Below are 56,709 nucleotides of genomic sequence, written 5' to 3' on the forward strand. Positions count from 1 at the left end.
TCAAGCGCTATCTACGTCGTCCTGATGCGAGCCTTCACCCCTGAAGAAGTGCGTTCACTGGATCAACCGCTCGTGGTCGAGGAAGCCCTCTAAGACCTGTCTAAAACACGTCATCTCGACCGGAGCCACGCGGCGTCATCGCGTGGCGTAGTGGAGCGACCCCCGCATTCCGCTTTGTCCGGCCTCTTCCCGGCTTCGAAAGCTGGAACGAAGCAAATCTCCGCGCTCGAAGAACAGCTCCAAGCCTGCGGCGTCATGCGCCGCTTGACGAATCCCATGCATCGCCGTAGCCTCAGGTTTAGGCGAACATATGGCGAAAAAAATCGGCTCGTACCTCTTCCCCATCCTCGACTCCGATCCCCCTCCCCGAGTCGGAATCGCCCGTCTAGCCGCCAGCGCGCGACACGCCGATGACGGCCACCTTATCCAGTTCAAGTCCCTAGAAGTCCGGAGCATCCTCAACAAATCGGTATCGAAGCGCCAACTCTCCCTCGCTTACTCCATCAACCCATACCGCGGATGCGAGTTCGCCTGCCGCTACTGTTACGCCCGCTACACCCATGAGTTCCTCGCTCCCGGACGATCGAGTGTTGAGGCCGGAACCACCATGACAAGCCACGACGCCTTCGAGCACGAGATCTATCTCAAACGAAACGCCGCATGGCTGCTCGAACAGGAGCTTCGCCACATCGACCCCACTCAGGAGATCGCCCTCGGCACCGCAACCGATCCCTACCAGCCAATCGAACGCCGAGTGCGGATCACGCGCAGCCTGCTTGAAGTCTTCTCGAGAAAGTCCGGCTACCGCCTCGGCATCGTCACGAAGTCGCGTCTCATCACCCGCGACATCGACCTCCTTCAGCAGATCGCCGCCCGCAATACCCTCGTCCTGCACGTCACCATCACCACGCCCGACGCCGCACTCGCACGCCTTCTGGAACCACGCGCCCCACGACCAGACCTGCGCTTCGAAGCGGTCCGCAAGCTCCGGCAGGCAGGACTCACGGCCGGAATACTTTGCTGCCCACTTCTCCCCGGAATCACCGACTCAGAAGCTGCACTGAATGCCATGGCCTCCCGCGCGTCCGCAGTAGATGCGAGCTTCTTTGCCGCCAACCCCTTGTTCCTGAAGTCCTGCTCGCGGCCAACGTTCTTCAAGTTCGTTCAAGAACACTTCCCGAATCTTGAAGCGGACTACGCAGCTCGATTCGCTACGGCCGACTTTGCAGCCACACCCTATCGGAAGTTACTAAGCCAGAGAGTGGACAAAGTCTGCCGAAAGCATGGGCTCGCACCGCGCTCTTCCGACGCTCTTCTCACCCGCGACATCGGCGCAGCGAAAAGGCCAGCCGTCAACGTCGGCGCGCCCCGCCAGCAGATGCTCTTCGGATGAATATAGGGATAGGAAAAGAGCGAGGATCTCCCAGCCCCGCCACCACAAAAATCTGGAGACGGTTCGGAAGATCCTCAAGCTCTTACTGCTGAAAGGAAATGACTAGGCTACAACTTCGATGCCCATCGAGCGAGCAGTACCGCGGATGCTCTTCGCGGCAGCCTCGACCGTGGTCGAGTTCAGGTCCGGCATCTTCTGCGTCGCGATCGCGATAATCTGCTTCTCGGTGACCTTGCCCAGCTTGGTCTTGTTCGGGGTGCCGGATCCCTTGGGGATGCCAGCAGCCTTCAACAGCAAAACAGCCGCAGGCGGCGTCTTCGTGATGAAGCTGAAGCTGCGGTCCGCGTACACGGTGATGACGACGGGGATGGTCATGCCGGTCATCTCAGGAGTCGAGGTGCGAGCGTTGAACTGCTTGCAGAACTCCATGATGTTGACCTGAGCCTGTCCGAGAGCGGGGCCGACCGGGGGTGCCGGGGTAGCCTTTCCGCCAGTGATCTGAAGCTTTACGTATCCGGTGATCTTCTTCGGTGCCATTGCGGTACTTCCTTCTTATGCGTCCAGCACCTGGCTCAAAGCCGGCTGCTGAATAGTATTGAAATCCAAAATCTTTACTGACGACGGCGACGAGAACTACTCGTCGATCATCTTGTCGACCTTCGAGAACTCGATCTCGACCGGCGTAGAGCGCCCGAAGATGCTGACCATCACCTTGAGGGTCTGCTTGTCTTCGTTCACGTCGTCGACTGCGCCGTTGAAGTTGGCGAATGGGCCCTCGTTGATGCGGACCTGCTCGCCCTTCTCGAACTTGATCTTCGTCGTCGGCTTGTCCTTCGACACATCCGAGCGGAAGAGGATGGAGCTGACTTCCTGCTCCGAGAGTGCTACCGGACTGTCACCGGTTCCAAGAAATCCCGTAACCCGAGGCGTGTTCTTGATGACGTGCCAAAGGTCGTTGTCCAGCTCCATCTCAACCAGAACGTAGCCGGGAAGAAACACGCGCTCGATCGTGTACTTCTTGCCGTTGCGCAGCTCGGTCACGGGCTCGGTCGGAATCATGATCCGGCCGATGCGGTTCTGCAGGCCGAACGCGGTGATGCGGCTCTCAAGCGACTCGCGCACCTTGCGCTCAAAGCCAGAGTAAGCGTGGATGATGTACCACTTGAAATTCTCATTGACCGGTGGCTCAAGGTGTTCTTCGGGCTGTGCTGCTTCCGGGATTATCTCTTCTGCCGCCATCGTTGTGCCTTCTTCATGCATCATCGTCGTGCCATCTACCGGTTGGTGCTGAACTCTTAGGAGTGCGTCGAGAGCTTGTGCAGCAGAGCTTCAATAGCGCGGCCAATGATGTTGTCCACCAGCCAGAAGTACGCCGCGAAGATGAAGACCGTGACCAGAACTACGGTCGTCGTCGTCTGCACATCGGTTCGCGATGGCCAGATGACCTTGCGCATCTCACTGCGAACGTCCTTGAGAAACTCCACGAGACGCGCAGGTGTCGCCTTCAGATTATCGATCCCGGTATTTGTGCGGCTCTCGTCCGTCACTGTTATCGCCTTCGCCATGACTTCTCTGCTTTCGTGATGCTGAAACTCAATGCCTGGGAGTATTCCCGCCCATATGCCAGTCGATCGGATAGAGGCGAATGGCGGGGGAGCTCGGATTCGAACCGAGAAGTTCGGTTTTGGAGACCGACAGTTTAACCGTTGAGCTTACTCCCCCGTATCGCGAAAACCCCTTTCTGAGAGGGCCTTCGCGGCGGTGGTGCTTACTTCGTCTCTTTGTGGTCCGTGTGCTTGCGGCAGGTATTGCAGAACTTCGAGAACTCCAGGCGGCCGGTGGTCGTCTTCTTGTTCTTCGTCGTAGAGTAGTTCCGGTTCTTGCAAGTCGGACATTGCAGGGTAATGATCTCGCGCATTGGGTGAATCCTCTCTTGTATGGCCAACCACTTCGGTTGGCAAGCAGCCGTCAATCGACCAAAATGCAGATCGCTCGACACGCCGCGACGCAGGCTTGGGGTGCCTGCAACCCGTATTCCTGATTGTAGCGGAGGAGGAGCGGTCAGGCCACGCTCGACCTTTCTATTATCCACGAAAGCAGGCCTGAGCGCCAGTTCAGCGGCGCTTATTTCGACCAGAGCCGCGCCATCTCCAGCCGAAATCCTGGAACCACCGCCTCCGCTTCAACCCACTCCGGCCGCGCCAACCGCTCGACAGACTGTCCGGGCCGATAGACAAGAACTTCTCCGGCAAACGGATCGATCATCCAGGCCAACTGGGCGCCGTTCGCAATCCACATCTCCATCTTTTCTTCGAGCTTCACACGGGAGTCAGATTCGGAAAGAATCTCCACCAGAAACTCCGGACACGCTGGTGCAAAACTCCGTTGCTCAGCGTCGGTCAGAGCATTCCATTGAGCGCCAGACAGCCACGACGCATCTGGACTTCTCACAGAGTTGTCGATCAGCGTGAATCCCGCGCTCGAACTAAACACCATGCCGCCGTGCGTTTCCGCCCAGTCAAATAACCTCGCACCGACGAAGATCTCACGATACCCACCCTTGGTATTCAGTGGCGTCATAATCTCCAGCTCTCCCTCTGCGTTTTGCTCTATGCGATAGGGGCGGTTGCGGCGCGAGAAAGCCATCAACTCTATGTCACCAAGCTTCCTTGCAGGCCGCAACGTGACCGGCATAGTCAGCCCAGTCAGCGACAGAATTTCGAGCTCCAAGGATTCGGCGAGCGCAGCCATGCGCTCATTCTATTCCTTGACAGGACTCTCGACACAAAAGAAAACGGCGAGCCGAAGCTCGCCGTTTTCGTTATAACTGGTTCAGTCTTTACTAAACCCTATCCCCTACACCCTGCTCTTACTTGATGATCTCGGAGATCGTACCCGCGCCAACCGTGCGTCCGCCCTCACGAATCGCGAAGCGGAGACCCTTCTCCATCGCGACCGGCGTGTGCAGCGTGATCTCGAGCTGGATGTTATCGCCCGGCATCACCATCTCGGTGCCTTCCGGCAGCTTCGCGGAACCAGTAACGTCGGTGGTGCGGAAGTAGAACTGGGGACGGTAGCCGTTGAAGAACGGAGTGTGGCGTCCGCCTTCTTCCTTGCTCAGAACGTAGATCTCGCCCTTGAACTCGGTGTGCGGCGTGATCGATCCCGGCTTCGCCAGAACCATGCCGCGCTCCACATCTTCCTTCGCGATACCGCGGAGCAAGAGGCCAGCGTTGTCGCCCGCAAGACCTTCATCGAGCTGCTTCTTGAACATCTCGACGCCGGTGCAGACCGTCTGCTGGGTGTCGCGGAAGCCAACGATCGAGCAGGCCTCGCCCACCTTGATCTTGCCGCGCTCAATACGGCCCGTGACCACCGTTCCACGGCCAGAGATCGAGAAGATGTCTTCGATCGGCATCAGGAACGGAAGATCCACAGCGCGCTCGGGCTGAGGAATGTACTTGTCGACAGCCTCCATCAGCTCGTCGATCTTCGCTTCCCACTGCGCTTCGCCGTTCAGAGCTCCAAGAGCCGAACCACGGATGATCGGGGTGTCGTCGCCGGGGTACTCATACTTCGAAAGAAGCTCACGAACCTCCATCTCGACCAGTTCGATCAGCTCTTCATCCTCAACCGCATCGCACTTGTTCAGGAACACAACGATGTACGGTACGCCAACCTGGCGAGCAAGGAGAACGTGCTCCTTGGTCTGGGGCATCGGGCCGTCGGTCGCTGCAACCACGAGGATCGCGCCGTCCATCTGCGCCGCGCCGGTGATCATGTTCTTGATGTAGTCGGCGTGGCCTGGGCAGTCAACGTGCGCGTAGTGGCGGTTCGGGGTCTCGTACTCGACGTGCGAGGTCGAGATCGTGATACCGCGCTCGCGCTCTTCCGGAGCGTTGTCGATCGTGTCGAACGAACGGAAGATGTTGTGCGGGTTGTGCTTGGACAACACCTTCGTGATCGCCGCCGTCAGCGTCGTCTTGCCGTGGTCGATGTGACCCACCGTTCCAATGTTTACGTGAGGCTTTGACCGGTCAAACTTTTCCTTACCCATGACAACTATTCTCCTAGTAGTTTGCCGGCTGACCGGCAGTTCCGTTCACGAACGATCGAGCACGTTGAACTCCGGCGTGCTCACTCAAAATCAAACTCGGGATCAATAATATGCGTAGAGCTTGAAATACTTGTCCCGAACCTCGGGAGCGACCTTCTCAAGACTTGCGAGATAGAACTCGCGAATCTGGCCCTGGTCGCCATTGCCCAGCTTGGCATACTCTGCGGCAATCGAAGCTCCGAGCCGCCCAGCCTTCAGCACGGCCTCGAACGATCGAACACGAAGCCCGACTCGCTCGATCGACTTCAGGAAATCCGCGACGCGCGCAGCAGAGAAGGCGTTCTCGATCGCTCCACGAACCGTGCCAAAAGTCTGCGGGTCGGCTACTTCAAGGACAGCCTGCTGATACACAGCGCTCAACGTAAATCTCCTGCAACGAACTCTTGCTTGGGCTTCAAATCTTTGGAGCGGGAGACGGGAATCGGACCCGCGACCAACAGCTTGGAAGGCTGTGACTCTACCACTGAGTTACTCCCGCCCTACGTGACAACGGCCTTAAGAAACTTATGGAGCTGACGGAGAGGCTTGAACTCTCGACCTCTCCCTTACCAAGGGAGTGCTCTACCACTGAGCTACGCCAGCCTGTGAAACTCAACCATACAATCCTATCGCGAACGCAGCCTGCCGAGCACGACACGGAACGCAAAAAACGCAAGCAGGATAAAACACAGATTACGAAACTTGCCCGGCTCCATCGTCCAGAACGCACTCGCAGCGATCAAACCGATCAGCAGCAGTGCAATTACCATCCGGCCGCTGCCCGCAGGGCTTAGATCCACAACTCACCAGCCACGTTCAAAACTACAGATTCGACCGCATCTTCCGATCAAAATTTCACAAAATTTATGGTGCACAGGGGAGGGTTCGAACCTCCGTAGGGCATAACCCGGCAGATTTACAGTCTGCTGCCATTAACCACTCGGCCACCTGTGCACTAGCCTGAAAACCGTTGAGAAAACGCAGCACTCTCACGCCTTTCAACTCCCAATCTCGCGCCTGCGGACAAACCGCATTCACGGCGGGACCAACTACGTTGAAGGAGTGGTGGAGTTCTACGCGCCAGAACGACTCGCAGGTACAACCAATACCGTCAAAACTTTTCATTCCAACTGGCTGTAGTGAAACTGGAGCTGACGAAGGGATTTGAACCCCCGACCCTCTGATTACAAATCAGATGCTCTACCAGCTGAGCTACGCCAGCCCATTTACAAGCCCTGCTTTGCTCCCTGTGCAACCCGGTATAGAACGTGCCACCGTGTCAACGCAGAGTGCGCCGCAAGTCTCAACTTTAGCATAGCCGGGGTTTGCGGGCAACGTGAACTGCGACGATCAGTACCTCACTTCAAGCCCTCCTTTCGCCGTTTTCGTGATTGGAGATACATCCTCGTCCTCAGTGATGGTCGATGGATGAGGTATTGAAAAAGTGTTCTCCTGAGATGCGTCACCCCAATGGCTGCCGATGTGATGACGAACAGAGCAATTCCATCTGTAGCACTCATGCTTAGGACCTCCCCGCCCGGTCCCCGTACTCCCAGTCATAGGGCAAGCCCGTATCCCCAAGAATGAGATTCACTATCTCCGCGAAGCCCGCCTCCGACCGAACATCATTCGAAAGGATCAGCACGCACCGCTGTTTCGCTTCAAGACAAACCATCGTATTCGCCGTTTGCCCATCGTGTCCGCCCTTGAAGAACCCACGCCCCTGCGACCCATCGAACACGATCACTCCAAGCCCTGCATAAAGATCCTTCCGCTGCTTCGCTACCGGCAGCTCCGCGCCAAACAAAGGAAACTGATTCGCCGTCGTGATGTGCAGGCTCGGCTTCGTGATCTCGGCGCGAGATGCTGGGCTAAGACCATCGCCCCGCACCAGAGCAGCCGTAAACTTCGCCATGTCCGAGATCGTCGTGTTCATCGATCCCGCCACGCGAGGCTTGCTGCGCTTACTATGCGGCTGCGGTTCACCCTGATCGTTCCAGCCGTTCGCGACGTTCGGGTCCTCCCCCTCGCGCCACGTCAGGCTCGTCCTTGTCATTCCCAGGCGATCGAAGTTCGCCTTCGTCAGATCGCCAAGATCAAGTCCCAATCCCTGAGCCTTGCGACCGTGCTCCACCGCAAACTGCAGCAGGATCATCCCCTCCCCTGAGTAGCTGAAGCGCGTTCCGGGATCGAAGTGAATATGCAGCTTCCCGTCCGGCTCGATGAACCAGAAGTTGCTGAAGCCGGTCGAGTGCGTCAGGCACATCCGCGGCGTTATCTTCTCCCATCGCGGATCGCTGGCGAGGTCTTTATACGGCCCATATTTGTCCGGAAAGACCGGATCAGGGCCATAGCTCGGCAAGGGGTTGTCGAGGTCATCCTTGATCGGGGTATCGAGGCTGATCTTTCCCTGATCCACCAACTGCATCACCGTGTAGGCGAAGACCGTCTTGGTCAACGACGCGCCATACATCACGGTGTCAGTCGCGAGCGGATCACCCTTCGCGTTACGCACTCCATACGACTGCACGTAACCGACCGTGCCATGATCGATCACGGCAACAGCGATCCCCTTCGCCTCGGTGCGCTTCATGATCCTGCCCACCTCGGCGTCAATCGCCGCATTGCCGGGTATAGTCTGCGCGGAGAGTGTAGGTGCAACCCAGAACAGAAAAGATGCGCAGAGTAGCGCGAATGTACCTCGAAGCACGTCGTCTCCTAATCGCCACGCTCGATTGACTTCTGATCGGCGACCACCAGCATACCTCCGCAAACCGAGAGCCCGCCCAGCCATCGCCTGCAAGAGCACGATTCTCGTCGTCCTCTTCTCCCAGATTGCCGCAAGAGCGCTATCCTGACAGGCAGATGATTCGTCCTGCCCATGCATAAGCGCACCCGCTACTCTTTACTGCTCATCTTTGTCCTGATCGCGGCGCTGGCCATCGCCCTCTTCCTGAAGAAGGAGGCACCGCCAGAGGTAGCGCGCCTGCTCCCCGAGTCCGACGCGATCGTCTATGTGAACCTGAAGCCGGTTCGATCGGCGACCCACTTCGACCGCGAGTGGAGCAAGCGCCCAGTCCAAATGAGTGCCGAATATCAGCACTTCATCGACGCGACCGGCATCGTCTTCGAGCGCGATCTCGACGCTGCCGCCTTCGCCCTGCACCGCATGGACGACCCCAACGGCCCCAACGGCCCAGTCGCCTACTCCGAGGTCTTCGAAGGCCGCTTCGATGGCACAAGACTCGCCGCGTACCTCGCCTCCATAGCCATAGCGAAAGAGAACTACGCAGGACACGACATCTACACCGTTCCCGTAGCGCTGGTCGAAGTCCCATCAAATGATGGGAAGCCGGCACAAGCCGTCCGCCTGCTCCGTGTAACGCAGTTGGGATATGACACCCTCGCCGCCTCGAACATGCCGACGGCCGAGCAGATTCACTCCATCCTCGACCGCTACCGCGCCTCGGCTTCGCCGTTCTCCGGCTCATCCCTGCTCAGCGCCCGCTATCACGATGTCCCGTTGCTTTCGACCGTATGGGCCATCGGACACATCGGTCTTCCCTTCTCCGAGAACGGCAAGGTAACCGCCTTCGGCATGCAGCTTCCACTTCCTGAAGACACCACCTTCGTAGCGAGCCTGCGTTTTACTACCGCCCTGCGCCTCCGAATCGACGAACTCTTGCCAACTCCAGCCGAAGCGGAGCAATCTGCCAGTGCACTCTCTGCCCTGCTCCAGCTATTCCGTTCAATCCAGAACGTCCAGTCCCAACTGGATCCCGGCCAGCAGCAGTCGTCGCCAGAGAACGCTGCCGTCAAGCAGTTCCTCGAATCCGTCAAGATTGTCTCTCAGAAGGACCGCGCTACCCTGACGGCGACGGTCCCTATCGATATCCTGAAACAGTTGACTGCGGCTACTGCGGACGCAACACCCGATTCACACTAAACCGCATCCCATAGCTGAATACTGAATCCCAGCTTCTGGGATTTCTGAATCTCAGCCCGATCCCCAAGCGTCACTGCACTACCGAATCCTCTTTGAGGTCTCAGACATGTCCCTCCGCTCCAAGTGCTTCGCTCTCGCTGCCGCCGCTGTCCTTATCTCACCGTTCGCGACCGCCCAATCCGGCACCGTGCTTACCGGGCAGGACGCCTTCACCGACTACTCGAAGGAACACCCCGGCGTCCGCCGTCATCTCACCGTCGCTGACCTTCCCGAGCCGAAGCCAGACGAGTCCGTCGATAACGGCCCTCCGGTGATCGCGCGGCCCGAGGGTGCGTGGCCCGTCGCGCCCGCAGGCTTCAAGGTGGAGATGTACGCCCAGGGCTTCACCGAGCCTCGCCTCATCCGCACCGCGCCCAATGGCGATCTCTTCCTCGCCGACAGCAAAGCCGGTCAGGTCAAGGTCCTTCGCGGAGTCGGAGCTGACGGCAAGGTTGTCACTTCGGAGACCTTCGCCACCGGCCTCGATCATCCCTTCGGCATCGCCTTCTATCCCTCCGGCCCGAACCCCAAGTGGGTCTACATCGCCAACACCACCTCCGTCGTCCGCTTCGCGTACAAAGTCGGCGACCTGAAGGCCACCGGCGCACCAGAGACCATCGTTCCCACCCTTCCCGGCTACGCCCAGCTTCGCGGCGGCGGCCACTGGACCCGCGATGTCGTGTTCACCAAGGACGGCAGCAAGATGCTTATCTCCGTTGGCTCCGCCTCAAACGTCGACGACCCCGACACCCACCCCGGCGAGTTCCATCGCGCCGACGTCCTCGAGTTCACCCCGGCAGGCAAGTTCGTCAAGGTCTACGCCTACGGCCTCCGCAACTGCGTCGGTGAGGCCATCAACCCCATCACCGGCCAGCTCTGGTGCTCCACCAACGAACGCGACCGCCTCGGCAACAACCTCGTCCCCGACTACATCACCTCGGTCAAGGAAGACGGATTCTACGGCTGGCCCTGGTACTACATGGGCGGCCACCAGGATCCACGCCTTATCGGCACCCACCCCGAACTGAAGTCAAAGGTCCTCACCCCGGACGTCCTGGTCAACCCTCACTTCGCCTCTTTGGAACTCACCTTCTACGCTCCCCCCGTCCGCTCCGACTCCTTCCCCGCCGAGTACAACGGCGATGGATTCGCCGCCGAGCACGGATCGTGGAACAGGGCGAAGCGTTCCGGCTATGAGGTCATCCGTATCCCGATGAAAGACGGCCATGCCACCGGCGAATACGAAGACTTCCTAACCGGCTTCGTCACCGACGACGGCAAGGTCTGGGGACGCCCTGTAGGCGTCACCGTGGGACACGACGGCTCGCTCTTCGTCACCGACGATGGCAGCCGCACCGTATGGCACGTCACCTACACCGGCAACAAGGCAAACGCCTCGGTTCCGGCAGCAGACCAAGGCACCCAGTCTCGATAATTCATGCTCGCGCTTTAGACTGGATAGGAGGAAGCGCGAAGGTATGAGATTCATGTTGAACGGGCACCGCAGGTCTTTTCTAACTACCGCTGTTGCTGTGCTCATGACGGCCTCAATAGGCCACTCATGGGCACAGCAGACGGCCAAGGTCGATCAAAAAGCTCTTCTGACCCAGGTTCGTCACGCTTATTACCTGCCTTCAGACCGCGGCGTACAGGGTTTCTCCTGCAACGTGTCCTTCGACTGGGCGGCGGTGCTCGAACGCGCCTCGGGCCGTAAGATTCCCGCAAAAGAACCTACCCTCGTATCACTCAAGAGCGCCACGACCAACGTCGTGAACGACTACGCCAAAGGCGCTGTCGTGAAGGGCACCTATCCCGGTGCCCAGCCGCTGGCCGGATCGCCCGTAGCCAGCCGCCAGAAGATCCTGAACAACCTCGTCAAAGCCAGCCTCGATGGCTGGGACCCCTTCCTCAGCAACCGCATCTTTCCCCTCGAAGCCACCTCCTACCGCTTCGAGTCCGTACCCACCGGCTACCGGCTCACGCTCGATGGCGGAACCTTCTTCTCCATCCTCGACCTCGACCCGAAGCTGAAGATCACCCACGGCGAAAGCCACCTCAACGGCACTACCACCGAGTTCACTCCCGAGTTCGACACCAGCACCCACGGCTGGCTGCTCACCTCGCTCAAGACCGTCACCACCCATGCAGCAACCGGACTGGCAGCCGAGACCAAGGCAGCAAGCTCCTCTTCTCCGTCCGAGGATGAGGACAAAGCAAGCTTCATCTACTCCTACCAGTTCGTCGACGATCTTCTGGTCCCAAAGCGCGTCATCGTGCAGTACGGTGACGGCCAGGAAACCCCCTACGAACTGACCGACTGCACCCTGATCAAAACCTCACCCGTAAAGCCTTAATCGCCTAAACCTGATCCGTCCGTCATCCTGAGCGAAGCCACGCGCGGTCTCATCGCGCGTGGCGAAGTCGAAGGACCCCGAGCGATTCCATCTCGCCGCTGCATTCGGTCGCTTCACGCTTTCTTGTTAAACCGCTTCAAAACTTCTCCCCTTGGCGCGTTCTGCGTAAACTTTGGCGCATTTTGCATCTCGCTCAAGTCCAGTACGATCTACTCTTTGACACATGTACAACGCAAAAGCCTACTCCGCTGCCAGTGCGTCATCGCCGCTTGCATCCACCACGATCGCGCGGCGCGATCCAACCCCGACCGATGTGCAGATTGAGATTCTCTTCTGCGGCATCTGTCACTCTGACCTTCACCAGGCCCGCAACGAGTGGAGCGGCTTCATGCCCACCGTCTACCCCTGCGTTCCCGGCCACGAGATCGTCGGCCGCGTCACCAGCGTCGGCTCCGCTGTCACAAAGTTCAAGGCGGGCGACCTCGCCGCCGTCGGCTGCTTGGTCGACTCCGACGGAACCTGCCCGGAGTGCCTCGCTGGCTTCGAGCAGTTCTGCCCCAACGCCACCCTCACCTATAACTTCCCCGACAAGCATACCGGCGGCGTCACCTACGGCGGCTACTCTGACAGCGTCGTCGTCGACGAGCGCTTCGTCCTCAAAGTCCCCTCGAACCTCGACCTCGCAGGCGCGGCACCGCTGCTCTGCGCCGGAATCACCACCTACTCCCCCATGCACCACTGGGGAGTGACCAAGGGCAAGAAGGTCGGCGTCGTCGGCCTCGGCGGCCTCGGCCACATGGGCGTGAAGTTCGCCCACCACCTCGGCGCGGAGGTCGTTCTCTTCACCACCTCGCCCAACAAGAAGGACGACGCCATCCGCCTCGGCGCGAACGAAGTCGTCGTCTCGAAGAACGCCGATGAGATGGCAAAACATACAGGCAGCTTCGACTTCATCCTCGACTGCGTCTCCGCCGACCACGACATCAACGCCTACCTCAACCTCCTTCGCCGCGACGGCAACATCTGCCTCGTCGGCGCTCCCGAAAAGCCCCTCGCCGTCTCTGCCTTCAACCTGCTCTTTGGCCGTAAGAGCCTCTCCGGCTCGCCTATCGGCGGCCTCGCCGAGACCCAGGAGATGCTCGACTTCTGCGGCCAGCACAACATCACCTCAGACGTCGAGATCATCCCCATCCAGAAGGTGAACGACGCCTACGACCGCCTGCTGAAGCAGGACGTAAAGTATCGCTTCGTCATCGACATGGCATCGCTCAAGACCGAGGCATAACCCCATGGGCAGACACTTCCGGATTCCCGGCCGACTGCACGCAAGACTGCAGGAAGCGGGAATCCGTGTGCCTGCTCTGCTTCAAAGCGCGGGCCTGCCGCCAGGCCTCTTCGACCAGCCCCGCATCCTCGTCACGACCGAGGAGCTCTTCGCTCTCTGGTGTGAAATAGGCCGCGCCGGCCGCGCCTCCATCGGCCTCGCTTTGGGTACAGAAGCAAAGGCCGAGAACTTCGACCCCATCACCCTTGCCGCTCTCGCTGCCCCGTCTTTTGGCGAGGCCATGCGCCAGGTAGCCCGCTACAAGACGCTCTCCTGCCCCGAGGAGATCCATCACGAGACCCACGCCGGAGAGTGGAGCATCCACTTCCGCTGGCTCCTGGCTGAGAGCCCCGAACCCAAGGTCCTCACCGACCTCTGCTTCGCCTGGATACTGTCGATCGCCCGCCACGGCACCGGCCAATCCATCTCCCCGCTACGCATCGTGTTGAAGCGACCGGCCCCTAAACACAGAGTGTTCGAGCGCCACTTCGACTGCCCCGTCACCTACAGCGGCTCAAAAAATTCCATCATCTTCCGCGAGTCCGACACCGCGCTACCCTTCATCACGCGTAACGCCGAACTCCTCGGCATGCTCGCACCGCAGTTCGACCAGGAGCTGAAGCAGACAGGCGCGCAGCACACCTTCGCCGAAGGCGTCCGCGCAGCTATTCAACGAAAGCTCATCGGTGGCCGCCCAAAGATGCGGGAGATCGCCCGTGAGCTGCACCTCAGCTCACGCACGCTGCAGCGACGCCTGCAGGACGACGGCTTCACCTTCCAGCAAGTCATGGAGCAGTCGCGCCACCAGCTGGCCCGCCACTATCTGAAGAACTCCATGCTCGGCCTCAACGAGGCTGCCTACATGCTCGGCTACGTCGACTCAAACTCCTTCGTCCGCGCCTTCCGTACCTGGGAAGGTCTCCCGCCAGCACACTGGCGCGAACTGGAACGATCGAAAACCCAGCCCGAGACGACAGAAGAACTCGAAGCCTGCCTGACATAGCGGGGGATCAGCTTCCGGACCGAACGCTGATCCCCCGCAACTCCGTCGCAACCCTCGCCTTATCCATCCCGTGTCTGCGCGATGTCCTCTTCGAAGCGGGATGAACTCTGCTCGTTCAGAGACAGAAATGAGCCTCCCCGGATGGCGTTTCATTCGCTTCCTCAGCGACGCTGTTTTCCGACATACGTTTTATAAACTTCACTCCACTGAGGAAAGATGTCGCTAAAAATAAAGGTATTTAGCGTCTTTTCGAAATTCATTGACAATCGTATATCTATAAATTTATAGTGATGAAGGTTACTTCTAATCAAATTCGAGGTTCTTATGCGCCAAGCTCTTACGATTGCAGCCGCCCTCTTGCTCCCGACCATGCTTCACGCCCAGGCAATGGTGCCTGCAACCACTCAGGCGTCGCCCGTGATTGAAGCTCGCCTGACCCTGCCGGCAGAGCCCGGTCAGCCCTCGGCTGTCGCCTACGGCTTCGACGGTGTCCCAGTAGCCTCTCCGCTCCGCGTCACAACCGGCATCACCCCGCCCGAGCTGATTTCGCAGGCCGATATCCACGCGGACAACGACGTCCGCTGGCACGCGTCGGGTGAAGACAAGGTCGTCGTCGTCTCGATGATCGTCAACAAGGCCGGCAAGCCCACCAATCTGAAGATCACCAAGTCCGCCGGCCCGGAGCTCGACAACAACGTCCTCGCTTCGGTAGCCAAGTACCGCTACAAGCCCGGCCAGTTGAACCACCAGCCCACCGAGGTGGAAGTGAACCTCGAGGTCATCATCCACGCCCCCAGCTTCTAAAGATTCGAAGGCGAAGCTTGATCCGGCTCGCCCTGCTGCAAACCTTTTGCCTCTACCCCGCTGGGCAGACTCGATGAGTCCGCCCAGTTTTGTTTGTGTAGAAGGTTTTGTATCTACCGCCAATAGGAACATTGCCCGCTTACCGTGTGGCGACCTTGCGAGGACGCCCACCAAGAGCTCCGTTAGCGCGGGCGGCGGCGACTTTGCCGGTGCTGCGAGACTTGCCACCCTGCGCACCAAGGCGGGAGGCCATCCACTTGCGCGAGCCGAGGAAGCCTTCAAGCAGCGCGGGGACGTAGAGATCGGCATCAAGCTTGGGGAAGTGAATGCCGAAGCCCGAGGGTGTGATTTCGATAGTAGAGAGCTGAATGGGAGTGGCATCTTCCAGGCCTTGCGCGTCTTTCGGCGAGAACATGAGCTCTACCTTGGAACTCAGGGTCAGCACGACACGGTCAGCTTTGCGATCGTAACGGGCAGCGACGGCGTGTGGCGTATTGCTGCGGAGTTCGCCCATTTGAGCCGTGGCGGCGGCGTATTCGTCAGTAGAGATCATGCATCTCCCTCCATGCTGCGAATAGCACTATTGCCAGATTCCCTGAATGTCGTACTTATAGAACTCATCGTCACGTGTCAGAACAGGAATATTGTTCGCAATTGCTTGAGCAATGACCATTCGGTCGAAGGGATCGCTGTGATGGTGTGGGAGCGACGCGGCAGAGAGAATCAGAGAGCGGTCGATTGGAAGAAAGGTCACGCCGAGCTCGTCAATACGCTGCATCGTTCCCGCAACGGATGTACCAGCCAAGAGTAGCTTGCCTCGACCAACCTTATTGAGGATTTCCCAGAGCACGGCATGGCTGATGACGAGTTCATTGTCCTTATCAGCGAGCAGTTCTCTCACCCGATCTGTCAGCATGGGCGGAGCGTAGATCGCCCAGAGCAGCGTGTGCGAGTCGAGAAGGAGCTTCAAGTCTCGCCCGACGACATAAGAGGGCGGTCGCCGAGGTCAGCATCCATCGCCTGCCACTCTTCAAAGGTGGGCACGCGAAGTTCGCCGACTCCAGCGCCGAGGATGCGCTTGCCCGTTGCAGGCTGCTCCTTTGCGGAAGCAGATTCCACGAGGACGAGGCGCACCGAAGGTTGGCCGGGGCGCGTGAGCTCCACCTCTTCGCCGGTGTCGATGGCGGTGAGGATGTCGGCGAAGTGCTCTTGCGCGTATTGGGCGCTGACCTTCATGGGTTTAGGGTAGTGGAGCGGGGTTGTGGGGTCAATCCAGTATTGCGCTGGACATGGACGTTTACCAGATCGTCGGCACGGCATACTCCCGAATCTCTGGATCGAGCGTCATCAGCGGAATGCTTTCAGCCAAAGCCTGGGCCACAAGCAGGCGGTCGCCTGGATCGTGATGAATCTGCGGTAGACTCGCTGCGGCAAGAATGTGATCGAGCGTCACAGGCAGGAAGCTGTCGGAAAGTCTCTGGATGCGGGCGAAGACACCGGTCAAGGATGTCCCGGCGATAGGCAGCTTGCCACGCCCGACCTTGTTAAGAAGCTCCTGAAGCGTAACGTGGCTGACGACAAACTCATTGGATAGGTCGGACAGAAGCGTCGTTGCGAGCGGGGAGAGCCTATCCGGCGAATAGATCGCCCAAACGACAGCGTGCGAGTCAAGCAGGTATCTCAGAACTCACCCTGAATCAGCGGATGATCGTTCAGTTCGCGCTCTAGCTCCCGGTCGATGGCCTTCCACTCATCCCATTCGGGCACGACCATCTCTCCGATGCCTTCACCCAGGATGCGCGGTGCTGTGCGCTTGAAGGGAATGGAAGTGCGCCGCTGATGGAGGACAAGCATCGGCTGGCCATACACCTCGATCTCAACCTCCTCACCGTTTGAGGCGGCGAGAGCGAGATCGGCGAAGTGCTCCTGCGCGTACTGGGCGCTGACCTTCATGGGTTTAGGGTAGTAGAGCGGGGTTGTGGGGTCAATCCGGAAAAGACCAGTGAACCTTCACACTATGTTCAGCTGACGCTAGTGACGATCTGTCGGAAGATAAGCAACGGAGTCATGCCATACGCTGCAGCGGGTCTTCCAAGCCTTCGAGCCAAATCCTTTAATTTAGCCATCAGATCTATGAGGTTGTTTGCTTCTGGATCGTCTTCCGATCCGCTTGCTGTATCTTGCGAATCTGGAAAAGCATCCAGAACACCAAGCATATTCCATTCTCCCTCGACGTGTGTTCCGTATTTCAGGAATATGCTCGCAGCGGATGTCTCAAGGCTTGAATCGTTCAGGACAGCCCAAATCTTATGATCGCCAGTGTTCAGGACAGCCTGAACTGGGTGTGGCATGATGCTCAACAGCTTCAATATCCCTGTCTTCTTTTGAATCTGCTGTCTGCTTGCACTATCCTTTTCGCCGATCTGAGCTAAGACTTCTTGAAGTATCTTCGGCTCCGACCAGAGCCTCTGAAGCGTCGCCATGTCAAAAACCTGCAGCCCACCCGAAGCGAGAACGATCTGTCCAAGTCTGGCAGCATTCAAATTCCTCTTCAATAAATCTGCATTTTGTAAATAGGTAAGGAGAGAGATTGCATTTACCCAGAGCGGGTCGTAGGCGCGTTCGGCGCTATGTGTATTGCTGTCTGAAAACTTATCATCTGCAGACCCTTCAATCTTTAGTGCGGCAAGATTGAGGGTTGGCTTTAGAGTCTTGTTGGATTCGGCAGTTTCGGAATAGCCATCCATGTGCTTGATCGACTGAAGATGGCCGGACGGTTCAAACTGAGCAAGCAGGGAACCAACACGACGCACATCTTGGTACAAGAAGTCATAGACTGAAGGGCCTACCTGAAGCCCTTGCTCCACGTTCGATATCGCTTCTTGTTTTTTTGACATTTACTCTGATCTCCTCTTGACGGTTTCTGATAGTAGCAAATGACCGCAGAAGATCCTCACTAACAGAGTCCATAAGGCCGTCAATCGCGACGTGGAGGTCATTGGATTTTTGCACGGCTTTAGTGTTAGCAGAAGTTTTGTCTTTCGCCATAGCGTCCTCCCGTGAGGGCTTTCAGTGTACATCGACCGCTGAAAACGAAGAGTGAATTCTGAGGTTACGGGCTGACTCTTTCGAGTCAGCCCGTTGGTGTTTGTTCTTGCGCGAAGCGCGTCTGCTGCATGCGACGCCTACTCGGCGGCGAGTTCTTCCTGTTCGCCTTCCATGCGCATCTGCTCGAGCTCGCGCTCTTCTGCTTCGATCGCTGCCGTAACTTCCTGCTGGACCTGAGCTGCCGCTTCTTCGAGCTCCGGTGAGAGCTGAACGTTGCGGTAGTACTCCATGCCCGTACCGGCCGGGATGAGACGGCCGACGATGACGTTTTCCTTGAGGCCGCGGAGCGTGTCGACAGATCCATTGATGGATGCCTCTGTGAGAACGCGCGTGGTCTCCTGGAAGCTGGCGGCCGAGATGAAGCTGTCGGTCGAGAGCGACGCCTTGGTGATGCCGAGCAGCAACGAACGTCCGATTGCAGGACGGCCACCGGTCATCAGGACGCGCTGGTTCTCCGCATTGAAGCGGAAGCGGTCCGTCTGCTGATCGACGAGGAAGCTGGTATCGCCAACCTCTTCGATCTTCACCCAGCGAAGCATCTGGCGAACGATGGTCTCGATGTGCTTGTCCGAGATGGTTACACCCTGGAGGCGGTAGACCTCCTGGATCTCGTTGACAAGGTACATCTGAACAGCGCGCTCGCCGAGCACTTCAAGCACGTCGTGCGGGCTGCGCGGGCCGTCGATCAGAGGATCACCGGCACGAAGGCGCTCGCCTTCCTGCACGTTGACGTAAGTACCGCGGGGAACGCTGTACTCCTCTTCCTGACCGTTGTCGGCAGTGACATAGACCTTACGCTGTCCCTTCGAGACCTCGCCGAACCGGACGACGCCATCGATCTTCGAGATGATCGCTGGGTCGCGCGGCTTGCGGGCCTCGAACAGTTCGACGACGCGCGGCAGACCTCCGGTGATGTCCTTGGTACGCGTCGTTTCGCGCGGGATCTTGGCAAGGATATCGCCGGGGAACAGCTCGTCGCCATCGGCCACCATAAGGTGAGCGCGGCTTGGCATGAGGTAACGCTTGTTGCCGGCTGCGGACTTGATGATGATCGCGGGCTGACGCTTTTCGTCGGTGGAATCGTTGACGACGAGACGGGAGAGCCCGGTGACTTCATCGACTTCCTCGTTCAGCGTGACGCCTTCCTGCAGGTCCTTGAACTGGACGGTGCCGGAGATCTCGGTGAGCAGCGAGAAGGTGTAAGGATCCCACTCGCCGAGGCGTGAACCCTGCTCGACCTTGGTACCCTCTTCGATCTTGATCTTGGCACCGTAGACGACAGCGTAGCGTTCCTTCTCGCGGCCCTTGTCATCGATGATGGCAATGGATCCGTTGCGGTTCATCGCGACCAGGCCGCCATCCTTCGAACGGACGGTGACGAGGTTGATGAAGCGGACCGTACCCGCGTTCTTGGCTTCGATGTGCGAAGCGTCCGAGACGCGCGATGCCGTTCCTCCGATGTGGAAGGTACGCATGGTGAGCTGGGTTCCGGGCTCGCCGATGGACTGCGCCGCGATGACGCCGACGGCTTCGCCCATCTCCACCATCTTGCCCGAGCCGAGGTTACGGCCATAGCAGAGGATGCAGACGCCGCGCTTGCTTTCGCAAGTGAGAACAGACCGGATCTTCACCTTCTCGATACCAGCAGCCTGGATCGCGGAGGCGAGATCTTCGTCGATCTCCTGGTTCACTTCCACGATGGTCTTGCCCTCGAAGTCCTTGAGCTTCTCGAGCGAAACGCGGCCAATGATGCGGTCGCGCAGCGGCTCGATCGTCTCACCGGCTTCGATGATCGGGGTGACGTAGATGCCTTCGACGGTGCCGCAATCGTTGTGCGAGATGATGACATCCTGCGCAACGTCGACCAGACGGCGGGTGAGGTAACCCGAGTCAGCGGTCTTGAGAGCGGTATCGGCGAGACCCTTACGAGCGCCGTGCGTCGAGATGAAGTACTGGAGAACGGTAAGACCTTCGCGGAAGTTCGCCGTGATGGGGGTCTCGATGATCTCGCCCGAGGGCTTGGCCATCAGACCACGCATACCGGACAGCTGACGAATCTGCTGCTTCGAACCACGAGCACCGGAGTCGGCCATGATGTAGATCGGGTTCATGGCGCCTTCCTTGTCGGCGCGCTTCATGTTGTTGAACATCTCATCGGCGACGCGCTCGGTGACTCCCGACCACATCTGGATGACCTTGTTCGAACGCTCGCCGTTGGTGATCGCGCCGTCGAGGTACTGCTGCTGCATGGTGAGGACGGTCTTTTCGGCGTCGCCAACCAGGGTGTACTTCGAGTCCGGAATGACCATGTCGTCGAGACCGACCGAGAGACCGGACTTGGTGGCATAGGTGAAGCCGAGGTCCTTGATCTTGTCCAGCGTCTTGACCGTCACTTCGAGGCCGAGGTTCAGATAGCAGTAGTTGACCAGCTGGCCAATGCCCTTCTTCTTGAGCAGGCCGTTGACGTAGGGCATGCCTTCGGGGAGCGCATCGTTGAGGATGGCGCGGCCGACAGTGGTCGAGATGAACTGCTTGTTGAACTCGACCGCCTCGGTGTGTGTCAGGTCCTGGTCGTCGTAGGCCGTGGTCATGTCGAGCACCATGCCGGTGTAACGCAGACGGATAGGCGTCAGCGTCTCGACCTGCTTGGCTTCGAGCGCCATGAACACTTCTTCGATGTTCGCGAAGACGCGGCCTTCACCCTTTGCATTCACCTTGGCCTTGGTCAGGTAGTAGAGACCAAGAACGAGGTCCTGCGTCGGGACGGTGATGGGCTGTCCGCTCGCGGGCGAGAGGATGTTGTGCGAAGCCAGCATCAGCACCGAAGCTTCAATCTGCGCTTCAGGCGAGAGCGGAATGTGGACGGCCATCTGGTCGCCGTCGAAGTCCGCGTTGAAGGCGGTGCAGACGAGGGGATGGATCTTGATCGCCTTACCTTCTACTAGCACGGGCTCGAAGGCCTGGATGCCAAGACGGTGCAGGGTTGGGGCGCGGTTCAGCAAGACCGGGTGGTCCTTGATGACCTCTTCGAGGATGTCCCAGACGATGGGGTCCTGCATCTCCACCATCTCTTTGGCCTGCTTGATGGTGGTGCAGTGGCCGGTCTGTTCCAGGCGATGGTAGATGAAGGGCTTGAAGAGTTCGAGCGCCATCTTCTTGGGAAGACCGCACTGGTTCAGCTTCAGCTCCGGACCGACGACGATGACCGAACGGCCCGAGTAGTCGACGCGCTTGCCAAGCAGGTTCTGGCGGAAGCGGCCCTGCTTGCCCTTGAGGGTGTCGGAGAGCGACTTCAGCGGACGGTTGTTCGCACCACGCAGCACGCGGCCACGGCGGCCGTTGTCGAACAGAGCGTCGACGGCCTCCTGCAACATGCGCTTTTCGTTGCGGACGATGACCTCAGGAGCGTGCAGGTCCATCAGCTTCTTCAAGCGGTTGTTGCGGTTGATGACGCGGCGATAGAGGTCGTTGAGGTCCGACGTGGCGAAGCGGCCGCCGTCGAGCGGAACCAGCGGGCGAAGCTCTGGCGGGATCACGGGGATCACGTCGAGAATCATCCACTGCGGCAGGTTGTCGGACTTCTTGAAGGCCTCGACGATTTTCAGGCGCTTGGAGTACTTGAGCTTCTTCTGGAGCGAGGTCTCGGTCTTCATGCGCTCGCGCAGTTCGATCGAGAGCTCGGTGATCTCAACGCGCTTCAGGAGTTCCTTGATCGCTTCCGCGCCCATCATGGCCTTGAAGCCGGAAGGGCGGTACTGGGTGTCGAGTTCGCGGAACTTGGTCTCATCCTTGATGACCTCGCGCTCCTTGACGGGCGCGTCGCCTGGATCGACGACTACATACGATTCGAAGTAGAGAACAGCTTCGAGCTCACGCAGGCTGATGTCGAGCAGGTGGCCGATACGGCTGGGCAGGCCCTTGAAGAACCAGACGTGCGAGCAGGGGCTGGCGAGCTCGATGTGGCCGAGGCGTTCGCGGCGGACCTTCGAGAGGGTGACTTCGACGCCGCACTTGTCGCAGATAACGCCGCGGTGCTTCATGCGCTTGTACTTGCCGCAGAGGCACTCCCAGTCGGTGATCGGTCCGAAGATGCGGGCGCAGAACAGGCCATCGCGCTCGGGCTTGAAGGTACGGTAGTTGATGGTCTCAGGCTTGGTGACTTCGCCATGCGACCAGCTGCGGATCTTTTCGGGGCTGGCGAGCTGGATCTTGATGGCGTCGAAGTCGGTGATCGGACCGGTTAGTTCGAAAGGGCTGGAGCGGAACATAGTTTACGTCTCCGTTGTTGCAGCGGGCGGCTGCGGTTAGATCAATCTGTTCCGCGATGACTCCAGGCGCATCGCGATGCCTTTGGTTCTGGTGCCAGGTGCTTGTTTTCAGTTGTGGGTGTTACTCGTAATTCCAATTACTAGACCAAAGGTGGTGCCAATGCATTCCTGCGTAAGTCATGCTTAAGAATCCAAGAGCTATTAGTGGAACTCCCCGTATCAACGTAGCTTTAGTTATTGGTGCGTCCAAGTAGGGACGAATGATCTGAGAACCAGAGAAGACTAACAAGCCCCCAACTATAAAGATCAACCTACCTAAGACGACGGAGTGCATTTAGCTCCCGAAACTTACTGGATGGCAGCCTTGCGGCTGCCATCCACATTTGTTAGTCAGCCGCGGCGATGCTCGGCAGGGCGACCTTCTTCTGGTCGGCCTGCTTGATGAGCTCTACGTCGAGGCAGAGCGACTGCAGCTCGCGGATGAGAACATTGAACGACTCCGGCACACCCGGCTCGATCGCCGCCTCGCCCTTGACGATGGCCTCGTAGATCTTCGTGCGGCCAAAGACGTCGTCGGACTTCGCGGTGAGCAGCTCCTGCAGGATGTAGGCTGCGCCGTATGCTTCGAGCGCCCAGACCTCCATCTCTCCGAAGCGCTGTCCGCCGAACTGTGCCTTACCGCCCAGCGGCTGCTGGGTGATGAGCGAGTACGGTCCGATCGAGCGAGCGTGGATCTTGTCGTCGACCAGGTGCGACAGCTTGAGCATGTAGATGTAGCCAACGGTGGCGGGCTGTTCGAACGGATCGCCCAACATGCCATCGAAGAGCTGCGTCTTGCCCGAGCTCGGCAGGCCAGCGGACTTGAGCAGCGCCTTGATCTCGGTCTCGCGCGCGCCGTCGAAGACTGCCGTGCCGAACCAGATACCGCGCTTCATGCCGGCGGCCACGCGCATCGTCTGCTCGTCGTCGAGGTCAAGAAGCTGGTTGAGAGCGGCGGTCCCAGCAAAGCGCGCCTTGAACAGCTCGCGGACTTCGTTGGCCGACTCCATCTTTTCGGCGAGCTCGGCGACCTGCTTGCCGAGTTCATGTGCGGCCCAGCCAAGATGCGTCTCGAGGATCTGTCCGACGTTCATACGCGAAGGCACACCAAGCGGATTAAGGACGATCTCCACGGGCGTTCCATCGGGGAGGTATGGCATGTCCTCTTCCGGCAGAATACGGGCGATAACACCCTTGTTACCGTGTCGGCCGGCCATCTTGTCACCGACAGAGAGCTTGCGCTTCATGGCGATGTAGACCTTGACCATCTTGATGACGCCAGGCGAGAGTTCGTCGCCCTTCTGCATCTTGCCGATCTTCTCGTTGGTGATCTTGCGGAGAACGTCGATCTGACGCGAGGTCATCTCTTCGATCTCATCGATCTGCTCGTTGACGCGCGGGTCCTTGTCGGCGTAGCGAATACGCTTGAGGTTACGCGTCGAGATCAGCTCGATCGTGTCGCGATCGAGGATGTCGCCCTTGTTGAGCAGGCGCTTGTTGGTGCGCTCGTCGTGAAGGTCCGCCAGAACTTCCTTGGCACCAAGAATCGCTTCAAGGCGCTTCAGACGCTCGTCGGTGAGAATGCGGATCTCGTCAGCGAGATTGCGCTCGAGCTTCTCGATCATCTCCTGCTCGATCTGCTTGGCGCGCTCGTCCTTCTCCTGTCCCTTGCGGGAGAAGATGCGGACGTCGACGACGGTGCCTTCGATGCCTGGAGGGCACGTCAGCGAGGCGTCGCGAACATCGCCAGCCTTCTCGCCGAAGATGGCGCGAAGCAGCTTCTCTTCAGGGGTGAGCTGGGTCTCGCCCTTCGGCGTGACCTTGCCGACGAGGATGTCGTTATGGCCAATCTTCGCGCCAATGCGGATGATTCCCGACTCGTCCAGGTCGCGCAGAGCGTGCTCCGAGACGTTGGGGATATCGCGCGTGATCTCTTCCGGTCCAAGCTTCGTGTCGCGCGCTTCGATCTCGAACTCCTCGATATGGATCGAGGTGTAGTAGTCCTCGCGGACCAGCTTCTCCGAGATGAGGATCGCGTCCTCGAAGTTGTAACCGCGCCATGGCATGAACGCTACCAGGACGTTACGGCCGAGGCCGAGTTCGCCCTGCTCCGTGCAAGGCCCGTCCGCGATCACCTGACCCTTGATCACACGGTCGCCCTTGCGGACGATCGGCTTCTGGTTGATGCAGGTGTTCTGGTTGGAGCGCTTGAACTTCGTGAGCTGGTAGATGTCCGAACCAACCTCACGCGAAAGCTGCGTCGGGTGGTGCTCGCCTTCGACGCGCACGATGATGCGCTCGGAGTCGACCGAGTCGATGATGCCGTTACGCTTGGCCAGGATGACGGCGCCGGAGTCGCGGGCGGTGACGCCCTCCATTCCGGTTCCGACAAACGGAGCTTCAGCGACGAGCAGAGGCACCGACTGGCGCTGCATGTTCGCACCCATCAGAGCGCGGTTCGCGTCGTCGTGCTCAAGGAACGGCACGAGCGATGCGGCGACCGAGACAAGCTGCTTCGGCGAAACGTCGACGTAGTCCACGTCGGACTTCGAGACGAGGACGAAGTTGCCCTGGCGACGAGCATCGACGATGTCCTGCACGATGCTCAGGTCCGGATTCAGCTCGATGTTCGCCTGCGCGATGGTGTGACGGTCCTCTTCCCATGCAGAGAGATAGAAGCTGAAGGGCTCGAGATCCATGGTGCGCTTGCCTGCGGCCTTGAGCTCAGCGTTCTTTGCCTTCGCTTCGTTCACTTCAAGGTAGTCACCCTGGCGCAGACCGCTCTCACCAGCATTCGACACAGCAACGTAGTCGAGCACGATGCCGTCCTTCACGCGACGGTAAGGCGACTCGATGAAGCCGTACTCGTTGATGCGGGCAAAGCACGAAAGCGACGAGATAAGACCGATGTTCGGCCCTTCAGGCGTCTCGATCGGGCAGATACGTCCGTAGTGGGTCGGGTGTACGTCGCGGACTTCGAAGCCAGCGCGCTCACGCGACAGACCACCAGGCCCAAGCGCGGAGAGGCGACGCTTGTGCGTGATCTCCGAGAGCGGGTTAGTCTGGTCCATGAACTGCGAGAGCTGCGACGATCCGAAGAACTCGCGGATCGCGGCCATTACAGGCTTCGCATTGATGAGGTCGTGCGGCATCGCCGTCGACATCTCCTGGTAGACCGACATCTTTTCCTTGATGGCGCGTTCCATACGGACGAGGCCGATGCGGAACTGGTTCTCCATCAGCTCGCCGACAGCGCGAACGCGACGGTTGCCAAGGTGGTCGATATCGTCGACGTTGCCGATGTTCTTGCGCAGCTTGAGCAGGTAACGGATCGTCCCGTAGAAGTCCTCAGGCGTCAGCGTGCGGTGGTCGAGCCCGCTTGGGTCCTGGTTCTCATACAGCTTGATGTTGAACTTCAGACGGCCAACGCGCGAGAAGTCGTACTTGCGCGGATCGAAGAACATGCCTTCGAAGAGCGCCGTCGCGGTGTCGAGTGTCGGTGGGTCGCCTGGACGCAGCTTGCGGTAGATCTCGATCAACGCCTCTTCCGGCTTACGCACGGAGTCACGGCGAAGCGTGTTCGAGATGATGTTGCCCACGTCGTCGCGCTCCGGGAAGAAGACCTCGAAGCTGGTGACGCCCGACTGGATGATCTTGTGCAGCTTGTCGGCGGTCAGCTCCTGGTTGGCTTCGTACAGCAGCTCGCCCGTGGTGAGATCGACGACGTCCGAAGCGGTCATCGCGCCATCGAACTCGCTGGTCTCCACTTCGACCGACTCGATCGCGTGAGCACGCAGATTCTTCAGCGAACTGGGGCCGATCTTGCGCGTCGCAACAGCGATCTCTTCGCCCTTCGAAGTAACAGCAGCCGCAGGACGAGTTCCGAGCAGGTTGGTCGCCTTGTCGGTGCCAGCAACGACCCAGCCCAGCTTGCCTTCCTTCACGTTGATGGTATCGACCGTGTAGAAGGTCTTGAGGATCTCTTCATCCGTGCGCAGGCCAAGAGCGCGCAGGAAGATCGTTCCCAGGAACTTGCGCTTGCGGTCGATACGGACATAGAGCGTGTTCTTTTGGTCGTACTCGAACTCCACCCAGCTGCCGCGGTACGGAATGATCTTGCCGAGGAAGTAGGTGCGGTTGTTCGCCGTCTCAAAGAAGACGCCAGGCGAACGATGCAGTTGCGAGACGATGACGCGCTCGGTGCCGTTCACGATGAACGTGCCGTTCTGGCTCATCAGCGGGATGTCGCCGAAGAAGACTTCCTGCTCCTTCATGTCGCGCAGGCTCTTGACGCCCGTCTCGGGGTCTTTGTCGTAGATCTTCAGGCGAATCGTGACCTTCAGCGGGGCTGAGTAGGTCATGCCGCGCTCTTCGCACTCGGCCTGGTCGTACTTCAACTGCAGACCCACCGGATCTCCGCACTTGGTGCAGAAGTCAGGCGTGTTCTTGTTGTACGTTCCGCAGAAGTTGCAGAGCACATCGCCAGGGTGGAATGGATCGGTGATGACCATGTGTCCACACTGGGTGCAGGCAGTACGAAGGTGGTTCAGCCCCTTCAGGTAGCCGCACTTGCACTCCCAGTTGCCGATGGAGTAGTCAACGAACTCCAACTCCGAGACGTTGCGGAAGTCGGTGATCGGGAAGACCGAGGTGAAGACGGACTGCAGACCGTTGTCGTCGCGCTCCTGGGGCAGCTTGTCCATGAGCAGGAAACGCTCGTAGCTGCGCCGCTGAACTTCGATGAGGTTTGGAATCTGGATGGATGTTGGGATCTTTGAAAAATCGAGACGGCTGCGGATCGCGCGCATTTCAGACATGCTCTCTCCTGAGACTTGACTTCGAGGCCTCCCGAAAGCCGCGATAAGCATCCATCTGCCTGTCGCATTCGAGAGGTGAAGAGCAGCGGCTGCTGCCCTTCGGGTTCACTTCTGGTGTGCTTCAAAACTGGGTCTGACTGCCCTCGCTGCAGCCTCGCCCGCGCACAAAAATTTTTTCCGGCTAAACGTAGCCCGGGACTCTCTACTTTCTCGTACCGCAGCCCGATGCACCCTGGGCCTGAACTTTTTACTTCCGATTCACTGCTCCGGCTGCTATAAATCCGTAAGAAACGGTCGCCGCAGCCGATAAAGCTCCAGAGAAGCGGTTGAGACGGCAAAAGCGCCCACACGGACACGAACGTCCACGGAGCGCATAGACCGACTTTTGCACTTACTCTTGATTGCTGATAATTCGTTTCACCCTTGCTCGTTCACCGAGCTAGAGGCTTGCCTGTATCACAGTGTGCGTCCGCCGCAGAGGCATACCGTGGCCGGCCTCATAACCTGGCATTCCAGGATAGACCGGGATGAATCAGAGCTGACTTCGAGGATTGAATCAAAGATCAAGCAGAAACAGTGTTGAATCGAGCTATCCAATTGGGGAAGACTCTACCCGGCACATAAAACAGGTGCGCCCGGACAGAGGCGATATCTCCATTGGAGATAATAGCGCCTTCTGGCCGGGACTGCAAGCTGAGGAAATCTGTTACTTGGTTTCGACAGTCGCGATGCCTTCGAACTTCTTCACGATGGCGGCCGCATCTTCCTTCGAGACGTTCTCCTTCAACGGCTTGGGAGCCCCGTCGACGAGGTCCTTGGCTTCCTTCAAGCCGAGACCCGTAACTTCACGGACGGTCTTGATGGTGCTGATCTTGTTCGCGCCGGCATCCTTCAGGATGACGGTGAACTCGGTCTTCTCTTCCACCGGAGCTGCCGCTGCCGCGCCGCCGCCTGCTGCCGGGGCTGCAACCGCTGCCGCTGCCGATACGCCAAGACGCTCTTCGAGCTTCTTCACAAGTGCCGAAGCCTCGAGCAGGCTAAGGCTAACGATCTGATCTTCCAACTGCTGAATGTCCGCCATTTTCTTTCTCCAATTCAATCTGAACTTGTCTTGCTAACTACGTTCCGGGGCGAATCTTCTACCTCGGCTGCCCACATCCTTCCGGGTTTCCGCTGCGCCCAGACAAGCGCACCCGGCAGGATGAGGCAAAACTTGTTTATCCCTCTGCGGACTCGGTCGTCGCGGCCTCACCAGCCTGCGATGCCGTTCCGTTTTCAGGCTGCTCAGCTGCTGCCGACTCAACTACGTGCGCCTCAGCGACGAGAGCCGCATCTTCGGGAGGCGCTTCGGCTGCTGGAGCAGCTTCTGCAACCGGAGCAGCAGTCTCAACAGCAGGAGCAGCCGAACCAGCAAACTTGCCCTTCTCGACGCCCTGGTTGATGACCACCGCGAGATCGCGGCCAGTGGCGTTGATGACGGTAGCAAGACGCTGCGCGGGCGACTGGATCAGGAAGAGGAGCTTCGAGAAGAGCTCTTCCTTGCCCGGCATGTTCGCGAGTTCCTTTACCTCCTCGACCGTGATCACCTTGCCATCGACGATGCCGAGCTTGAAGGTGAACTCCGAGTTGTCCTTGACCCAGGTCGAAAGCGCCTTCGCCAGGGCGACAGGATCGCCCGACGTGTAAGCCACAGACGAGACGCCCTTGAGGCCCTGCAGAGCGGCTTCGATCTTGGTTCCAGCGCTGGCGCGTGCGGCCAGCTTGTTCTTCACGACGTGGTACGAACCGCCCGCAGCACGAACCGTCTTACGGAGGTCGAAGTCCTTATCGGCGGTCAACGCCTTGAAGGTGCCAATGATTGCGGATGTCGACCCGGCGAGTTCTTCCGCCAGCTTGCCGACCTTCTCCGTCTTCTGTGTCCTGGACAATGCCATAAAAATTTCCTAGCCTTAGCTGCCAGCGTCTCGTTCCTGCTGGCTGAAGTTTTGCGCCACTCTCGCGGCTGAAGTCATGAAATGCGTGAGTTAGGCGCGAGCGGCTGCGTCGGCAACGCCGTTGTCAAGCGCAATTCCGGGGCCCATCGTCGAGCTGAGCGTGATGCCCTTGATGTACTTGCCCTTGGCCGCCGAAGGCTTCGCCTTCAGAACGCTGGAGATAATGGTGGTCGCGTTATCGACCAGCTTCTGCGCGTCGAACGAGAGCTTGCCCACCGGAACGTGAACCAGAGCCGTCTTGTCCGTGCGGAACTCGACCTTACCAGCCTTGATCTCCTTGATCGCCGAAGCGACGTCGGTGGTCACGGTGCCGGTCTTCGGGTTCGGCATCAAGCCGCGCGGTCCGAGAACCTTTCCGAGACGTCCAACCGAACGCATCATGTCGGGGGTCGCGATGAGGGCGTCGAATGCGGTCCAACCCTCTTTCTGGATCTTCTCGACCATCTCTTCGCCGCCGACAAAGTCAGCGCCGGCCGCTTCCGCGTCCTTAATCTTGTCGCCCGAGGCGATTACAGCAACAATCTTGGTCTTTCCCAATCCGTGGGGCAGAACGACCGTGCCGCGAACCATCTGGTCTGCGTGGCGCGGATCGACGCCAAGTCGCAGCGTGATGTCGACGGTCTCGTCGAACTTCGCGTACTTGGCCTTTTGGAGGAGGGGGACTGCGTCTGCTAGGGTGTAGGGGCGGGGCTCAACGAGCGCGCGCGCCTTGGCCAAATTCTTGGAGATCTTCTGTGGCATCTTTATCCTTGTCTCCCACCCCTCGGACCTGTTGCCACCGGGCGTGGTGAATGACTGTCTTCCGCGTGGAGCGGAGGCACTCTTATGAGTATGCCTTATTATCCAAATTCGTGCAACCCGGCTTCAGGCCGCGATTTGTAGAACCTCCACGCTCGATTTCGCGCGACTATGAGCTGCGAGCGCGACAGCGATGGCGCTGGGCAGGAGGAAGTTCGCGTAGGGAAGATAGTCCCAGGCCCGAGAGGGTCCGGCGAGCACTTCTCCCAGCACCGACACAGGCACGAGCGCGAACGAAACTCCCAGGCACCACAGAGCAAAGGTTCTTGTCGCCCGAGCGGCAGAGGTCTGCGCCGGCATCGCGAAGAGCATCACGCATCCAGGCAGAAGAAGCGCCTGGTTGTATACCCACGCGAGTCCCGTGGGCAGAAGCGCAACCGTGATGGCAAGCAGAAGCGACAAGACGATACCCAGGTCGGGCGAGTCTGCGTGGACGCGCGTCGTCTGCCAGAGCGTCCGCAGACTCAGGAGAACGACGGCTGCCAGCATCGCTCCGCCTACCCAGCTACCGAAGAGGAGGCAGAGCGAAGGACGACCTCCCGTGTAGTGCCTGTAGTCGGCCGCGGCCACCATCCACTCGGTGAACCATCCGCGATGAAGCAGTTCACCGGCGACGATCTCGCCCACGAGCGTGACGACAAAGGACACCTGAAATCGCCAGTCGCGAAGCCTCAGACTGCGAATGAAGAGCCACGCCAGGAGCAGGATTGCAACCTGCGGCTTGATGGTCGTACACGCGAAACAGGCGCCGCTGAGGGTGGACTGGCCTCGCGCAAGGGCCACGGAGCCGAGTGAGATCAGAACCAGCGCGAGGAGCGTGAGCTGCTGATGCCGCAACGCCACCAGCATCGGCCAACTGGCAAAGGCAAAGACAAGGTAGAGAACGCGCCGGTCCCACGCACCTTCAACGCGCGTAGAGCGCACCCAGAACAAGGTAGCTGCCGTAACGCCCGGCAACGCGCCAAGCACGTAGGCGACGCGCGCAATTTGCCACGAGAGCCATGTCAGAGGAACCACGAAGAAGATGGTGAAGAGCGGGTAGGCGAAGACCTGCTTGTCCCTTTCACTTCCCCCAGGTAGAAGTGGAGCGCCATAAAACAGACGCTGTATCTCAGCGGTCGTGGAAGGTGCATAAGCGTCGCCTCCCGAGAGAGCGGCGCGAGCGGCAACCCAAGGCGCGCACAGGTCCGACCGGCCAGACATCCAACGGCTCATGACGTGCAGATGATACAGCCCGCAGACAAGAAGAAATACGCCCAGCAGAAAGGCCGCGACTGTCCTCGCGGAAAGAGGAAGGCCAGAGGCTTCTATCGCAACACCAGTCTGGGGATTCATCATGCTCACCCTAACTGAAGAGCGCACAGCGGCCAAGTAACAACCCGGGAGCGTGCTGGAACACGGAAGAGACGCAGCAACCATCGGATACTCGCGAGGTCCGTGAAGGCGGTGGACCACCCCTGCTTAGCCGCTCACGGTAAACGGACGAACAATCCCCATTACCCGCACTTCCTTCCCGCACTTCCTTCCAAACTGGGCATCGCAGTGTCAGAATGAACGCTGAGGAAGCAATCCCATGCCGACGTATCCACCATCCACCGCACCCGTCCGTCTTCCGGATGAGAGCCCACAGGGCGCGCGGATCAAGGTGGTCGGTGTCGGCGGCGGCGGAAGCAACGCCATCGACCGCATGATCGACTTCGGCGTGGAAGGCGTCGAGTTCATCGCCCTCAACACCGATGTCCAGGCGCTCGAGGTCTCGAAGGCCCCGGTCCGCGGGCAGCTTGGCTCGCTCCTCACCAACGGCCTGAGCGCTGGCTCCGATCCGAATGTAGGCCGCCGCGCCGCTATCCAGGACGTCAACGAGATCGCCGAGGTGCTCGAAGGCGCGGACATGGTCTTCATCACCGCAGGACTTGGCGGAGGCACCGGCACCGGCGCCGCTCCCGTGATCGCCGCCATCGCCGCCGAAATGGGAGCCCTGACCGTCGCCATCGTCACGCGCCCCTTTAACTTCGAAGGCAAGCGCCGCATGGCCATCGCGGACTGGGGCATCGATCACCTACTCCGCTACGTCGACACCCTGATCGTCATTCCCAATGAGAAGCTGCTCGACATCGCGAAGGACGCTCCCTTCTTCGAGTCCTTCAAGATCGCCGACGACTTCCTCCGCCAGGCAGTGCAGGGTATCTCCGACATCATCACTACCGAAGGCGTCATCAACCGAGACTTCGCCGACGTGAAGACCACCATGGCCGGCATGGGCTATGCCGTCATGGGAACCGCCTCGCGCTCCGGGCCGAACCGTGCAGTAGACGCAGTCATGGACGCAATGGCCTCGCCACTGCTGGAAGAAGGCGCGATCGACGGCGCGCGCGGAATCCTCATCAACATTACCGGCTCAAGCTCGCTGCGCCTCAGCGAAGTGAACGCTGCGTCCAGGGTTATCCAAAGTGTCGCCCATGAGGACGCGAACATCATCTTCGGCGCGGTCCTCGACGAGCGGCTTGGCGATGAGGTGAAGGCCACCGTCATCGCAACCGGCTTCCGCAACGACGGCAGAGATCGCTCCGAACGCCGCGCAAGACTCCTCCGCGCTGCGGGTCCCGAACCCGCCAGACCAACGCCTGCGACCCCGGTACTTATGGAACCGGAAGCTACGGAACCCGAAGCCGAACCCGAGACGTCACCACTGTTGGCCTCGGTCGACGAAGCTCCCTTAGCCGAGAGCCTTCTGCCCCATAAGCCCGAAACGGTCGATGTCACATTCGCCGAGATAGAAGCGCTCGAAGAAGTAAAGCCCGAAGAGATCGAGCCCGAAGAAGAACCGATCGAAACTATCGTCCTGGAAGCGGGACCTGCCGAGGTCGCAGAGACCGCTTTCGAAGAGCCTTCCGTCGAGGTGCTTGAAGTTGAGCAGGCTCTAGCCATACAAGACCAAATGGAGGAAGCGGCCCCGCACCTCGATCTCGCGATGGACGTAGATGAGGAACAGGAAACGCAGGTTGAAGATCCTCCGCAACATGCTCCCGTAGAAGTAGAGGTCGCGCAAGAGACAGAGAATGCCCAGCCCGCCGAATTCGAACCCGGTGAAGAGCTTGCAGCGGAGGAAGAGGCTCGCCCCGGGCTCCACGACGAAGAGCAAGACTGGAGAGAAGCAATTCGCGAGATCGCTCGGCTCGCTGAGCCCGTCTTCGCGGTTGACGAAGAGGACAGTGCTAAGGCTTCGGAGCCCGGGCCTTGGAATCGCCCCGCGCGTTCACCCGCAGGCCCTGCAGCAAGCGGAATCGAGCGATCTCCGAATACGATCTTTCACGACGACAGCGAGCAGGATGCCCTCACCCCGAAGGCGACCAATCGCTCTGCACCCCCTAAAGACCGCGCCCCTTCCGCGCCCGCTCCTGCCGCGGCATCGCCGCTCCTGTCAAACACAAGACGGGCGGCGCTCGCAGCGTATGCCGCTATCTCGCTTCCGGAAGTCGAGATAGAGCCAGCAGAGCCCGAGACCAAGCCGGTCAACGCATTCGCCCAGGTCCTCGAGGCGCGTCGCCGCTTTGTCGAAAATCTGGGCACGAAACTCCCGTCACAGGAGTCCAGCACATCACCAATCGCCATTCCGCCCGAAGCTCCTGAGCTGACTCCGCCCTCTCAGCCTCTAAGTCAGGAGCTGAGCCGCCGCTATCAACCGGAAGAAGCGTGGCCCGAATCTGAACCTTTACGCCAGCGTCAGGCTCGTCCTGTCCGTCCGCTTACGATCGACGCTCAGCCAACACAATCCGCGACGTGGGAACGAGAAGCCGGCTCCCGCGACGAGCTTCTTCGTCGCTCCAATATGCAGTTGTTCCGCGACACGGTAGCCGGCGAACCATCGGAGACCGGCCACCCAGACGCGGAAGATCCGCCGAAGCCACATCAGGATCTCAACCGGAGGCTACAGCGCGAAAGCGCCGAACCGCGCAACGGAGAATTGTTTGAGAGCCGATGGAACTCGAAGATCCCCGTTCCGTCCTTTGGGTCGATTCTTGATCGAAAGAGCTATACCGAAGAGCTCGATGATCTGGACACTCCCTAGTTCTTACGTCCCAGCAAAGGATCGACTCTATGGGTGAGGAGCGACCTTCACCTTGGGCTCGACGATCACCAGATCGACCCGCCGGTTCTGCCCTCGGCCCTCGGGCGTAGCGTTATCGGCCACTGGCCGGTAAGGCCCGTAGCCCGCAACCGAGATCTTATCCGGCGGAAATCCAGCATCATCCACCAGCAACGTAAGTACGCTGGTCGCGCGCGCCGAAGAGAGCTGCCAGTTCGACTGGAAGAGTGGCGTGTGAATCGGCTGATTGTCGGAGTGTCCTTCGACGCGCAGCTCGAGATGATGGTCCATCAACACATGGGCCGTCTTGCGTAGCTGTTCAGCCGCTCCCGGAAGCAGCGTCGCATCGCCCGACTTGAAGAAGCCAAAGTCGCGCAGGCTGATGATCAACCCTTCCGTCGTTTGCTGCACCACGATCTCATGCTTGTCGATCGCATCGCCCAGCACTCCTTCAAGCTGCGTCTTCAACTGCGTCGTATCGACGGGCAAAGGAGCGGGCATCACAGGTGCCGGCGGAAGGGGGTTGTTCTCATCAGTTGGCCCCGTATCCGGCTTGGGATCATCGTGAGCGCTCAGCTTCTCGAAGCCAGAATGGATCCCGGCGGACACGGTTTGTACGCTCTTACTGCGGCCACGGGAGAAGGCAAACAGCACGATGAAGACGGCAAGCAGCAGCGTGACAAAGTCCGCGTAAGAGAGCAGCCAGCGATCATGTGACGGGGCCGCCTCTTCTTCACGCCTCGACGATCGTCTCAATCTGGCTGCTCGCCTCATTTACGCAGCCAGCTCCGGCCTGGTGATCACCTCGACCTTGACCGCCTCTTCAGCGAGATAGCATTCAAGGCGCTCTCGCAATGCGCGCGGGCCCATGCCATCCATAATTGCGAGCACTGCTTCAAGGACCATCTCGCGTGCAATCTGCCGCTCGCGAATGCGAATCCGGAGCTTGCCCGCCAAAGGCAGAAGCAGAATGTTGGCCAGACCGAGCCCATAGAGCGTCGAGACGAAGGCTACTGCGATGCCTCTACCAATCTCCGTCACATTGTCCATGCGCTGCATCACCTGAATCAGGCCCAGCACGGCACCCATGATCCCAAGTGTCGGTGCAAACCCGCCGGAGGCCTCAAGCAACTTCACCGCGCCAAGTTCGCGCTCGTCCAGAAGGTCGAGTTCAAGCTCCATATTCTCCCGCATCGTCTGCGGATGGGCACCATCGACGGCAAAGGTAAGCGCCTTCCGCAAAAACTTATCTTCGATGTCCGCCAGCTGTGAGTCCAGGCGCAGAATCCCATGCCTGCGGGCCTGGGTGCAGTAAGACACCATCTCCTCCAGCGTGTCGGTCGCCTTGGTCGATCGCTCATAGAAGATAGTTGGCAACACCTTAAATGTGTCGATCACTGTCTTCATCGGAAACTGAATGAGGATGACACCCAGCGTACCCGCTAAAACAATTAGCGCCGCGGAGGGCTGAAGGATCTGCCGAACGCTTCCCCCATCAAGAACAAGCCCGCCAACAATTCCCGCGACTGCAAGAAATGTGCCAAGCAGAGTGCTCTTGTCAACGCGACGCTTATTCATAGCTATGTATCTATCAGAAATAGATAGGCGCACGTATCGTGCCAAAGATGTAGATGAAGCTATGAACAAACGGCAGAGTAAATGCTATGCACAGTGCAGGTGATCCTATTGTTTTACAGCTCTTGGAATATCGGGCCAAGATGAGAGGTTTATGAGAGAAATACGCTCTGACATCTTCATCTCTATCTCAGCGACGCTAACCTAGGTCGCTCGAAAGAATTCTTGCGATCTGCCCTGAACGGCTTCCATGGGGCGGTCGATAGAAGTCCTGCACCGAGATGGGCAGCCTGAAAGAGCAAAGCTCAAGAGGCGCAACAATTTCAGAAGCAAAACTATTACACCGCTAACTAAAAAAAGGAGCAACACAATGTCACTCAGCATCTTGAACAACATCCCCGCTCTTCAGGCTGAAAACCAACTCACGATCACGACGACAGCTGCTAACAAGAGCCTGCAGGAACTGTCCTCGGGATCACGCATCAACTCCGGTTCCGACGACGCCGCCGGTCTCGCCATCTCCGATGGTTTGAACGCCAACGTCGCCGCCCTCAACCAGTCTTCTCTCAACGCGACCAACGCAGTTGGCTCCCTGCAGACCGCAGACGGCGCTCTCTCGCAGGTCACCGCTCTCCTCAACCGCTCCGTTACGCTCGCCACCGAGGCTTCCAGCAGCGGTCTCAGCACCTCACAGTCCGCCGCGATCAACACCGAGTTCCAGGCTCTGCTCACGCAGATCGGCAACATCGGCACCACGACCAACTTCAACGGCACGGCTGTCTTCGGCTCGACCGTTTCGGCCTTCACCTCCGACGGCACCACCGGCGGCACGGTCAGCATCGGCGCAAACGTTGCCGCTCTGACCACCACCTCGCTCGGCCTCAGCACCTCCACCCTCACCTCGGCCAGCTCCGCTCAGACCGCTCTGACCGCTCTGACCGCTGCGATCTCCACCATCTCGGCACAGCGCGGCACGCTCGGCGCCACCGTTGAGCAGCTCCAGGCTGCTTCCACCGTCGACACCAACGAGTCGCAGAACCTCGTCACCGCTTCCAGCAACATCACCTCTGCCGACATCAGCAGCGTGGTCGCGGATGACACCAAGTACAGCATCCTCGAGCAGACCGGCATCTCGGCGCTGCAGCAGGCTAACCAGCAAGCGCAGACCGTCCTCAAGCTCCTCCAGTAAAACGAAGTGGCTGCGGTCGCTGAGCTTGTCTCAGCGACCGCGGCCATCGTTGTTTTGACATAACTGGGTCACCCAAGGAGTCTGCATCGCATGAGTACAACATCTTCCACGCTCACATCGGTCCTCTCCGCCCTTGGCGGTACCACTGGTATCGATGTCACCGCCGCCGTAGACGCGATCCTCTATGCCGACCGGGCCCCGGAACGCGGCTGGCAGGCTCAACAGGCGACTCTCGCGAGTCAAACCTCCGCCATCAATCAGCTCAGCAGTGAGGCCTCCTCACTGAGCGACGCCTTGGCCGCGTTGCAAAGCACCACCGGCGCACTCAGCACCGTCAGCGCGAGCAGCTCCGACACCAGCTTGCTCACCGCGACTGCGAGCGATGGCACAACTGCGGGCAGCCATAGTGTCACCATCAATAAGCTAGCCTCGGCCGGATCCTGGTACTCGACGACCACCGAGTCGAGCAGTTCGGCAACGCTGCCTTCGGGCAGCTTCAGCATCACGGTCGGTTCGACCACCACATCTATTCCAACTGACACCGGAGACGGTACCGCCGACACTCTCGATGAACTCGCCGCCACCATCAACGGCAAGGCGCTGGGTGTCACCGCAACCGTCGTCACGGACAGCACCGGAGCCAGGCTTGCATTGACTTCCACGACCACCGGAAGCGCCGGCGACTTTTCCGTCGCAACAGGCGGCAGCCTCGCATTTCAACGTTCCGCCACCGGTACGGACGCTTCCTTGACTGTCGATGGAGTTCCGATCACCAGCGCTAGCAACACCGTCACCGGTGCCATCAACGGCGTTACGCTGAACCTGCTTGGAGCCGCGACCGGAACCCCGGTGACCGTGAGCGTGGCCCCCGATACGACCTCCATCACGTCGGCGATAACAACCTTCGTCAACGCCTACAACACGCTCATCACCGACACGAATACGTCGATCAGCTACGACGCGAGCACACAGACGGCCGGTGTATTGCAAAGCGACAGCGCCGCACAGGGCCTGCAGTCCGCGCTCCTGGCTTCGACAAACTACTCTGCCTCCAGCGGCACCTACAAGTCGCTTTCCTCGCTCGGCATCGAGACAAACTCCGATGGCACGTTGACGCTCAACAGCACCACGCTCGCGAGCGCTCTTCAATCCAATAGCGGAGCGGTAGCGACGTTCTTCCAGGGAAGCGCCTTCAACGGTTTTGCCGCTTCGCTCACCTCGTCGCTGAATACTTACACCGATCCCACACAGGGAGCCTTCACGGTCGACCTTCAAAGCATCAGTGCCGAAAATCAGGACCTGACAAACGAGACCAACACGCTTGAGGTTTACCTCTCCTCACAGCAAACGATTCTCACCGCGCAATATAACGCCGCAGACATCGCCATTCAGCAACTGCCAGAGAAGCTCAAACAGATCAATGCGCTCCTCAACCCGAACTCCAGCAGTTCCTAGAGATCGACATGACAAACAATACTGCTTCACTTGAATACCGCCGTGCCGCGACCCAACAGGCTTCTGTAGTAGGCCTCGTCATCGCGTTGCACGACACGCTAATGGGAGACATCCGGCGGGCAGCGGATGCAATTGACAGGGGCGACATCCAGGGCCGGTGTGACCAACTGGTCCACGCCTTCAAAGTCCTTCAACAGTTGGAAGCGATGCTGGACATGGACAAGGGTGGAAACACAGCCATCCAGGTGAAGCGCTTCTACGGCCACATTCGTGGGCAGCTCCTGCTCGCCCAGTTCAAGTTATCCTCCGCCATCCTTCACAAACAGATTCAGATCGTCCTAGAGGTCCGCGAAGCGTGGCAACAGCTTGACAGCTCGGCGATGGAAAGCCGTAACCCGGCAGCTCCATCGTCGACGGTGGATCAAGCGGCGACAGAGCGCGCCGAACCGGCAGAGGCTCGGCTCTCGTTCTCGTGTTCCTTCTAGATCGACGATCACTTCCCTAACCAAGGGCTCCAAGGCGACCTGAACATTTCAGGTCGCCACTTTTTTGCCCAACACGTCGAAGTTCGAAGAGGCCGGTCCGATCGGATGACACGTAACGATGCGAAGCCCATCGTCCCAGGCGAAGCTCGAGCCACACAATGCGCAGAATCCAGGGTGCCCATGAATGCGGCTGCCGCCGTCCCCTGCGAATGTTCTTTGTTGGCTGGGTAGCAAAGCGCAAGCGCAGTCGAAGGCCCCCGAGTAAGTCGACATCCCCTCAACACCCTGGACCGCGCCAAATCTCCATGAGGCGCAGCATCTCCTATTGCCATATCCCTGTGCGGATATTCTGAGGCGCAGCCGAAGAAGGACGGCATTTGCTCATGCTACGGATAGACCTGCGTGCGACGTACGGGAAGGCAGGCCCCTTCCTGCGCTAGGCGCGACGACCAGCATGACGGCCTGGAGATGATTCGCCGGTACGCCTTGTAGATCATCGATTCATGTACGGCTTCGATCGCGAACGGGAGATCAGCTCCCAGAAGGTTCCCCTTCAGCAACCCACACAGGCAAACGGCAACGGCGTCAATCGTGGTTGCGATGGACGCCGTTGCCGTTACTGCCCCGAGATAAATTTACGACTGTAGATAGTTGAGCAGGCTGTTCTGGATGACCTTCGCAGCTGCTGCGAGGACCGCCGAGTTGCTCGTCTCCGCGTTGGTCAGATTCTCCGCAGCCGTCGCGGCATCGATCCCTACAAGCGAGTTCTCACGCGAGGTGAGAGTGACCGTCTCCTGCGAAAGATACGTCTCCTGCGCCGTGAGCTGGTTGATCGTATTGCCATACACCGCATGCTGCGCGGTCACATACTGTAGCGCCGAAGTGACATCGGTCGTAGCGATGGCAATGGTGCTGGTGTTACCCGCCTGCAGCGCCGATGCAAGATTGCTGAGCGCACCCAGAACACTTCCGCTCGAATTGGTGAACAAGGTCGATCCCGGGATGTTGGCCTGCACCGAGAGCGAGCTGCCCACGGAGATGCTGTTCACGCCCGTGTTTCCGTTGTAGGTGTATCCCGTCGGAGAGGTCGAATCGGCGGTAAACGCCGCTTTGCCGCTTACCGTACCGCCAAACAACGAGATCCCCTGGAAGGTCGTATTGGCAAGACCCACGACGTTGCTCAGAATGCCTTGAATGTTCGTGGCGATCGACTGCCGGTCCGAGTCCGAGGTCGTGCTGTTCGCGCCTTCCGTGCCCAACGTGATGGCCTGGTTCAGCAGCGACACCACCGAAGTCAGCACGCCGTCCGCAGTCTGAGCCTGCGAAAGGACTGAGCTCGCATTGGAGGAATACTGATCGACGTTGGCGGCCTGCGCCTGTAGCTGAACGTAAGCCGCCGAAGCCGCAGGATCGTCCGACGGAAGGTTGACGCGCTGCCCCGTCGAGACCTGCTGGAAAGCGGTCTGCACGGCTTGCTCGCTGTTCTGGATATCGATAAGGACGCTTGCGTTTAAGTTTGGGTTGAACCGCATCTCTATGGCCTCACTGAATCATGTTAATCGTGGTATCGAACAGGCTCTGAATGGTGCTGACCACCTTGGCCGCCGCCGCGTAAGCCTGCTGATACTGGATAAGGTTTGCCGACTCCTGATCGATCGACACACCGGAGATCGAGCCCTGCTGGTTATTCAGCGCCGTCAGGCTCTGCTGAATCGAGGTCGAGTCCGAGGTCGCGGTCGCGGTATAGCTGCCAATCTCGTACACCAGGTTCGCAGATTGCGCCGTCGCGCTCTGGCCATTGGACAGCGCAGTGTTCTGTAGCGCGGTGAGATTGGCAACATTACCGTTGCTTCCCGAAGAGCCATCCGAACTCGCGGCAAGGGCCGAGGGGTCGGTCGTCGTCAGCGCGATCGAAGCCGCTGATCCCGCGACCGTGTTCGATACGGTGAACAGGGCCGCGCCGGCGTTCCCGTTCTCGTCGTAGCCCTGTGCCTGCGCCGCATTGAAGGCCGTCGCAAACTGGTTCGCAAGCGTGTCGAGAGAGTTGAGCAGCGTAGGAATCTGGGTATCGCGGACCTGGATCGATCCGCCGAGATCTCCACCGGAGATCTGCGATGTGATGTTCGTTCCGTTTTGATCGAGCACCTGCGCATTGCCGGCTGAATCGTTCGCCGTCGAAAGAGCGTAACTTGCGTTGCCCTGCACCAGGGGCGTACCGTTGCCGGTCGTAATCGTATCGCCCTGGGTGGAGTGCGTCACCGTGATGTTCGTCAACTGGGCAAGCTGCAGTTCGACCTGGTTCAACTGGTCGCCGATAGGCCCTAGGTTCTGGCCCTCCGCGTTCTGCTGTTGAAGCTCCACGTTCAGCTGCGCAACTTGCGACGCGAGCGCGTTGATCTGAGACACATCGCTCGTCACGGTGGTGTTCAAGCTGCTCGCCGGGCCAGATAGTCCGGCCGAAATGGAGTTGAACTGGCTTACCAGCGCCTGCGCGCCCTGAATCGCCGTCTGGCGGGTTGCCGAGTCGCTCGGATCCGACGACAGCGCCGAGAGATTGTTGAAGAACGTAGAAAGTGTGCTCGACAGGCTGGTCCCGCTGCTGGGAAACAGCGTCTGGATCTGGTCCAGCGCATTCACCTGCGCATCGGCGCTCGACTGCTGGCTGGTCTGCTGCTGAATCCGCAGTGTCAGCAGATCATTGCGCACCGAGGTGACACTCGTCACGTTCACGCCGCCGCCGACCTGCACCGTGCCGTCGGTCAAAGGTGACGCCTCGCTCAGGCTTACCGTCTCGCGGGCGTAACCGGTCGTGCTGGCGTTAGCGATGTTGTTGTTCGTGACCTGCAGCTCAAGCTCCTGGGCTTGGAGCGACTGGGAGGCGATCGAAAGTGCCGAATTAAGAGTTGCCATATCGTTATCTCCTCAGACTTCGCAGGACCAGGTTTGAAGATTCGCCTGGACGCCAGAGGTCGAGTGGGTTGAACCTTGATAGCTGCGGAAAAGACCGGCGAACAGCCGCAATGTCTCGCCCGAGTGGCGTAGCAATGCGGCGTATCTCTTGTTGAGTACAAGGACCGACGCGACGGCCTCTTCGATCTGGAAGGAAAGATCAGAGTCTTCACAGTTCGGGCTGAGCGCCCGGTCGGCGGAAAGCTTCGCACTTCTTCCGCGCTGGATATGAGCGAGGCGCGAGCAGGCTGCCTGCTGCACCCGAATGCTCTCTTGCAACGGGGAAAGCTCTTGCCGGGCGATGCAGTTCATCGCCGTTTCGAGCTCCCCCGCAAGACACTGCAGATTTGCGAGGTATTCTTTACCTTCATCCGGCGACAGCTGCTGCTTCCAAAGATGCATCGTTTCCCTCTGCAGAAATTCCGTGGCCTGCCGGATAGGTTGTCTCTTCGCGATACCTGACTACCAGGCCTCTAAATATCGGAGCTCGCGATCGACTGAGAAATCTTGTCACTATCAAGCTGGTACTGGGCAGATTTCACCGCCTGTCTCAACGATTCCACCTTTGCCTGCCGTGAGGGCGAGGTCTGCAGGGCGGTCTTGCTGAGGGCCTGGACGGTGTTGGTTGCGGCGGTGAAGCTGGTCGTATCTTCCGCCGTTTGTTTATGTTGGGCGCTGGCTGCGGACTTTGCAGAAGCGGCGTCGGCGAGAGTCTTGCCCTGCACTGACTTGGAAAAATCGGTTGTTGCTGCGCCAAAACGATCGACGACCATGACAACACCTCCTTTGAACGACTCCACTATCGGCATTTCCCGAAGTGCTGTTCAATAAGAGGGGGGTTTTTCACACTTTTCCACCGTCGGCCGTTTTTGGTGCCTCGGCGGAGTTCCCAACTTTAGTTGCAGCTATGGACGCATCTTTATGGTCAGAAGCTTTGTGCAGATTGGCCGTAATCATCTTCGCGATCCCGATCCCGCCCGACGCCGTCAGCGAGCCGGCCAGCGCCTGCATGGCGATGCCCTGGAACTGGTCCTTGCCGGAGTCGTCATCCTCATCCTGGCCGTCGCCGCCCGGGACCTTCGCGAAGCTCTGTTCAGCTTGCGAAAGCCAGCTCCCAAGCAGGATCGACTCGAAGTCATGGCCCGCCTTGTCGATCTTCGCGTCCTCCGTCCCCGAGGCCGAGGTCGAACTCGCTGTGGCTGAGGTCGAAGCCGCCGCTGTCTTGGCGCCGCTCAACAGCCGGGCTGCCTGCGCGTCCTGCAGCCCCGATTGCGAGACCAGCAAACTCGTCGATGCGTCAAACATTTAGATCACCTCCAGATCGGCCTGCAGGCCGCCTGATGCTTTGATTGCCTGCAGAATGGCCACGATGTCGCGTGAAGTCGCACCGATCGCGTGAAGCCCGCGGATCAAGTCGTCCACATTGGCCCCGTTGTCCAACCGAATCGATTGCGCGGGAAGGTCTTTCACAGCCACTGTAGAGTTCGCCAACGGCGTCGTCGTTCCCGTCCTGCTGCCCGGCAGGGGCTGCGAGACCTCAAAGGTCGTCTCGACCTGGATACTCAGGCTGCCATGAAGCACCGAGACCGGCGACAGCGTCACGTTGCCGCCCATTACGATCGTTCCGGTTCTCTCGTTGATGACCACCTTCGCCGGCGAATGGAAGTTGATCGAAAGCGCCTGTACCTGCGCGATCAGCAGTGGAACAGAACTCGTCCCGCTTCCCTTCACATCGATCTGGACCGCTCGGTCGTCCAGTTGGGTTGCAATCGGATTGTGAAACTCTTTATTGATCACGTCGGCCATATCTTTTGTCGCCGTGAAGTCGGGATTCCGAAGAACGAACGAGACGGTATGGAACTGGCTCAGGTCCACCTGCGCCTCGCGCTCCACAATGGCCCCGCCGGGAATTCTGCCTGTAGTGGGATGATTCACTGTCTTGACATTGCCCAATGAGCCCTCCGTGTAACCACCGAGCGTCAGCGGTCCCTGCGCCTCCGCATAGACCTGGCCATCGGGGCCCCGCAAGGATGTCATCAATAGGACGCCACCTTCGAGGCTCTTCGCGTCTCCCGCAGAGGAGACGGTGATATCGAGCTTCATGCCGTTTCGCGCGAACGCCGGCAAGGACGCCGTGATGAAGACCGCCGCCACATTCTTGACCACCACCTGCGCCGGAGAGATCTGCACCCCCATGCGCTTCATCGCATTGGCCAGTGTCTGCACCGTGAAGAATGTCTGCTGCGTGTCGCCCGTCAAATGCAGTCCGACAACCAGGCCGTAACCCACCAGCTGGTTGTCGCGAACACCCTCGACATCCGCGATGTCGCGCAGCAGCACCTTGTGGTCCGTGGCGCTCGCTGCGGCCGGGAGGCAAGCCACCTGGGCCAACAAACAGAGACAAACGAAGTAGGATAAAAGCCGTCGCATCAAGTGTTGCCCCACAAACGAGGTTGAAAGAGTTGAGTTCACAGGAATCAAAAGCCGAAGAGCCAAAGAACGGTGCGGGTAAGGATGTTCGGCGGACGAACGCTGTCCGAGATAATCCCCTTACCCTTCATCTCGATCTCGAGGTTGCCAAGGGCAGCCGACGGGATGGTATTCGCGGAGCTGATATCGCCCGGTCTTACAATCCCACGAATAATCAGGTCCTCGTGCTGGTTGTTCATCGCGATCTTGCGCTCTGCCTCGATCACCATGTTTCCGTTCGCCAGCACAGCGATGATCTGACCCGTTAGGTTCGTCGAGAACGTCGTATTAGAAGAGGTCGCGCCCGAGCCCTTCAAGGTAGTGGCGGAGTTAGCGGTCAGCAATGGATTGAGACCCTTGGTGGCGATGTCGCCAACAAGTCCTGAGATTCCGGATGTCGTGTTGAAAGCCCGCGAGCTGTTCACATCGCCGCTCTGTGCGGCAGTCGTCTGCACCGAGACCTGGACGATGATGGTGTCGTTCACGTTGCGCGCCCGATAGTCCGACGAAAGATCCCCGAGCGCATTCGCGGCCGACCATATACTGCCGACGGTCTTCGGATTCGGCGGAGGCATGTACTGCTCATTCAGGTGAGTGAGATAGTCTGCGCGCAGCTCCTGAGAGTTCTTCTTGACCGGCTTGATCCCGGCGTTCGCAGAGAGTGCACTCATCGCGAAGACCTGCATCACAACGAGGCTGCGAATAGGTAAGGAAAATCTGGTCATTGCGATAGCTCTCCTTTCAAGAGAGTCGGTGTCACCACCTCAGCGACATAGGTCTGTTTATGATCGGGCGAAGAGACCCGGACGCGGCTACCCGGCCTGCCTGCCTGCAGGGATACCACCTCGATCCGTATATGAATTCGATCTGCATCGAATACCAACGTGGCAGGCGCTCCGGCACGCAGGATCGCAACATCTTTCACGGGAGCAGGCTTCGGCGAACTGTCGGGTACGCCCGTCTGGCTCGCAGTCTCTGAGCTCTGCCCCGCCACGACCCGCGCCGACTTCACGTCACGCAACTGGGTCACATCGACCGCATCAGGAAACTTCACTTCTGCAAAAAACGGAATGCACTCGCTATGGTCTTTGCACACGAGACGCAGCCGAGCTGCATGATGCCCGATCGAAGTGAGAGACTCCACCTCCAGAACCGCATTCGACGTCGATGACGTAAACGACGCAGGGAGCTTGACCTCAACCCCTTCGACCGGCAGCGAAGCCGAGACCATCGCCCGCGTCACCTGCGAGGCAGCGATCGCGAAGCGTGTGGACGGCGCCTGCGCCGAAGACGAGATGGCGAGACCAAGTGGACCGAGGCCGATTGCGGCATAGATGAAGATCTCGGACCACCTGAATCCTGTTCGATGGATGACCTGTTGCGTCATGGCTGCTTCCTATTGCGAGAGTTGGTTCAACTGTTGAAGCATCTCGTCGGCTGCTTTCACAACCCGCGAGTTGGACTCATAAGACCGCTGCGCAACGATCATCTGCACAAACTGATCGACCACGCTGACGTTGGACTCTTCAAGCACGCCCTGCTGAATGGTGCCGAGACCCTCCGAACCGCCCGGTGTCCCAATCGTCGGATCACCAGACGCGGTCGTCGCCAGATACATGTTGTTGCCAACGCTGTTCAGGCCGCCCGGATTGACAAACGTCGCAAGCTGAATCTGCCCTACGTTCGTCGCCTGCGTCGTTCCCGGTTGCGTCACACTGACCGTGCCATCACTGCCAATCGTCACGTTCGTCGCATTCGGGGGAATCGTGATCGAAGGCTGAAGCGGATTCCCGTCGCTGGTAGAGATCACTCCCTGCGAGCTCAACTGAAATGAACCGGATCTCTGATAGCCCGTCTGCCCGTTCGGCAGAAGAACCTGGAAGAACCCGTTGCCGGAGATCGCCATGTCGAGCGGATTGCCCGTCGTATTGAAGTCTCCCTGCGTCTGGATCGTCTCCGTCGAGGTCGGCCGAACACCAAGTCCAACCTGCAATCCGGAGGCATTCGTCGTCTGCGACGTCGCTGCCGATCCCGGAGCGGTCGTGCTCTGGTAAAGCATGTCGGAGAAGGCAACCCGCCGCTGCTGGAAGCCGGTGGTGCTGGAGTTGGCGAGGTTGTTCGCGATGTTGTCCAGGTTCATCTGCTGAGCCGTCATGCCGCTGGCAGCTGTATAAAGCGCACGAATCATCGGTGTTTCCTTTCAGGTAGAAACTATCGGTTAGCTAACGCGAGGAATGTCCTGCGCTGCGGTCTTATCGATCTCTGAGTCAATCATGGTCAGGGCATGGCGCATGCCTTCCATCGCACGCTGCGCATTGATCAGCTCCACCACGCTCGAGACCGGGTTCACGTTCGAGCCCTCCAGAGAGCCCTGCCGCACCTGCGAAAGCGGCGAATCCACCACATCCTTCTGCGGCACGGTGTAGTAAGTCGCGCCCAGGCTCTGCGGATCTGCCGTCGGCGTAAACTCCACGACCTTCAGCTTGCCGGCAATCGCTCCGTCTGTGGAGACGGTCCCGTCTGCACTCACGGTAACGACTGCTCCCTTGGGAATGTTTATAGGTCCGCTTGCACCCACGACGGGATCCCCTGTAGATGTAACCAGCTGTCCGGCGGTCGATACCTGGAAGCTGCCGTTACGGGTATAGGCCGTGGCACCCGTCGTCGTCTGTACTTGAAAGAAGCCCGGTCCATCGATACCAAGATCAAGCTCATTGCCGGTGTGCTGAAGAGATCCTGCCTGCAGGTCGAGCTTGGAGTTACCCAGCAGGCCATAGCTGTTCGTCACCACATTGAGTTGCGAATTCAATTGCTGCCCCGCACCCGCGAGCACCGAACTAAAGGTCGTATGCCTTTGGCGAAATCCGCTGGTGCTGCTGTTCGCCATGTTGTTGGCGATCGTGTCCAGGGCGTCCGTGCGTGCCATCAGGGCCGTGCATGCTGCGTAAAGTCCGCTATCCATGAAGAATCCTCGCTTGACTCTGTTGCAACGAAGATGCCAAATCGAACGGCACATTTTGCCTAGTTTTGTGGATGAATTTTGCCTTGAATCTTGGCAACTAAGGGGAAGATGAGAAGCCCCGGACCGGGGCGTAACCCGAAGGTGTAACAAGCGCTCTCATGCGATTCAAAGAAGAATTACCCGCGTAACTCCAGGCCCAATGCTTCCCGGCCGCTTCCGAACTTGTTGCAACACCCGGCTCTGCTTAAGGGTACGGCTTCAGCCGCGCCGCAAATGCTCTATTCTGCAATTCGGCTTTAGTCTCTGGGGTACGGTTTGTCGTTCTATCTCGGCCTTGTTCAACAAGCTCTCAGCCAACCTCTGCTCAAGTCCAACTGCGGAGGCAAGGCACCCTCTCTACTCATCGAGACCCTGGCTTCCGGGTGAGCCAAGGCCTAAGGAGTCGGCCGCTGAGTAAGCTGGTCGGCGCGATCCAGGATCTCTCGCCACTTGGTTGTCTCCGCATCTTCATGGCGCTCCTTGGAAGCAGAGAGCACGCAATCGGGGAGGTTCCAGTGGAACGCCAGCATGACCCCGAGCGCATCATCCTCATCGCTGGTGGAGGTATTGATGTTCCATCCCAGAATCTGAGGAATCGTTCCAAGCCGATGGAGCAGCCCGACGAGGTACGCTTCTTCCGGAGAGAATCCTTCGCTCTGTCTCGCCAGCTCACGCGCATGCTCAGCACGCATCCGCCGGAACTGCCACTCCTCGGCATAGGTCTCAGACTCGGAATCAGAATCGTTGGGAGCGCAGACTACCTGGTGGCAACGGGCCGCGCTAAGACTCACGATGCAGTCTTCGATCCTGTCCGGCCGGCCATCCGTGGCACTAAACTCGCGCCCAACTGTTCTTAGAATCTGTAGTGTCGCGCCCACGTCGGCGAGGATCACTTCGGTGACTGCCTTCAGATCAACGACCGGGTCGTTGAGCAGAAGCTCAAGCTGCAACCTTGTCGTCGTCAGTATCGGCAGACCAGGAAGGATGTCTGCAACGGACTGCGCATAGGCATCGACAGAGTATCTTGGCGGGGCTGTCACACCACGGTCTCTGCTCTTCGGCTCGTGATGCATAGTGGAGTCTGTCCCTCTTACTGGTCACTTGCATATCGGCAAAAAACAGTCGACATTTCAGCGCCCCAGCAAGCGCTCTTTTGTGCGCTAAGTCGAGTCCTAAGCCATGAAGGGTTGAAGGACTTGCGTGACCCGCATCCCATAGTTGCCGTCGATGATGACAGCCTCTCCACGAGCTACGACTCTGCCGTCGAGGATCAACTCGATGGGCTCATCCACTTGGCGATCAAGCTCAACCACTGACCCGCTGGTCAACTCCAGCACCTCGCGAAGAGCGAGCTGTCGCTGTCCAAAGCGCAGCGTCACATTGAGCTCGACATCCATTACGAGATCGAGATTGGCCGCCTCTGCTTCGGCAACCTGGGGAAACACGAAGGGCGATGCCGCAGCAGCCTTGAGATCGGCGATGAGCTTCGCGCTCATGCAAAGATGGACCGCGACGCCGGACTCTTCGCCCTCGCCCTCGGGGCGGCAGTTCAGATGCAGCACTTGATGATCGCCGAGAACAGGGTTGTCCACCAACTCCAACTTGATGGAAACAGCCCCTGCCTTAGACAACGATTCTTCAAGCAGAGACACGCGGCCCTCAAGAGCGGACAATAGCCGGTTCTTCTGTGCCGTCGTATCGTCACTCACATCCCGGAACCTGAACCGCCCCAACATCGAGTAATAAACCCCGACGATCACATCCCCGGAACTCGCTCCACTGAAGCTGAAACGATATCCCACGGTCGCGGACGAGTCAGGCTTCTCGGACGACATCTCGTCGGCGGCCTTCACCTGCCACTGCGACGTAGAGCTATCGGATAGCGCTGTATTCAGTGCGCTGCGGAACGCCTCAGCAATCAATCTTGTAGACTCCGGCATCTCAGTGACCTGCATGGTTTAGCTCCTCAGTCTTCTCTGTTTCCTGCAGGCCTGTTTGGATACGCCGGCCCAACTGCATGGCTTTGTTGTTGCCCTGGCGGACGGGCAACGCTTCGTAGTAACTCTTTCCTTCGAGCATCACCTTTGCCGGATCGGATACAGCCGCCGACAACAGCAGCACGCTGCCCACTTCAATCGCTGCCACGTTACGCACCGGAACCCGCAGCCCGGTCAGTTCGCCGGCAAGTGAGAATTTGCAGTTGAGGATGCGCTTCCTGAGATCGGGCAACGGCTCAAAGCTCGAGCCCTTGCCGTTTGCGTAGTCTGCGCGCGTGCTGCGCACCAGGCTGCCGCCGAGCGGAGCAGGGAAAGCCATCGCAAGGGTACCCGTCATATTCGCCACATGAACGTCAAACTTGATATGCAGCACCTTCTCTGTCTGGGGAAAGATCCGGTGCGCGTAGTTCGGCTTAATGCACTTGCCGGGAGTAAGGGTGTACCCGGCAGCCTGCCAGACCCGCTCAATCTCAGCGGCAATTAACGTGCCGACGCCTTCCATGATGTCTTCGTCGATCTCGGTGACTTCGCGCACAACCTCAACCATCTCTCCTGTTCCGCCAAGCAGCAGATCGGTCATGGTAAACATCAGGGGATTGTCGATCTCAAGCAGCACCGTGTTGGAGCTCGATTTCGTTGCACACGGCAGCATGTAACCGCCAGAGACGCAGGCCAGCTTGAACTCGTCCATCGTCAACTGCTCCACCGAGGCAAACCGCACCTCGAGGCCAGTGCCCAGATAAACGTCCAGCGAGTTGGTAAGATAGCGCGCGACCAGCTCGTGCAGCGATGTGAGCGTGCGTGCGCTCTCATTCGAGAGCCGGCCCGCCGAACGAAAGTTGCACGGATGCACGGTCGGTCCGCTCGACATCGTGCTTGCCGGAGTTTCTTGCTTCGTCGCGTTCAACGTATGCTCCTGGCGCTCATCTCGACCAGATCATCGTGCGTCTTGGCCTCAAGCGAAGTTCTCAGCTTCAGCAGGGCTGCGGCGTGGATCTGCGAAACCCGCGAGATGGCGAGATCAACCACCTCGGCGACCTCGCGCATCGTCAACTCCTCTACGTAATAGAGAGACAGAATCAACTGTTCGCGCTCAGAGAGCTCGCTCACAGCCTTGACCAGCCGCGCCTTCTCTTCCGTCTTGCGATAGGCCTCGAACGGGTTGTCCCACAGGCTGGCTGCGGATTCAATAAGGTCGACCGTGGCCCCGCCTTCGACGGAAGAAGCGACCTCCTGCCCCACGATGTAAAGAGAGCTCAGCTCCTTCTGAACGTCGTTCAACGCGGCCAGCGTGATGCCAAGCTCTGCCGCAACCTCTTCGTTGCGCGGGGAACGTCCCAGCGAAGACTCTAATTTTGTCGTCGCCTCGCTAATCTCGCGGCCCTTCCTTCTAATTCCGCGAGAACCCCAATCCAGTGCGCGAAGACTGTCGAGGATTGCGCCTTTGATGCGGAACTTGGCGAACGTACTGAACTGGGCATTCTTGGTCGGATCGAAGCAGCGATACGCATCGAGCAGACCAAGCACCCCGGCGCTCACGAGGTCATCGAGCTCAACTTGCTGCGGCAGACGGTCCAAAATGCGCGATGCGATGTAGTGCACCTGCGGCAGCTCCTGCAGGATCATCTCGTTGCGAAGACTTATTTCGCCTGTCTCATCGGACAGATTCTTGTACACCGTGTGAGCTAACGCCATATGCCTCCCTCAAGTCCAAACGCCAATCCTGCGGCGCAAAAAACAACTTCCAGCTTCACAAACAAAGTCATCGAACAACTCCTACCGACTGCACCATCGTCATCGCCGGAATCTCGCTGGGTGAGATGACGGTGATCTTAGGCAGGAAGGGCTCCAGGAGACGCCGCAGATAGAACCTGCCCGGTGAAGAGCACAGCAGCACCGGTGGAGCCTCATTAATCTGATCGCCAAAGGACGCACGCAAACTATCTAGCACGCGGCGTGCCACAGATATCTGCAGGCCTGTGGAAGAAAGCTGCCCGGTCTGCCCATTCGCCGCTCGCATGCACTCTTCTTCAATCGACGCGTCGAGCGTCACCACTCTCAGCTCTCCCTTGGTATCAAGCAAAGGCCGTATCAGCCCCCGGCCAAGGGCCTGCCGCGCAGCCTCGACCAGCGCCACGCCATTCTTGTTGATCGCCGCAGTATCCACCAGCGCTTCAAGGATGGTCCCCAGGTCCCTGATCGAAACCTGCTCCCTCAGCAACTGCTGCAGCACCTTCTGCACTTCGCCCAGGCTCAGCAACTTCGGAATCAGCTCTTCAACCAGCTTGGGATGCGACTCATTCAGGCGATCGATAAGACGCTTCGTCTCGTGACGCGAGAGCAACTCATAAGCATTGCGCTTGATGAGCTCCGCAAGATGCGCAGCTAACACAGAAGTAGAATCCGCGACGGCATATCCGGCAGCGATCGCCTGTGCCTGCAGCTCCTTGCTGATCCACTTCGCCGGCACATCGAAGGCTGGCTCACGCGTCTCTTCGCCAGGTAGATTCGGCACGCCCGCCTCAGAGCTGATCGCCAACGCAAGTCCGCGGCGAAGCTCCCATCGAGCGATCTCTACGCCACGGATATAGACGACGTACTCGCCCTCACGTAGCGCGAGGTTGTCCGTAATGTGAATCGAAGGAACAAGGAACCCCAGTTGTTGTGCGAGATTCTTGCGCAGCGCCTTCACACGAGCAAGCAGTTGGCCGCCCTGCTTCGCATCGACCAGCGGCACCAGTCCAACGCCCACCTCGAGCATCAGCTCGTCGAGCTTCATCACGGAGTCCATCGACTCAGCCGCAAGCGCCGGAGCTCCACCAGGCTTGCCTGCCGTCAGAAGCGCCGGCTCAACCGCATCCGGATCTTCCGCAACCTTCTCGTCCTTGATCTTGTACGCGGCATACATCAGCCCAGCAGCTACGCTAAAGAAGGCGACCTTGGGCAGCCCTGGAATGAACCCGAGTGCCGCAAGCACGCCTCCACCGATCCAAAGCAGTCGAGGGCTGCTCAGCAGTTGCTTCTGCACGTTGACGCCGAGCGACTCCTTCGAAGCCGCGCGCGTAACCACGATACCGCCCGCTACCGACACAAGCAGCGAAGGCAAAATCGACACCAGGCCATCGCCAACTGTCAGGATCGTGTAGGTCTTCAGCGCCTCCTGAAAAGGAATGCCCTGCTGAAACACTCCGATCAAGAAACCGGCGATGATGTTGATCGCCATGATCAGAATCGTGGCCAGCGAGTCGCGTTGCGAGAACCTCGCGGCGCCGTCCATCGCGCCGCAAAACTCCGCCTCTCGCGATACATTTTCGCGGCGCTTGCGGGCCTGCTGCTCGTTGATGAGACCGGCGTTAAGATCGGCGTCGATCGCCATCTGCTTACCCGGCATCGCGTCCAAAGTGAAGCGAGCCGTAACTTCCGCAGTACGCACCGCACCATGACTGATGACGAGATACTGAATCGCGATCAACGCCAGGAAGATCACGAAGCCGACAACATAGTTGCCGCCAACGACGAACTGCCCGAACGCTTCGATGACCTTGCCAGCCGCCGAGGAACCTTCGTTCCCGTGCAGCAGAATGCGTCGCGTGCTCGCAAGATCGAGCGAGAGACGAAGCATCGTCAGCAGTAGAAGAAGGCTCGGAAACACCGAGAACTCAACCGGCCGCAGGATCTGCACAGCAGTCAGCAGCACCAGCACCGAAGCCGTGATGCTGACCGTCAGCATCAGGTCCAGCAGGATGCTGGGCAACGGCACCAGCATCACGAAGACCATCGACACCGCCGCCATCGGCACAACCCATTCACCCGAGGAAGCAAGCGTCTTCAACAAACCCTTTTTTTCACTCATCCGCGCACCAGCTCTCCGGACGCGTTACGGCTACGTCGCCGCTGCTCCTGCATTCTTACCTCTGCCTGTGCTCTGAAGACGATGACGAGAATATCCGCGACCGCCTGATAAAGTGCAGATGGAATCGAGTCGCCTATCTCAACCGTCTTATACAACGCTTGCGCGAGCGGCTTGTTCTCCAGAAGAAGAACGCCATTCTCCGCCCCGATAGCCTTGATCTCCTGCGCCAGAAGATTCATTCCCTTTGTGACGACGATGGGCGCGGGCATATCCGGCGTGTACCGCAGCGCCACCGCATAGTGGGTCGGATTGGTCACAATCACGGTCGCCGTAGCTGCCGCAGCAAGTGCCTGCTTCTTTCTCATGCGGCGCTGCATCCGGCGAATTCTACCCTTGCTTACAGGGTTTCCCTCGCTCGACTTGTGCTCTTCCTTAATCTCTTCGCGACTCATCTTCAGGTCGCCTTCCATCTTTTGCCAGGTCAACAGATAGTCGACACCGGACCACGCAATCAGGACCAGGCACGCCTTCCAGCCCACCTCGTACATCATGCCGCCGACAGTGGACATCAGCATCTTCAGTCCAAACGACGAAGCGTGAATCATCAGTCCCCAGTGCGAGCTCATGCAGTTCTCCGCGATCCATGCGATCGCTCCAAACGGCAGCAGAGACTTCAAAAGATTATTCAGACCTGTAACCGAAAAAATCTGGCCCAGCTTCGATGCAGGGTTGAATCGCTCGAATTTAAGCTGCAGCGCCTCGGGCGCGATACTGATCCCGCCCTGCGCCACACCGGCCGCGACCGATAGCAGCATCGCTGTCAGCAGTACAGGCACAATCCAGCGAAACACCTCGACCGCGCTCCAGAAGAAGATGGGACCGCCGCTCTGAAAGTCTCCGGTCGCGGCAGAGTCCAGAACGTTCCTATAGAAAGTCGTCCAGTGCGTCACCGCTCCACGGCACATCATCGCCAGCGCAGCTACGGCCCCAATGAGAGCAAGCACGCTTGGCAGCTCCTTCGAACGGGCGACCTGGCCCTGTTCGCGGGCCTTTTCCCGGCGTTTGGGTGTAGCTTGCTCTGTTTTATTCGACTCGGGCATAGGTCAGTGATTGTCCTGTGTCTGCGGCTGCGTTCGTTACTTTGCGAGGTGCAAGACCCGGTCGGCATAGCCGAGCGAGTTGAGAAAAAGGTTGCGAAACATATCCGGCCAATACTTCAGCGAGATGAAAAGTATGGACAGCCCCAGAAGACTCTTTACCGCTGGGCCAAGCAGCATCAACGGCAACTGCGGCGATGCCTTGCCCAGCAGCCCAAGCACGATGTCCGTCAGAAGCGTGGCCGATAAAACAGGCGCGGCGATCTGCACACCCGTCGAAAGAATCGCGGTTCCCGCACCCACCAGAGCCATCACCAGCGGCTCATTCAGCTTCGCTCCGCCCGGCGGAAGATAGGTGAAGCTGTTCCCGATCGCCCGCAGCAGCCACAGGTGTACATCCAGCCGCAGGAAGATCAGCATCGCGATCGAGTTGTGGAACATTGCTACGACCGTCGTATCTACCTGTGTGTTGGGGTCGAGAATATTGATCAGCGAGTACCCCATCTGGATGCTCAGAACCTGTCCGGCCATCTGCACCGCTTCGAAGACAACCTGCGTCGCAATTCCCAACGCGACTCCTACCAGCAGTTCGCGAAAAACCAGCATTGGCCACTCGGTCATGGGCAGCGCGGGCCAGCTGTGCGAGACCATCGGATACATCAGCAGCGTGAGTCCAAGAACCAGCGCCGCCTTGATCCGCGCTGGGATCACCGAGCTTCCCAGGAAAGGCGCGAAGAGGAAGAGCCCCGAGAGCCTCACGCTGATCGCCAACATCGCCTGCATCACGTCCAGGAACGGGATCTGGATCACTGGAGCACCTTCGAGAAGTCCGAGAACAGGCTGAAGGTGTAGGTGCTGAGATGACGCCACATCCACGGCATCAGGATGAACAGTGCAGAGCCTGTCGCCAATAGCCGAGGCACGCTCGAAAGGGTCTGGTCCTGAAGCGACGTGAGCACCTGCACGATGTTGACGAGGAGGCTGACCGCAATCGCGACCAAAAGAATCGGTGCGGTCAGAAGCATGACCTCCTCCAACATCAACCGCCCTAAAGTGACCACCGCATCTGCGCCCATTACTGAAAGCTCCTCATCAATGACCCAATCAACAGGTGCCATCCGTCAACCATCAGGAACAGGAGCAGCTTCAGCGGCGTCGAAATAACGACCGGCGGCAACTGCATCATGCCGACCGAGGTCGTAATCGAAGCCACCACCATGTCCACTACAAGGAATGGCAGAAAGAGCACGGTGCCGATCTGAAAGCCGGACTTCAGCTCCGAAAGAATGTACGAGGGCAGGATCACCCGAAAGGAAAGGTCTTCAACCTTGTGCGGTCGCGGCTCCTTCGCCAGCTCGAGAAACAGGTTCACGTCCTTCTCGCGCACATAGTGGGACATGAACATCCGTAACGGCGTTCCCGCCCGCTGCACCGCATCGAGAGGTGTGATCTTTCCATCCTGCAGAGGGACAACCGCCGTGTCGTAGATCGTCTGTCCGACCGGCTGCATCAGGAAGAAGGTCATAATCATTGAAAGCCCGATCAGGGTCTGGTTCGAAGGAGTCGTCTGCAGTCCCAGCGCCTGGCGCAGGAAGTGAAAGACGATCAGCAGACGGGCAAACGGAGTCACGCACAACAGCAGCGAAGGAATGAGCGTGAGGAACGTCATCAGGACGACGATCGTCCAGGGTGCAGACGTTCCGCCCAGCCCGTTGATCTGAAGTCCTCCGGGCCCGGCCGCGACGCCAGCCCCAGCGCCGGCCCCGTGCGCGACAAACATTCCAAGGCTCATCAAAGCGCTGTTCACTGCGACCTCTCATCTCTGTTGTTGTCATCAAGCTTTGTAAGCAGTTGAACGCCGCCCGCCGAACTGCCGATAAGGTACTGCGAGCCATCGACCATCACAATGGATAGAGTCCGCTTCTCGCCCAGCGATATCGTTTCGGCAACACGAAGCCTTTTTGCTGAAATCTGTTGGCTGCGTTTGCGCTCAACCCAGCGCCAACCAGCCTGCAGCTTTTCCAATACCATCTGCAGCGTGATCGCCCCCGAAGTTGCCGGGCGGTGCGATTCGCTCGCTGGTAAACCCGCCGCCACCTCTGTGATTCGAAGAACACTTGCCCAGCTCTGCTGGGTCTCCGCCGTTGCGGCGGAATTCGAACGCGTCATACCAGGTCCGTAATGCGTGCGGCAAGACGTTCGCCCACGACTTCGAATTCGGTCCATGCCATCAGGACTCCGTTAACATTGAGTGGAAGGTCCGTGCTCTGGTGGCAAGCCGTATGCACGAGAGATCCTGGCCGAAGCTTCAGCAGGAAGCCCACGGTGAAGTTGACAACCGGAACCTCCAGCCCAAGCGTGCAGGGTAGCCAGGGCAAAAGGTCCTCGGCGCTGCCGGGACGAACTGGCGTTGCCGTCTGAGCGGGGCTCGTTGTCTCGTGTTGGATCGGCGGTATAGATGCCACAGTGGCCACGAAGTTCCCTTCTTGTCATCGCCCCAACTACAGGAGCGACGACCGATTTCCTCTGCCTTCAACGAATCTTTCAGCGCTGGCGGATCGCGCGTTCC

At 59.1% G+C, this 56,709-nt stretch carries 55 protein-coding genes and 5 tRNA genes (1 of these 60 cut by a window edge); 12 read left to right on the top strand and 48 right to left on the bottom strand.

The genetic code is table 11. The annotated features are described in order from the left end of the window. Together OHL18_RS00375 and OHL18_RS00380 are read left to right on the top strand one after the other, a co-directional pair. A protein-coding gene (locus OHL18_RS00375; protein WP_263372855.1) for an NCS1 family nucleobase:cation symporter-1 crosses the window boundary here: on the top strand, positions 1-93 show its 3' portion. 1,335 nt of this gene lie to the left of the window's left edge; 93 of the gene's 1,428 nt are visible here — the last part of the coding sequence; its start codon lies beyond the left edge, outside the window; it ends in the stop codon at positions 91-93. Positions 94-310: 217 nt separating this feature from the next. Continuing rightward, positions 311-1,393 (top strand): SPL family radical SAM protein, encoded by a 1,083-nt coding sequence (locus tag OHL18_RS00380; RefSeq protein ID WP_263372856.1) that lies wholly within the window; start codon positions 311-313, stop codon positions 1,391-1,393. Between the two features lie 102 nt (positions 1,394-1,495). Here the strand turns inward: OHL18_RS00380 and rplK are convergent, their stop codons facing one another. The 13 genes from rplK to OHL18_RS00445 form a co-directional block, all read right to left on the bottom strand. After that, entirely contained in the window at positions 1,496-1,930 is a 435-nt protein-coding gene (gene rplK, locus OHL18_RS00385) for a 50S ribosomal protein L11 (RefSeq protein ID WP_263372857.1), read from the bottom strand. Between the two features lie 96 nt (positions 1,931-2,026). Next, positions 2,027-2,632: a transcription termination/antitermination protein NusG gene (nusG, locus tag OHL18_RS00390; RefSeq protein ID WP_263372858.1), complete on the bottom strand. Its 606-nt coding sequence runs from the start codon at positions 2,630-2,632 to the stop codon at positions 2,027-2,029. A gap of 56 nt (positions 2,633-2,688) precedes the next feature. After that, the gene (gene secE, locus OHL18_RS00395; RefSeq protein ID WP_184213997.1) at positions 2,689-2,958 is read right to left on the bottom strand and encodes a preprotein translocase subunit SecE; all 270 of its coding nucleotides are present in this window, start codon (positions 2,956-2,958) and stop codon (positions 2,689-2,691) included. Positions 2,959-3,039: 81 nt separating this feature from the next. Next, positions 3,040-3,115: transfer RNA gene (locus tag OHL18_RS00400), tRNA-Trp, on the bottom strand. Positions 3,116-3,161: 46 nt separating this feature from the next. Next, entirely contained in the window at positions 3,162-3,311 is a 150-nt protein-coding gene (gene rpmG, locus OHL18_RS00405; RefSeq protein ID WP_263372859.1) for a 50S ribosomal protein L33, read from the bottom strand. Positions 3,312-3,517: 206 nt separating this feature from the next. Next, positions 3,518-4,144, bottom strand: coding sequence for a Uma2 family endonuclease (locus OHL18_RS00410; RefSeq protein WP_263372860.1), 627 nt, complete (start codon positions 4,142-4,144; stop codon positions 3,518-3,520). A gap of 118 nt (positions 4,145-4,262) precedes the next feature. Then, complete coding sequence (tuf, locus tag OHL18_RS00415; RefSeq protein ID WP_263372861.1) at positions 4,263-5,450, bottom strand: elongation factor Tu; 1,188 nt, start codon at positions 5,448-5,450, stop codon at positions 4,263-4,265. A gap of 102 nt (positions 5,451-5,552) precedes the next feature. Further along, entirely contained in the window at positions 5,553-5,861 is a 309-nt protein-coding gene (locus OHL18_RS00420; RefSeq protein ID WP_263374564.1) for a hypothetical protein, read from the bottom strand. A gap of 52 nt (positions 5,862-5,913) precedes the next feature. Then, positions 5,914-5,988 (bottom strand) — tRNA-Gly (locus OHL18_RS00425). A 29-nt stretch (positions 5,989-6,017) separates the two neighbouring features. Further along, a tRNA-Thr gene (locus tag OHL18_RS00430) sits at positions 6,018-6,092 on the bottom strand. A gap of 264 nt (positions 6,093-6,356) precedes the next feature. Then, a tRNA-Tyr gene (locus OHL18_RS00435) sits at positions 6,357-6,443 on the bottom strand. A 192-nt stretch (positions 6,444-6,635) separates the two neighbouring features. Next, positions 6,636-6,711, bottom strand: a tRNA-Thr gene (locus tag OHL18_RS00440). Between the two features lie 300 nt (positions 6,712-7,011). After that, positions 7,012-8,199 carry a serine hydrolase domain-containing protein gene (locus OHL18_RS00445; protein WP_263372862.1) on the bottom strand — a complete coding sequence of 396 codons (1,188 nt, stop codon included), beginning with the start codon at positions 8,197-8,199 and terminating at the stop codon, positions 7,012-7,014. Between the two features lie 171 nt (positions 8,200-8,370). Between OHL18_RS00445 and OHL18_RS00450 the strand changes: the two genes are divergently transcribed. The 6 genes from OHL18_RS00450 (at position 8,371) to OHL18_RS00475 (ending at position 14,959) form a co-directional block, all read left to right on the top strand. Continuing rightward, a complete protein-coding gene (locus OHL18_RS00450) occupies positions 8,371-9,435 on the top strand; it encodes a hypothetical protein (protein WP_263372863.1) in 1,065 nt (354 codons plus the stop codon). Between the two features lie 106 nt (positions 9,436-9,541). Then, positions 9,542-10,909 (top strand): PQQ-dependent sugar dehydrogenase, encoded by a 1,368-nt coding sequence (locus OHL18_RS00455; protein ID WP_263372864.1) that lies wholly within the window; start codon positions 9,542-9,544, stop codon positions 10,907-10,909. Between the two features lie 103 nt (positions 10,910-11,012). Further along, the gene (locus tag OHL18_RS00460) at positions 11,013-11,828 is read left to right on the top strand and encodes a hypothetical protein (protein ID WP_263372865.1); all 816 of its coding nucleotides are present in this window, start codon (positions 11,013-11,015) and stop codon (positions 11,826-11,828) included. A gap of 223 nt (positions 11,829-12,051) precedes the next feature. Next, on the top strand, positions 12,052-13,113 hold the full coding sequence (locus tag OHL18_RS00465) for an NAD(P)-dependent alcohol dehydrogenase (protein ID WP_263372866.1): 1,062 nt from the start codon (positions 12,052-12,054) through the stop codon (positions 13,111-13,113). A 67-nt stretch (positions 13,114-13,180) separates the two neighbouring features. Further along, positions 13,181-14,155 carry an AraC family transcriptional regulator gene (locus tag OHL18_RS00470; RefSeq protein WP_263372867.1) on the top strand — a complete coding sequence of 325 codons (975 nt, stop codon included), beginning with the start codon at positions 13,181-13,183 and terminating at the stop codon, positions 14,153-14,155. 324 nt (positions 14,156-14,479) lie between these two features. Continuing rightward, entirely contained in the window at positions 14,480-14,959 is a 480-nt protein-coding gene (locus OHL18_RS00475) for an energy transducer TonB (protein WP_263372868.1), read from the top strand. Between the two features lie 139 nt (positions 14,960-15,098). Here the strand turns inward: OHL18_RS00475 and OHL18_RS00480 are convergent, their stop codons facing one another. From OHL18_RS00480 to OHL18_RS00535, 12 genes are all read right to left on the bottom strand, one after another. Continuing rightward, positions 15,099-15,512, bottom strand: coding sequence for a DUF2442 domain-containing protein (locus OHL18_RS00480; RefSeq protein ID WP_263372869.1), 414 nt, complete (start codon positions 15,510-15,512; stop codon positions 15,099-15,101). A gap of 27 nt (positions 15,513-15,539) precedes the next feature. Beyond that, positions 15,540-15,929: a type II toxin-antitoxin system VapC family toxin gene (locus OHL18_RS00485; RefSeq protein ID WP_263372870.1), complete on the bottom strand. Its 390-nt coding sequence runs from the start codon at positions 15,927-15,929 to the stop codon at positions 15,540-15,542. Continuing rightward, complete coding sequence (locus tag OHL18_RS00490) at positions 15,926-16,195, bottom strand: type II toxin-antitoxin system Phd/YefM family antitoxin (protein ID WP_263372871.1); 270 nt, start codon at positions 16,193-16,195, stop codon at positions 15,926-15,928. The genes OHL18_RS00485 and OHL18_RS00490 overlap by 4 nt, the downstream gene beginning before the upstream one ends. A 61-nt stretch (positions 16,196-16,256) precedes the next feature. Further along, positions 16,257-16,643 (bottom strand): type II toxin-antitoxin system VapC family toxin, encoded by a 387-nt coding sequence (locus OHL18_RS00495; protein ID WP_317890477.1) that lies wholly within the window; start codon positions 16,641-16,643, stop codon positions 16,257-16,259. Continuing rightward, positions 16,640-16,912, bottom strand: a complete 273-nt coding sequence (locus tag OHL18_RS00500) for a hypothetical protein (protein ID WP_263372872.1) — start codon at positions 16,910-16,912, stop codon at positions 16,640-16,642. Before OHL18_RS00500 ends, OHL18_RS00495 begins: the two co-directional genes overlap by 4 nt. 68 nt (positions 16,913-16,980) lie before the next feature. Then, positions 16,981-17,856 (bottom strand): hypothetical protein, encoded by an 876-nt coding sequence (locus tag OHL18_RS00505; protein ID WP_263372873.1) that lies wholly within the window; start codon positions 17,854-17,856, stop codon positions 16,981-16,983. Between the two features lie 288 nt (positions 17,857-18,144). Continuing rightward, entirely contained in the window at positions 18,145-22,335 is a 4,191-nt protein-coding gene (rpoC, locus tag OHL18_RS00510; RefSeq protein ID WP_263372874.1) for a DNA-directed RNA polymerase subunit beta', read from the bottom strand. A 386-nt stretch (positions 22,336-22,721) separates the two neighbouring features. Beyond that, positions 22,722-27,191, bottom strand: a complete 4,470-nt coding sequence (rpoB, locus tag OHL18_RS00515) for a DNA-directed RNA polymerase subunit beta (RefSeq protein WP_263372875.1) — start codon at positions 27,189-27,191, stop codon at positions 22,722-22,724. Positions 27,192-27,897: 706 nt separating this feature from the next. Beyond that, positions 27,898-28,272, bottom strand: a complete 375-nt coding sequence (rplL, locus tag OHL18_RS00520) for a 50S ribosomal protein L7/L12 (RefSeq protein ID WP_263372876.1) — start codon at positions 28,270-28,272, stop codon at positions 27,898-27,900. A 136-nt stretch (positions 28,273-28,408) separates the two neighbouring features. After that, positions 28,409-29,125, bottom strand: a complete 717-nt coding sequence (rplJ, locus tag OHL18_RS00525; protein ID WP_263372877.1) for a 50S ribosomal protein L10 — start codon at positions 29,123-29,125, stop codon at positions 28,409-28,411. A gap of 90 nt (positions 29,126-29,215) precedes the next feature. Further along, positions 29,216-29,926: a 50S ribosomal protein L1 gene (gene rplA / locus OHL18_RS00530; RefSeq protein WP_263372878.1), complete on the bottom strand. Its 711-nt coding sequence runs from the start codon at positions 29,924-29,926 to the stop codon at positions 29,216-29,218. 123 nt (positions 29,927-30,049) lie between these two features. Then, positions 30,050-31,186 (bottom strand): glycosyltransferase family 87 protein, encoded by a 1,137-nt coding sequence (locus OHL18_RS00535; RefSeq protein WP_263372879.1) that lies wholly within the window; start codon positions 31,184-31,186, stop codon positions 30,050-30,052. Between the two features lie 370 nt (positions 31,187-31,556). On the opposite strand from OHL18_RS00535, the gene ftsZ reads away from it, so the two are divergent. Then, on the top strand, positions 31,557-34,052 hold the full coding sequence (gene ftsZ, locus OHL18_RS23160; RefSeq protein ID WP_317890452.1) for a cell division protein FtsZ: 2,496 nt from the start codon (positions 31,557-31,559) through the stop codon (positions 34,050-34,052). A gap of 27 nt (positions 34,053-34,079) precedes the next feature. On the opposite strand, the gene OHL18_RS00545 is transcribed toward ftsZ, so the two are convergent. Beyond that, entirely contained in the window at positions 34,080-34,826 is a 747-nt protein-coding gene (locus tag OHL18_RS00545) for an OmpA/MotB family protein (protein ID WP_263372880.1), read from the bottom strand. An 18-nt stretch (positions 34,827-34,844) separates the two neighbouring features. After that, positions 34,845-35,648, bottom strand: coding sequence for a flagellar motor protein (locus OHL18_RS00550; RefSeq protein WP_263372881.1), 804 nt, complete (start codon positions 35,646-35,648; stop codon positions 34,845-34,847). 367 nt (positions 35,649-36,015) lie between these two features. On the opposite strand from OHL18_RS00550, the gene OHL18_RS00555 reads away from it, so the two are divergent. The 3 genes from OHL18_RS00555 to OHL18_RS00565 all read left to right on the top strand — a co-directional run bounded on the left by OHL18_RS00555 (position 36,016) and on the right by OHL18_RS00565 (position 38,774). Then, entirely contained in the window at positions 36,016-36,834 is an 819-nt protein-coding gene (locus OHL18_RS00555; RefSeq protein WP_263372882.1) for a flagellin, read from the top strand. Between the two features lie 90 nt (positions 36,835-36,924). Then, a complete protein-coding gene (gene fliD / locus OHL18_RS00560; RefSeq protein WP_263372883.1) occupies positions 36,925-38,289 on the top strand; it encodes a flagellar filament capping protein FliD in 1,365 nt (454 codons plus the stop codon). Positions 38,290-38,297: 8 nt separating this feature from the next. Next, positions 38,298-38,774 (top strand): flagellar export chaperone FliS, encoded by a 477-nt coding sequence (locus OHL18_RS00565; RefSeq protein ID WP_263372884.1) that lies wholly within the window; start codon positions 38,298-38,300, stop codon positions 38,772-38,774. A gap of 635 nt (positions 38,775-39,409) precedes the next feature. Here OHL18_RS00565 and flgL read toward each other — a convergent pair. From flgL to OHL18_RS00670, 21 genes are all read right to left on the bottom strand, one after another. After that, entirely contained in the window at positions 39,410-40,306 is an 897-nt protein-coding gene (gene flgL / locus OHL18_RS00570) for a flagellar hook-associated protein FlgL (protein WP_263372885.1), read from the bottom strand. Between the two features lie 10 nt (positions 40,307-40,316). After that, positions 40,317-41,684 carry a flagellar hook-associated protein FlgK gene (gene flgK, locus OHL18_RS00575; RefSeq protein WP_263372886.1) on the bottom strand — a complete coding sequence of 456 codons (1,368 nt, stop codon included), beginning with the start codon at positions 41,682-41,684 and terminating at the stop codon, positions 40,317-40,319. 12 nt (positions 41,685-41,696) lie between these two features. After that, positions 41,697-42,125 (bottom strand): hypothetical protein, encoded by a 429-nt coding sequence (locus OHL18_RS00580; protein WP_263372887.1) that lies wholly within the window; start codon positions 42,123-42,125, stop codon positions 41,697-41,699. Positions 42,126-42,196: 71 nt separating this feature from the next. Then, complete coding sequence (locus tag OHL18_RS00585; RefSeq protein ID WP_263372888.1) at positions 42,197-42,496, bottom strand: flagellar biosynthesis anti-sigma factor FlgM; 300 nt, start codon at positions 42,494-42,496, stop codon at positions 42,197-42,199. 70 nt (positions 42,497-42,566) lie between these two features. Then, positions 42,567-43,028, bottom strand: a complete 462-nt coding sequence (locus OHL18_RS00590; protein WP_263372889.1) for a hypothetical protein — start codon at positions 43,026-43,028, stop codon at positions 42,567-42,569. After that, positions 43,029-44,105 carry a flagellar basal body P-ring protein FlgI gene (locus OHL18_RS00595; protein ID WP_263372890.1) on the bottom strand — a complete coding sequence of 359 codons (1,077 nt, stop codon included), beginning with the start codon at positions 44,103-44,105 and terminating at the stop codon, positions 43,029-43,031. Positions 44,106-44,200: 95 nt separating this feature from the next. Continuing rightward, positions 44,201-44,917 carry a flagellar basal body L-ring protein FlgH gene (locus OHL18_RS00600; protein WP_263372891.1) on the bottom strand — a complete coding sequence of 239 codons (717 nt, stop codon included), beginning with the start codon at positions 44,915-44,917 and terminating at the stop codon, positions 44,201-44,203. Next, complete coding sequence (locus OHL18_RS00605; RefSeq protein ID WP_263372892.1) at positions 44,914-45,579, bottom strand: hypothetical protein; 666 nt, start codon at positions 45,577-45,579, stop codon at positions 44,914-44,916. The genes OHL18_RS00600 and OHL18_RS00605 overlap by 4 nt, the downstream gene beginning before the upstream one ends. A 9-nt stretch (positions 45,580-45,588) precedes the next feature. Further along, entirely contained in the window at positions 45,589-46,380 is a 792-nt protein-coding gene (gene flgG, locus OHL18_RS00610; RefSeq protein ID WP_263372893.1) for a flagellar basal-body rod protein FlgG, read from the bottom strand. Positions 46,381-46,410: 30 nt separating this feature from the next. Continuing rightward, positions 46,411-47,154 (bottom strand): flagellar hook-basal body protein, encoded by a 744-nt coding sequence (locus tag OHL18_RS00615; RefSeq protein ID WP_263372894.1) that lies wholly within the window; start codon positions 47,152-47,154, stop codon positions 46,411-46,413. Positions 47,155-47,588: 434 nt separating this feature from the next. Beyond that, a complete protein-coding gene (locus tag OHL18_RS00620) occupies positions 47,589-48,266 on the bottom strand; it encodes an HDOD domain-containing protein (RefSeq protein ID WP_263372895.1) in 678 nt (225 codons plus the stop codon). A gap of 99 nt (positions 48,267-48,365) precedes the next feature. After that, on the bottom strand, positions 48,366-49,148 hold the full coding sequence (locus OHL18_RS00625; protein WP_263372896.1) for a FliM/FliN family flagellar motor switch protein: 783 nt from the start codon (positions 49,146-49,148) through the stop codon (positions 48,366-48,368). Next, on the bottom strand, positions 49,135-50,097 hold the full coding sequence (locus OHL18_RS00630) for a FliM/FliN family flagellar motor switch protein (protein WP_263372897.1): 963 nt from the start codon (positions 50,095-50,097) through the stop codon (positions 49,135-49,137). Before OHL18_RS00630 ends, OHL18_RS00625 begins: the two co-directional genes overlap by 14 nt. Then, on the bottom strand, positions 50,094-50,885 hold the full coding sequence (locus OHL18_RS00635; RefSeq protein WP_263372898.1) for a sigma-70 family RNA polymerase sigma factor: 792 nt from the start codon (positions 50,883-50,885) through the stop codon (positions 50,094-50,096). Before OHL18_RS00635 ends, OHL18_RS00630 begins: the two co-directional genes overlap by 4 nt. Before the next feature lie 67 nt (positions 50,886-50,952). After that, positions 50,953-53,043 carry a flagellar biosynthesis protein FlhA gene (gene flhA, locus OHL18_RS00640; protein ID WP_263372899.1) on the bottom strand — a complete coding sequence of 697 codons (2,091 nt, stop codon included), beginning with the start codon at positions 53,041-53,043 and terminating at the stop codon, positions 50,953-50,955. Further along, on the bottom strand, positions 53,040-54,143 hold the full coding sequence (locus OHL18_RS00645; RefSeq protein ID WP_263372900.1) for an EscU/YscU/HrcU family type III secretion system export apparatus switch protein: 1,104 nt from the start codon (positions 54,141-54,143) through the stop codon (positions 53,040-53,042). The genes flhA and OHL18_RS00645 overlap by 4 nt, the downstream gene beginning before the upstream one ends. Before the next feature lie 36 nt (positions 54,144-54,179). Further along, positions 54,180-54,950: a flagellar biosynthetic protein FliR gene (gene fliR / locus OHL18_RS00650; RefSeq protein ID WP_263372901.1), complete on the bottom strand. Its 771-nt coding sequence runs from the start codon at positions 54,948-54,950 to the stop codon at positions 54,180-54,182. Next, positions 54,947-55,258: a flagellar biosynthetic protein FliQ gene (locus tag OHL18_RS00655; RefSeq protein ID WP_317890453.1), complete on the bottom strand. Its 312-nt coding sequence runs from the start codon at positions 55,256-55,258 to the stop codon at positions 54,947-54,949. Before OHL18_RS00655 ends, fliR begins: the two co-directional genes overlap by 4 nt. Continuing rightward, positions 55,216-55,920, bottom strand: a complete 705-nt coding sequence (fliP, locus tag OHL18_RS00660) for a flagellar type III secretion system pore protein FliP (protein WP_263372903.1) — start codon at positions 55,918-55,920, stop codon at positions 55,216-55,218. Before fliP ends, OHL18_RS00655 begins: the two co-directional genes overlap by 43 nt. 23 nt (positions 55,921-55,943) lie before the next feature. Continuing rightward, positions 55,944-56,309, bottom strand: coding sequence for a flagellar biosynthetic protein FliO (locus tag OHL18_RS00665; protein ID WP_263372904.1), 366 nt, complete (start codon positions 56,307-56,309; stop codon positions 55,944-55,946). After that, on the bottom strand, positions 56,306-56,614 hold the full coding sequence (locus OHL18_RS00670) for a FliM/FliN family flagellar motor C-terminal domain-containing protein (RefSeq protein WP_263372905.1): 309 nt from the start codon (positions 56,612-56,614) through the stop codon (positions 56,306-56,308). The genes OHL18_RS00665 and OHL18_RS00670 overlap by 4 nt, the downstream gene beginning before the upstream one ends. Positions 56,615-56,709: the final 95 nt, after the last annotated feature.

This window comes from Granulicella aggregans, assembly GCF_025685565.1.
GTDB classification, from domain to species: Bacteria; Acidobacteriota; Terriglobia; order Terriglobales; family Acidobacteriaceae; genus Edaphobacter; species Edaphobacter aggregans_B.

What these genes read in the sequence shown, in the direction of transcription:
- OHL18_RS00500 (WP_263372872.1), bottom strand. Translation starts at nt 16,912, where the DNA reads ATGAAGGTCAGCGCCCAGTACGCGCAGGAGCACTTCGCCGATCTCGCT.
- rpoC (WP_263372874.1), bottom strand. Translation starts at nt 22,335, where the DNA reads ATGTTCCGCTCCAGCCCTTTCGAACTAACCGGTCCGATCACCGACTTC.
- OHL18_RS00645 (WP_263372900.1), bottom strand. Translation starts at nt 54,143, where the DNA reads ATGCCCGAGTCGAATAAAACAGAGCAAGCTACACCCAAACGCCGGGAA.
- OHL18_RS00450 (WP_263372863.1), top strand. Translation starts at nt 8,371, where the DNA reads ATGCATAAGCGCACCCGCTACTCTTTACTGCTCATCTTTGTCCTGATC.
- OHL18_RS00590 (WP_263372889.1), bottom strand. Translation starts at nt 43,028, where the DNA reads ATGTTTGACGCATCGACGAGTTTGCTGGTCTCGCAATCGGGGCTGCAG.
- OHL18_RS00410 (WP_263372860.1), bottom strand. Translation starts at nt 4,144, where the DNA reads ATGGCTGCGCTCGCCGAATCCTTGGAGCTCGAAATTCTGTCGCTGACT.
- OHL18_RS00615 (WP_263372894.1), bottom strand. Translation starts at nt 47,154, where the DNA reads ATGGATAGCGGACTTTACGCAGCATGCACGGCCCTGATGGCACGCACG.
- OHL18_RS00480 (WP_263372869.1), bottom strand. Translation starts at nt 15,512, where the DNA reads ATGATCTCTACTGACGAATACGCCGCCGCCACGGCTCAAATGGGCGAA.
- flgL (WP_263372885.1), bottom strand. Translation starts at nt 40,306, where the DNA reads ATGCGGTTCAACCCAAACTTAAACGCAAGCGTCCTTATCGATATCCAG.
- OHL18_RS00475 (WP_263372868.1), top strand. Translation starts at nt 14,480, where the DNA reads ATGCGCCAAGCTCTTACGATTGCAGCCGCCCTCTTGCTCCCGACCATG.
- OHL18_RS00635 (WP_263372898.1), bottom strand. Translation starts at nt 50,885, where the DNA reads ATGGCGTTAGCTCACACGGTGTACAAGAATCTGTCCGATGAGACAGGC.
- OHL18_RS00455 (WP_263372864.1), top strand. Translation starts at nt 9,542, where the DNA reads ATGTCCCTCCGCTCCAAGTGCTTCGCTCTCGCTGCCGCCGCTGTCCTT.
- OHL18_RS00490 (WP_263372871.1), bottom strand. Translation starts at nt 16,195, where the DNA reads ATGAAGGTCAGCGCCCAATACGCGCAAGAGCACTTCGCCGACATCCTC.
- OHL18_RS00655 (WP_317890453.1), bottom strand. Translation starts at nt 55,258, where the DNA reads ATGGCACCTGTTGATTGGGTCATTGATGAGGAGCTTTCAGTAATGGGC.
- flgG (WP_263372893.1), bottom strand. Translation starts at nt 46,380, where the DNA reads ATGATTCGTGCGCTTTATACAGCTGCCAGCGGCATGACGGCTCAGCAG.
- rplL (WP_263372876.1), bottom strand. Translation starts at nt 28,272, where the DNA reads ATGGCGGACATTCAGCAGTTGGAAGATCAGATCGTTAGCCTTAGCCTG.
- secE (WP_184213997.1), bottom strand. Translation starts at nt 2,958, where the DNA reads ATGGCGAAGGCGATAACAGTGACGGACGAGAGCCGCACAAATACCGGG.
- tuf (WP_263372861.1), bottom strand. Translation starts at nt 5,450, where the DNA reads ATGGGTAAGGAAAAGTTTGACCGGTCAAAGCCTCACGTAAACATTGGA.
- OHL18_RS00625 (WP_263372896.1), bottom strand. Translation starts at nt 49,148, where the DNA reads ATGCAGGTCACTGAGATGCCGGAGTCTACAAGATTGATTGCTGAGGCG.
- OHL18_RS00460 (WP_263372865.1), top strand. Translation starts at nt 11,013, where the DNA reads ATGACGGCCTCAATAGGCCACTCATGGGCACAGCAGACGGCCAAGGTC.
- rplA (WP_263372878.1), bottom strand. Translation starts at nt 29,926, where the DNA reads ATGCCACAGAAGATCTCCAAGAATTTGGCCAAGGCGCGCGCGCTCGTT.
- nusG (WP_263372858.1), bottom strand. Translation starts at nt 2,632, where the DNA reads ATGGCGGCAGAAGAGATAATCCCGGAAGCAGCACAGCCCGAAGAACAC.
- rplJ (WP_263372877.1), bottom strand. Translation starts at nt 29,125, where the DNA reads ATGGCATTGTCCAGGACACAGAAGACGGAGAAGGTCGGCAAGCTGGCG.
- fliD (WP_263372883.1), top strand. Translation starts at nt 36,925, where the DNA reads ATGAGTACAACATCTTCCACGCTCACATCGGTCCTCTCCGCCCTTGGC.
- OHL18_RS00600 (WP_263372891.1), bottom strand. Translation starts at nt 44,917, where the DNA reads ATGACCAGATTTTCCTTACCTATTCGCAGCCTCGTTGTGATGCAGGTC.
- flgK (WP_263372886.1), bottom strand. Translation starts at nt 41,684, where the DNA reads ATGGCAACTCTTAATTCGGCACTTTCGATCGCCTCCCAGTCGCTCCAA.
- rpoB (WP_263372875.1), bottom strand. Translation starts at nt 27,191, where the DNA reads ATGTCTGAAATGCGCGCGATCCGCAGCCGTCTCGATTTTTCAAAGATC.
- OHL18_RS00580 (WP_263372887.1), bottom strand. Translation starts at nt 42,125, where the DNA reads ATGCATCTTTGGAAGCAGCAGCTGTCGCCGGATGAAGGTAAAGAATAC.
- OHL18_RS00605 (WP_263372892.1), bottom strand. Translation starts at nt 45,579, where the DNA reads ATGACGCAACAGGTCATCCATCGAACAGGATTCAGGTGGTCCGAGATC.
- OHL18_RS00620 (WP_263372895.1), bottom strand. Translation starts at nt 48,266, where the DNA reads ATGCATCACGAGCCGAAGAGCAGAGACCGTGGTGTGACAGCCCCGCCA.
- OHL18_RS00585 (WP_263372888.1), bottom strand. Translation starts at nt 42,496, where the DNA reads ATGGTCGTCGATCGTTTTGGCGCAGCAACAACCGATTTTTCCAAGTCA.
- OHL18_RS00465 (WP_263372866.1), top strand. Translation starts at nt 12,052, where the DNA reads ATGTACAACGCAAAAGCCTACTCCGCTGCCAGTGCGTCATCGCCGCTT.
- flhA (WP_263372899.1), bottom strand. Translation starts at nt 53,043, where the DNA reads ATGAGTGAAAAAAAGGGTTTGTTGAAGACGCTTGCTTCCTCGGGTGAA.
- OHL18_RS00380 (WP_263372856.1), top strand. Translation starts at nt 311, where the DNA reads ATGGCGAAAAAAATCGGCTCGTACCTCTTCCCCATCCTCGACTCCGAT.
- fliP (WP_263372903.1), bottom strand. Translation starts at nt 55,920, where the DNA reads ATGTTTGTCGCGCACGGGGCCGGCGCTGGGGCTGGCGTCGCGGCCGGG.
- OHL18_RS00555 (WP_263372882.1), top strand. Translation starts at nt 36,016, where the DNA reads ATGTCACTCAGCATCTTGAACAACATCCCCGCTCTTCAGGCTGAAAAC.
- ftsZ (WP_317890452.1), top strand. Translation starts at nt 31,557, where the DNA reads ATGCCGACGTATCCACCATCCACCGCACCCGTCCGTCTTCCGGATGAG.
- OHL18_RS00505 (WP_263372873.1), bottom strand. Translation starts at nt 17,856, where the DNA reads ATGTCAAAAAAACAAGAAGCGATATCGAACGTGGAGCAAGGGCTTCAG.
- OHL18_RS00535 (WP_263372879.1), bottom strand. Translation starts at nt 31,186, where the DNA reads ATGTCTGGCCGGTCGGACCTGTGCGCGCCTTGGGTTGCCGCTCGCGCC.
- OHL18_RS00565 (WP_263372884.1), top strand. Translation starts at nt 38,298, where the DNA reads ATGACAAACAATACTGCTTCACTTGAATACCGCCGTGCCGCGACCCAA.
- rpmG (WP_263372859.1), bottom strand. Translation starts at nt 3,311, where the DNA reads ATGCGCGAGATCATTACCCTGCAATGTCCGACTTGCAAGAACCGGAAC.
- rplK (WP_263372857.1), bottom strand. Translation starts at nt 1,930, where the DNA reads ATGGCACCGAAGAAGATCACCGGATACGTAAAGCTTCAGATCACTGGC.
- OHL18_RS00665 (WP_263372904.1), bottom strand. Translation starts at nt 56,309, where the DNA reads ATGACGCGTTCGAATTCCGCCGCAACGGCGGAGACCCAGCAGAGCTGG.
- OHL18_RS00550 (WP_263372881.1), bottom strand. Translation starts at nt 35,648, where the DNA reads ATGAATAAGCGTCGCGTTGACAAGAGCACTCTGCTTGGCACATTTCTT.